Source organism: Robertkochia sediminum (assembly GCF_016786255.1).
Lineage (GTDB): Bacteria > Bacteroidota > Bacteroidia > Flavobacteriales > Flavobacteriaceae > Robertkochia > Robertkochia sediminum.
Genome location: NZ_JADMKT010000076.1, coordinates 1,863 through 49,726 on the forward strand (window position 1 = coordinate 1,863; position 47,864 = coordinate 49,726).

39 protein-coding genes are annotated in these 47,864 nt (G+C 40.7%); 19 read left to right on the plus strand and 20 right to left on the minus strand.

Annotation, left to right across the window (positions count from 1 at the left end; translation table 11 throughout):
* Positions 1 to 331: 331 nt before the first annotated feature.
* Positions 332 to 1,030, minus strand: a complete 699-nt coding sequence (locus tag IS446_RS09725; RefSeq protein WP_394370963.1) for a DUF4294 domain-containing protein — start codon at positions 1,028 to 1,030, stop codon at positions 332 to 334.
* 105 nt (positions 1,031 to 1,135) lie between these two features.
* Here IS446_RS09725 and IS446_RS09730 point away from each other — a divergent pair, with 105 nt between their 5' ends.
* Both IS446_RS09730 and IS446_RS09735 read left to right on the plus strand, forming a co-directional pair.
* Complete coding sequence (locus tag IS446_RS09730; protein WP_203060229.1) at positions 1,136 to 2,224, plus strand: M42 family metallopeptidase; 1,089 nt, start codon at positions 1,136 to 1,138, stop codon at positions 2,222 to 2,224.
* 5 nt (positions 2,225 to 2,229) lie between these two features.
* Positions 2,230 to 2,778, plus strand: a complete 549-nt coding sequence (locus IS446_RS09735; protein ID WP_203060230.1) for an NUDIX hydrolase — start codon at positions 2,230 to 2,232, stop codon at positions 2,776 to 2,778.
* Positions 2,779 to 2,789: 11 nt separating this feature from the next.
* Here IS446_RS09735 and acs read toward each other — a convergent pair whose 3' ends face one another.
* The 4 genes from acs to IS446_RS09755 form a co-directional block, all read right to left on the minus strand.
* The gene (gene acs, locus IS446_RS09740) at positions 2,790 to 4,703 is read right to left on the minus strand and encodes an acetate--CoA ligase (RefSeq protein ID WP_203060231.1); all 1,914 of its coding nucleotides are present in this window, start codon (positions 4,701 to 4,703) and stop codon (positions 2,790 to 2,792) included.
* A gap of 156 nt (positions 4,704 to 4,859) precedes the next feature.
* Positions 4,860 to 5,816, minus strand: coding sequence for a phosphoribosylaminoimidazolesuccinocarboxamide synthase (locus tag IS446_RS09745; RefSeq protein WP_203060232.1), 957 nt, complete (start codon positions 5,814 to 5,816; stop codon positions 4,860 to 4,862).
* Between the two features lie 45 nt (positions 5,817 to 5,861).
* Positions 5,862 to 6,323, minus strand: a complete 462-nt coding sequence (locus IS446_RS09750; protein WP_203060233.1) for a hypothetical protein — start codon at positions 6,321 to 6,323, stop codon at positions 5,862 to 5,864.
* Positions 6,323 to 7,282 carry a PhoH family protein gene (locus IS446_RS09755; RefSeq protein ID WP_203060235.1) on the minus strand — a complete coding sequence of 320 codons (960 nt, stop codon included), beginning with the start codon at positions 7,280 to 7,282 and terminating at the stop codon, positions 6,323 to 6,325. The genes IS446_RS09750 and IS446_RS09755 overlap by 1 nt, the downstream gene beginning before the upstream one ends.
* Before the next feature lie 176 nt (positions 7,283 to 7,458).
* Between IS446_RS09755 and IS446_RS09760 the strand changes: the two genes are divergently transcribed.
* From IS446_RS09760 to dnaN, 5 genes are all read left to right on the plus strand, one after another.
* Positions 7,459 to 8,292: an SAM hydrolase/SAM-dependent halogenase family protein gene (locus tag IS446_RS09760; RefSeq protein WP_203060236.1), complete on the plus strand. Its 834-nt coding sequence runs from the start codon at positions 7,459 to 7,461 to the stop codon at positions 8,290 to 8,292.
* Positions 8,292 to 8,588, plus strand: a complete 297-nt coding sequence (locus IS446_RS09765) for a putative quinol monooxygenase (RefSeq protein WP_203060238.1) — start codon at positions 8,292 to 8,294, stop codon at positions 8,586 to 8,588. Before IS446_RS09760 ends, IS446_RS09765 begins: the two co-directional genes overlap by 1 nt.
* A gap of 32 nt (positions 8,589 to 8,620) precedes the next feature.
* A complete protein-coding gene (gene gldF, locus IS446_RS09770) occupies positions 8,621 to 9,334 on the plus strand; it encodes a gliding motility-associated ABC transporter permease subunit GldF (protein WP_203060240.1) in 714 nt (237 codons plus the stop codon).
* Positions 9,335 to 9,342: 8 nt separating this feature from the next.
* Positions 9,343 to 11,010: a gliding motility-associated ABC transporter substrate-binding protein GldG gene (gldG, locus tag IS446_RS09775; protein WP_203060242.1), complete on the plus strand. Its 1,668-nt coding sequence runs from the start codon at positions 9,343 to 9,345 to the stop codon at positions 11,008 to 11,010.
* 72 nt (positions 11,011 to 11,082) lie between these two features.
* Positions 11,083 to 12,201 carry a DNA polymerase III subunit beta gene (gene dnaN / locus IS446_RS09780; protein WP_203060243.1) on the plus strand — a complete coding sequence of 373 codons (1,119 nt, stop codon included), beginning with the start codon at positions 11,083 to 11,085 and terminating at the stop codon, positions 12,199 to 12,201.
* 134 nt (positions 12,202 to 12,335) lie between these two features.
* Here the strand turns inward: dnaN and IS446_RS09785 are convergent, their stop codons facing one another.
* From IS446_RS09785 to IS446_RS09795, 3 genes are all read right to left on the minus strand, one after another.
* Complete coding sequence (locus IS446_RS09785; RefSeq protein ID WP_203060245.1) at positions 12,336 to 12,692, minus strand: DUF4870 domain-containing protein; 357 nt, start codon at positions 12,690 to 12,692, stop codon at positions 12,336 to 12,338.
* 193 nt (positions 12,693 to 12,885) lie between these two features.
* On the minus strand, positions 12,886 to 13,773 hold the full coding sequence (locus tag IS446_RS09790; RefSeq protein ID WP_203060247.1) for a mechanosensitive ion channel family protein: 888 nt from the start codon (positions 13,771 to 13,773) through the stop codon (positions 12,886 to 12,888).
* A gap of 10 nt (positions 13,774 to 13,783) precedes the next feature.
* On the minus strand, positions 13,784 to 14,281 hold the full coding sequence (locus tag IS446_RS09795) for a Dps family protein (protein WP_203060249.1): 498 nt from the start codon (positions 14,279 to 14,281) through the stop codon (positions 13,784 to 13,786).
* 166 nt (positions 14,282 to 14,447) lie between these two features.
* Between IS446_RS09795 and mnmE the strand changes: the two genes are divergently transcribed.
* The 8 genes from mnmE to IS446_RS09835 all read left to right on the plus strand — a co-directional run bounded on the left by mnmE (position 14,448) and on the right by IS446_RS09835 (position 24,272).
* Positions 14,448 to 15,869 (plus strand): tRNA uridine-5-carboxymethylaminomethyl(34) synthesis GTPase MnmE, encoded by a 1,422-nt coding sequence (mnmE, locus tag IS446_RS09800; RefSeq protein ID WP_203060251.1) that lies wholly within the window; start codon positions 14,448 to 14,450, stop codon positions 15,867 to 15,869.
* A gap of 180 nt (positions 15,870 to 16,049) precedes the next feature.
* The gene (locus IS446_RS09805; RefSeq protein WP_203060253.1) at positions 16,050 to 17,144 is read left to right on the plus strand and encodes a site-specific integrase; all 1,095 of its coding nucleotides are present in this window, start codon (positions 16,050 to 16,052) and stop codon (positions 17,142 to 17,144) included.
* Positions 17,144 to 18,742, plus strand: coding sequence for a hypothetical protein (locus IS446_RS09810; protein ID WP_203060254.1), 1,599 nt, complete (start codon positions 17,144 to 17,146; stop codon positions 18,740 to 18,742). Before IS446_RS09805 ends, IS446_RS09810 begins: the two co-directional genes overlap by 1 nt.
* Before the next feature lie 139 nt (positions 18,743 to 18,881).
* On the plus strand, positions 18,882 to 19,190 hold the full coding sequence (locus IS446_RS09815) for a helix-turn-helix domain-containing protein (protein ID WP_203060256.1): 309 nt from the start codon (positions 18,882 to 18,884) through the stop codon (positions 19,188 to 19,190).
* A complete protein-coding gene (locus tag IS446_RS09820; RefSeq protein WP_203060258.1) occupies positions 19,187 to 19,831 on the plus strand; it encodes a BT4734/BF3469 family protein in 645 nt (214 codons plus the stop codon). The genes IS446_RS09815 and IS446_RS09820 overlap by 4 nt, the downstream gene beginning before the upstream one ends.
* On the plus strand, positions 19,824 to 21,617 hold the full coding sequence (locus tag IS446_RS09825; RefSeq protein WP_203060259.1) for a DUF3987 domain-containing protein: 1,794 nt from the start codon (positions 19,824 to 19,826) through the stop codon (positions 21,615 to 21,617). Before IS446_RS09820 ends, IS446_RS09825 begins: the two co-directional genes overlap by 8 nt.
* A 504-nt stretch (positions 21,618 to 22,121) precedes the next feature.
* Positions 22,122 to 22,964 carry a caspase family protein gene (locus tag IS446_RS09830; protein ID WP_203060261.1) on the plus strand — a complete coding sequence of 281 codons (843 nt, stop codon included), beginning with the start codon at positions 22,122 to 22,124 and terminating at the stop codon, positions 22,962 to 22,964.
* Positions 22,965 to 24,272 (plus strand): DUF4831 family protein, encoded by a 1,308-nt coding sequence (locus tag IS446_RS09835; RefSeq protein ID WP_203060263.1) that lies wholly within the window; start codon positions 22,965 to 22,967, stop codon positions 24,270 to 24,272.
* A gap of 665 nt (positions 24,273 to 24,937) precedes the next feature.
* Here the strand turns inward: IS446_RS09835 and IS446_RS09840 are convergent.
* The 7 genes from IS446_RS09840 to IS446_RS09870 all read right to left on the minus strand — a co-directional run bounded on the left by IS446_RS09840 (position 24,938) and on the right by IS446_RS09870 (position 35,900).
* Positions 24,938 to 26,044, minus strand: coding sequence for a hypothetical protein (locus IS446_RS09840; RefSeq protein WP_203060265.1), 1,107 nt, complete (start codon positions 26,042 to 26,044; stop codon positions 24,938 to 24,940).
* 227 nt (positions 26,045 to 26,271) lie between these two features.
* Positions 26,272 to 26,697, minus strand: a complete 426-nt coding sequence (locus tag IS446_RS09845; RefSeq protein WP_203060267.1) for a hypothetical protein — start codon at positions 26,695 to 26,697, stop codon at positions 26,272 to 26,274.
* A gap of 29 nt (positions 26,698 to 26,726) precedes the next feature.
* Positions 26,727 to 29,945, minus strand: coding sequence for a type I restriction endonuclease subunit R (locus IS446_RS09850; RefSeq protein ID WP_203060269.1), 3,219 nt, complete (start codon positions 29,943 to 29,945; stop codon positions 26,727 to 26,729).
* 2 nt (positions 29,946 to 29,947) lie between these two features.
* Entirely contained in the window at positions 29,948 to 31,360 is a 1,413-nt protein-coding gene (locus IS446_RS09855) for a 5-methylcytosine restriction system specificity protein McrC (protein WP_203060271.1), read from the minus strand.
* Between the two features lie 2 nt (positions 31,361 to 31,362).
* Positions 31,363 to 33,027: an McrB family protein gene (locus IS446_RS09860; RefSeq protein ID WP_203060273.1), complete on the minus strand. Its 1,665-nt coding sequence runs from the start codon at positions 33,025 to 33,027 to the stop codon at positions 31,363 to 31,365.
* A 51-nt stretch (positions 33,028 to 33,078) separates the two neighbouring features.
* The gene (locus IS446_RS09865) at positions 33,079 to 34,323 is read right to left on the minus strand and encodes a restriction endonuclease subunit S (protein WP_203060275.1); all 1,245 of its coding nucleotides are present in this window, start codon (positions 34,321 to 34,323) and stop codon (positions 33,079 to 33,081) included.
* Positions 34,320 to 35,900, minus strand: coding sequence for a type I restriction-modification system subunit M (locus tag IS446_RS09870; protein ID WP_203060277.1), 1,581 nt, complete (start codon positions 35,898 to 35,900; stop codon positions 34,320 to 34,322). Before IS446_RS09870 ends, IS446_RS09865 begins: the two co-directional genes overlap by 4 nt.
* A 346-nt stretch (positions 35,901 to 36,246) precedes the next feature.
* Between IS446_RS09870 and IS446_RS09875 the strand changes: the two genes are divergently transcribed.
* Positions 36,247 to 36,522: a hypothetical protein gene (locus IS446_RS09875; protein ID WP_203060279.1), complete on the plus strand. Its 276-nt coding sequence runs from the start codon at positions 36,247 to 36,249 to the stop codon at positions 36,520 to 36,522.
* A gap of 27 nt (positions 36,523 to 36,549) precedes the next feature.
* On the opposite strand, the gene IS446_RS09880 is transcribed toward IS446_RS09875, so the two are convergent.
* Positions 36,550 to 37,098 (minus strand): hypothetical protein, encoded by a 549-nt coding sequence (locus IS446_RS09880; RefSeq protein ID WP_203060281.1) that lies wholly within the window; start codon positions 37,096 to 37,098, stop codon positions 36,550 to 36,552.
* A 279-nt stretch (positions 37,099 to 37,377) separates the two neighbouring features.
* Here IS446_RS09880 and IS446_RS09885 point away from each other — a divergent pair, with 279 nt between their 5' ends.
* From IS446_RS09885 to IS446_RS09895, 3 genes are all read left to right on the plus strand, one after another.
* On the plus strand, positions 37,378 to 37,806 hold the full coding sequence (locus IS446_RS09885) for a hypothetical protein (protein ID WP_203060283.1): 429 nt from the start codon (positions 37,378 to 37,380) through the stop codon (positions 37,804 to 37,806).
* Positions 37,807 to 38,339: 533 nt separating this feature from the next.
* Complete coding sequence (locus IS446_RS09890) at positions 38,340 to 38,993, plus strand: flavin reductase family protein (RefSeq protein WP_235996467.1); 654 nt, start codon at positions 38,340 to 38,342, stop codon at positions 38,991 to 38,993.
* A 15-nt stretch (positions 38,994 to 39,008) separates the two neighbouring features.
* Positions 39,009 to 39,377: a DoxX family protein gene (locus tag IS446_RS09895; protein WP_203060285.1), complete on the plus strand. Its 369-nt coding sequence runs from the start codon at positions 39,009 to 39,011 to the stop codon at positions 39,375 to 39,377.
* A gap of 71 nt (positions 39,378 to 39,448) precedes the next feature.
* On the opposite strand, the gene IS446_RS09900 is transcribed toward IS446_RS09895, so the two are convergent.
* The 4 genes from IS446_RS09900 to IS446_RS09915 form a co-directional block, all read right to left on the minus strand.
* Positions 39,449 to 40,585, minus strand: coding sequence for an acyloxyacyl hydrolase (locus tag IS446_RS09900; RefSeq protein WP_203060287.1), 1,137 nt, complete (start codon positions 40,583 to 40,585; stop codon positions 39,449 to 39,451).
* 209 nt (positions 40,586 to 40,794) lie between these two features.
* Positions 40,795 to 45,279, minus strand: coding sequence for an ATP-binding cassette domain-containing protein (locus tag IS446_RS09905; protein WP_203060289.1), 4,485 nt, complete (start codon positions 45,277 to 45,279; stop codon positions 40,795 to 40,797).
* A gap of 77 nt (positions 45,280 to 45,356) precedes the next feature.
* On the minus strand, positions 45,357 to 46,016 hold the full coding sequence (locus tag IS446_RS09910) for a metal-dependent transcriptional regulator (RefSeq protein WP_203060291.1): 660 nt from the start codon (positions 46,014 to 46,016) through the stop codon (positions 45,357 to 45,359).
* A 617-nt stretch (positions 46,017 to 46,633) separates the two neighbouring features.
* Positions 46,634 to 47,719, minus strand: a complete 1,086-nt coding sequence (locus tag IS446_RS09915) for an IS110 family RNA-guided transposase (RefSeq protein ID WP_203057834.1) — start codon at positions 47,717 to 47,719, stop codon at positions 46,634 to 46,636.
* Between the last annotated feature and the right edge of the window lie 145 nt (positions 47,720 to 47,864).

Here is a 47,864-nt window from a genome sequence, read left to right on the forward strand (position 1 = left end):
TGAAAAATCATGCCGTTTGTGAAAGAACTTTTACCCTAGTTCAAGGCCCTTTTACAAGAGCGCTTATCCCTTAAAGCGGGTGCAAATATAAGACGGGTTTTTTAATCCCGACAACTATTCAGGACTCTTTTTTTTAAAAAAAAGCACCCCCGAAAAGATTACCTTTCATTATCAGCTTCTTACAGCAATAAATTGATGCAAAAACCGGAAAGGTCTTTTTAATTTCTACAATGATGTCACAGAAAAAATGAGCGTTTGCTCATTGTGCTTATAGTAGTAGGTTTGATAAAAGCGGACTTTAAAGATAAGAAAAAATATACTTACCGTCCAACTATTTTGGCTGTAAATCACTGGAAGTCCACTTGTTAGTGAGATCCTCGTAATCAAAACCCAAGGCTGTGGGCTGAAATTCCAGCTTATTTACTGCAAAGGCACGCTGTAATATATCTTCAATAAGGTAGTCTTCATGTACATTACCCGGTTCGTACGTTTCCTTTAGGGAAATATCGAACATGCCGGCCGTCGTATTGTACCAAAATGCACGCCAACCACTTCGAAGGTCTTTTACCAGATCGAAAGCCGTGATCCCGGTTTGCCGGTAGATCAATTTTACCAGTATCTGTCCCTCTGTTCGCGTGAGTTTCTTCAGTTCTGCCGCAAATTCCTCTTCAATATATCGCTGAATGATCTTTGTGTAGCGCTTTCTGGCCGCATTCCCCTCAATCTGATTCAGGCGCTCATTAAGCTCCGTCAACCTGTCGGCAGCCATTTTCGCATAAGGATACACCTTAAGCGTCTTTCTTCTTAATATATAATAACGTCTTTTGGCATTGTAGCTATCAAAGTGAAGCGGCTGGAAAATAAAAACAGGCTCTAACTCTATCGACGTCCTCGGGAGCGAATCGCCCTCAAAGAAAAAATATTGCTTCTCGACAGAATCCCGCTGCTTTGCAAGTGTATCCGCAGGCGACTCCTGGGCCAAAGATACCGCAAAAATAAGGGTCGATATAATAAACAAACAGGTACGCAAGAGATGTAGATTTGAGCTCTTTCAAAAATAGGAAATAACTTCGGGAGGCCTTATTAAATCTATGTGAATTTCTTAATTTCGTGGAATACCTAATATACAACACATATGGCTAAGAAAAGTATCCTGAATAAAGACTCCATGAAATTCCTGGAGCGCTATCTCAACAACGCCTCTCCTACCGGTTACGAATGGGAAGGACAGAAGATCTGGATGGACTACCTGCGTCCTTACGTAGACACCTTTATTACCGACACCTACGGTACAGCGGTTGGGGTTATTAATCCTGAAGCCAAATACAAGGTGGTTATCGAAGGACATTCTGATGAGATCTCCTGGTATGTGAACTACATTACCGACAACGGACTCATCTACGTGATCAGAAACGGAGGAAGCGACCACCAGATCGCACCCTCTAAAGTGGTAAACATCCACACCGACAAAGGCATCGTTAAAGGTGTGTTTGGCTGGCCGGCCATTCATACCAGGAAAGATGAAAAAGAACAAGCTCCCAAACTCGATAATATCTTTATTGATATAGGAGCCAAAGACAAGGAAGAAGTTGAAAAACTCGGGGTACACGTAGGATGCGTGATCACCTATCCTGATGAATTCTTTATCCTCAACAAGGACAAATTTGTTTGTCGCGCCTTAGACAACAGAATGGGCGGCTTTATGATCGCTGAAGTAGCGAGGCTTTTAAAGGAAAACAAAAAGGAACTGCCTTTTGGCCTTTACATCACCAACTCCGTACAGGAAGAGATCGGGTTACGCGGGGCAGAAATGATCACTCATACCATAAAACCAGACGTGGCTATTGTTACCGATGTAACCCATGACACCACCACCCCGATGATCGAAAAGAAAAAAGAAGGACACACCGAGATCGGAGCGGGACCTGTGATCACCTACGCACCAGCAGTACAAAACAAACTCAGGGAACTCATTATCGAAACAGCCAATAAGAAGAAGATCCCATTCCAACGCCTGGCTTCATCCCGATTCACCGGGACCGATACTGACGCCTTTGCATACAGCAACGGAGGAGTTCCTTCAGCTTTGATCTCACTGCCACTGCGCTATATGCATACCACTGTAGAAACTGTACACCGTGACGATGTGGAAAATGTGATCAAACTCATCTATGAGAGTATCCTGCAGATCAAGCCTCATCACAACTTCAGCTACTTTCAATAAGATCTATGGATGAATGGGTAGACATATGGACTTCTGAAGGGAGTCCGACAGGTGAAAAAGTCCTTAAATCGGAAGCACACCGAAAAGGACTTTTTCACCCTACCGTTCACCTTTGGATCGGTAATTCAAAACAAGAACTCTTATTACAGCAACGGGCGCTGCAAAAGAAAACCTTTCCGGGAAAATGGGATGTGTCTGTGGCGGGCCATATTAGCGCAGGCGACCAACCTTTGGCAACCGCAGTAAGAGAATGTGAAGAGGAACTCGGAATTACCATCGATACTGCAGACCTTGACCTTATCGCCATTCTGAGATCAGAGATCAAACATTCTGAAACCCTTACCGACAGGGAATTTCATCATATTTACTTCACAAAACTGGATCTGCCCTTAACTGCATTCACCTTGCAAAAAGAAGAAGTTGCTCAGGTGAAATGGTTTCCCATAAGCCAGTTCAAAGTCATGCAAGAGCAACCGGAGCAGCACAAGGAGATGATCCCTTTTGAAAAGGATTACCTCCTGGAGCTTTACCGTTATATTTCTTTAAAAGAATAAGCATAGACCGATCACGTTTTGATCACCCCTTCCTTAATAGCCTCCACGACCTCAGGATTAAGTAGCGTAGAAATATCTCCCAGGGAAGAATCGTCACCGGAGGCGATCTTGCGTAAGATCCTCCTCATGATCTTTCCACTTCGGGTTTTAGGCAATCCTGGTACGAATTGCACCTTATCGAGCTTGGCTATAGGACCTATGTGTTCTGTGATCTGCTGATTGATCTCTTTACTCAGGTTGGTGCGATCCCTGCTCTCTCCTACTTCCTTCAGAATCACAAAACCATACAAGGCATTACCTTTAACCGGATGCGGAAAGCCAACGATAGCCGACTCTGCAACAGCAGGATGCTCATTGATCGCATCTTCAATAGGTGCGGTACCAAGGTTATGACCGGAAACGATCACCACGTCATCTACCCTACCTGTGATCCTGTAGTACCCAACGGCATCCCGAAGGGCTCCGTCACCGGTAAAATACATATTCTCAAAACCTGAAAAATAGGTCGTACGATAGCGTTCATGATCACCCCAAATGGTACGCGCCATACCCGGCCAAGGGAATTTAATGCAAAGCCTTCCGCTCACCAGGTTCCCATTGATCTCCTCTCCTTTCTCATCCATCAATGCAGGTTGTACTCCCGGAAGAGGAAGCGTAGCATAGGTCGGGATCGTTGGTGTTGCATAAGGAATCGGTGCGATCATAATACCCCCTGTTTCCGTTTGCCACCAGGTATCTGTAATAGGACATTTATTATTCCCTACGTTATCATTATACCAGTGCCATGCCTCTTCGTTAATAGGCTCCCCAACCGTTCCCAAAACCTTCAGGGACGACAGGTCATACCGGTCAACATAATCCAGCTTTTCTTTAGCAAGGGCACGAATAGCCGTAGGTGCGGTGTAGAACTGATTTACCTTATGTTTTTCTACGATCTCCCAAAAGCGTCCGTAATCGGGATGCGAAGGCACCCCTTCGAACATCAGGGTGGTCGCCCCATTGGCCAGGGGACCGTAAACAATATAACTATGCCCGGTAATCCATCCTATATCGGCCGTACACCAATAGACATCATCATCCTTATATTGAAAAATATTCTTGAACGTATAAGCACTATACACCATATACCCCCCACAAGTATGCATCATGCCTTTTGGTTTGCCTGTTGATCCTGAAGTATAAAGAATAAATAAAGGGTCTTCTGCATCCATAACCTCCGGATCACAACGGCTGTAAGCCTCATCGAGTAATGGCTGCAACCAAAGGTCCCTTCCCTTATGCATATGAACATCTTCTCCGGTACGCTTTACTACAAGCACCTTTTCTACTCCATCACACTGGGTAAGCCCTTCATCTACGATAGCCTTAAGGCCTATGGTCTTCGCTCCACGAAACCCTCCATCGGCAGTGATCACCATCTTACAATCTGAATCGTTTATTCGCGTAGCCAGGGCCGTAGAAGAAAATCCTGCAAAAACTACAGAATGAATAGCGCCTATACGCGCACAGGCCAGCACGGCAATAGCCAGTTCGGGGATCATGGGCAAATAAATACACACCCTGTCGCCTTTTGCTATACCCTGCTCACGGAGCACATTGGCAAAACGCCCCACCCGCTCATGAAGTTCTTTATAGGAGATCTTGACTGCAGGCTCATCCGGACTATTCGGCTCCCACAATATGGCTGTTTTATCACCTTTGGTAAGCAAATGACGATCTATACAATTCTCTGTGATATTCAATTTCCCACCGGCAAACCATTTTACCTCGGGCTTCTTAAAATCCCACTCCAGAACACGATCCCACTTTTTTCGCCAGGTAAAGTGCTCTTCTGCTATTTCTGACCAGAAATTCTCTGGATCTCTAACCGATTTTCTATATATCTGGTAATACTCTTCCAGATTCTTAATGTGGTAGTTACTCATAAATGCTTTGGTTAATGGTAGTTAAGTTAGAAGAAGTGATCTTGAACACGGCCTTCTTCTCTCCTCTCAAATAAACAAGAAACTTAAGTTTATTGCAAAAAAAATACCCCGAACAACGGGGTATTTAGCATATTTTCTCTAAACAGAACTCTGCGTTTATAACAGCTCTTTAAGGTAACGCGTTACATTATTCGCAATTCTGTTATCAATATCTGACAGGTCGGCTTTTTCAAATTTTTCTCCGGTGATCTTTTCATAGAGCTCGATATAGCGCTCAGAAACAGAAGTCACATATTCATCGGTCATCTCCGGCACCTGTTGTCCTTCAAGCCCCTGAAAACCGTTGCTTATTAACCATTGTCTCACGAATTCTTTAGACAATTGCTTTTGAGCCTCGCCTCTGGCTTGTCTTTCTTCGTAACCATCGGCATAGAAATAGCGGGATGAGTCGGGCGTATGGATCTCATCGATCAACACGATCTCACCGTCGGCAGTTTTCCCGAATTCGTATTTGGTATCTACAAGGATAAGTCCGCGTTTTGCAGCGATCTCTGTACCTCTTTTAAATAAGGCTTTTGTATATTTTTCAAGAACCGCGTAATCTTCAGCAGAAACAATTCCCCTTTTCAGGATGTCTTCACGAGAGATATCTTCATCGTGATCTCCTTGTTCTGCTTTAGTTGCAGGCGTTATGATCGGTTCCGGGAATTTGTCGTTCTCTTTCATTCCTTCCGGCATGGGCACGCCACAAAGTGTGCGTCTTCCTGCCTTATATTCTCTGGCAGCGTGACCCGACATATATCCGCGAATAACCATTTCTACCTTAAAAGGCTCACAGCGCTTACCTACAGCAACGTTAGGATCGGGTGTCCCCATTAACCAGTTAGGCACCAGGTCTTCGGTATCCTTCATCATTTTCGTAGCGATCTGGTTCAAAATCTGCCCTTTGTACGGGATTCCTTTAGGCATGATCACATCAAATGCAGAAAGCCGATCGGTGGCGATCATTACAAGGAGGTCATTATCCAGAGAATACACCTCTCTCACTTTTCCTCTGTAAACAGCTGTTTGTCCGGGAAAATTAAAATCGGTTGCAGTAATGGTATTGCTCATAAAGTATTAGAATGAATTACGGCTCAAAGATAATCTTATTCTCTTTTATCCTGCGATTCCTTTCTTTCTTTTCATAAAATACCTGACCCCGTTAAACACAGCGATCCTGAAAAAGAAATAGATACCACAAAGCATCAGAATGGCAGGAATATTAAAACTGAACATCAACTGGTCTGCCGGCCAAAAAAGTGCATTATATACAGGACCACTGATCAGAATATGAAAGCTTATCGCTACGAACAATCCCAACACCTCTTTAACTACCTGATAACCATTAAAAACAAGATCTAGGAGACGGGATACCAAAAACATCAGGACTATAATGGTAATCAACGATACCAGAGAAAACACGATCCACATAACGGGGTTGGCCACAAATGTAGATCCTGGTCTGCTTATATGATCGTAAATGTCATAGAAGGTATAAAGTAAAAGTCCGCCACAGATCACCATCCACGGACGATCTTTTCTAAAAAAGTCTCTGAACAACGGAGTCATGGTGCCCATTAGCTATTAGCGTGTTCGATCTTCTTATAAGCTGCGATGATATTTTTCACCAAGCGGTGTCTGATCACATCCTTATCATCGAGATAGAGCATGCCCACCCCATCGACATCCTTGAGTACGAGGATAGCTTCTTTGAGTCCGCTAATCACCCTTCTTGGTAGGTCGATCTGCCCCGGATCACCGGTGATCATGAATTTCGCGTTCTTTCCCATACGGGTAAGGAACATTTTCATCTGGGCATGGGTGGTATTCTGGGCCTCATCGAGAATAACAAAGGCATTGTCAAGGGTTCTCCCACGCATAAATGCCATGGGAGCGATCTGAATAATTCCGTTCTCGATGAAATTGGTAAGCTTTTCTGCCGGGATCATATCGCGCAGCGCATCGTAGAGAGGCTGCATATATGGATCCAGCTTCTCCTTGAGATCACCGGGTAAGAACCCGAGGTTCTCACCGGCTTCTACCGCAGGACGGGTAAGAATGATACGCCTTACCTGCTTTTCCTTGAGGGCTTTTACTGCCAGGGCCACCCCGGTGTAGGTTTTTCCGGTTCCTGCAGGGCCAATAGCAAAGACCATATCGTTCTTTTTCATAAGCTCTACCAAACGCTGCTGGTTCGGGGTTTGTGCCTTGATCAACCTACCGTTCACGCCATGCACCAATACCTCGGCATCGAGATGCTTTTGATCTGCTTCTTCTTCCCGGGCATCGGCCGTAAGAATACGCTCGATCACATTTTCATCCAGGGTATTGTACTTACCAAAATGAGCAGCGAGCATGTCAAACCGTTTATCGAACTCCTCTAGCATTTCTTCATCGCCATAGGCTTTGATCTTATTTCCACGGGCAACGATCTTAAGCTTGGGAAAATACTTTTTAAGCAGTTGGATATTGACATTCTGCGGACCGAAAAATTCTTTCGGGCTAATTTCTGAGAGTTCGATGATGAGTTCGTTCAAGGGCTTTCATTTTTTTGGTGGATAATTATCAAGAATACCCAATAAAGTTCAAACCAGAATTAAATAATCGTATTCTTTTTATTAGGTTTGTTCACAGTTGTGATCTTCATGAGGGTCCTAAACAAACTTAAGCAAAAAAGCATTTCTCAATTCAAAAACATATCAACAATTTATAAATGGCAATCATAACTCTGACTACAGATTTTGGGATACGCGACCACTTTGTAGGAGCCATTAAAGGGTATATTTACAGTGAATTACCGGAAGCGGTAATTGTTGATATTTCACATCATGTGAGTCCGTTCAATATCACCGAAGCGGCCTACATTCTAAAAAATGCCTACAAGACCTTTCCCAAAGGTACCGTACATATCATCGGGGTCGATTCTGAACTCACCCCGGAGAACCGTCATATTGCGGTGACCATTGATGGCCACCATTTTGTGGGAGCAGATAATGGCATTCTCTCTTTCCTGGCACAGGAAGTTGTTCCTGAAAAAATGGTAGAGATCAATATCCACGACCGGGTGCAGGAAGGTATTTTCCCGGTGCTTGATGTCTTTGTAAAGGTTGGAGCACACCTCGCCCGTGGCGGACAACCGGAAGTGATCGGAAAGCGCATTGAATCCATGAAAGTTCTTAAAGGCCTTGCCCCCGTGATCAATACCTCCGAAGACCAAATAAGCGGAACCGTTATCTATATCGACAACTACGGTAATGTGATCACCAATATTTCCAGGAAGATCTTTGATAAATACCGCAAAGGGCGCGATTTTGAACTTTGGGCGCGTAATCACAAATTCAGCAATATTCACCAAAAGTACAGCGATGTGGTAAACTTTAACTCTGAAAAGAGCAAGCGCAATGCCGATGGCGAGAAGCTGGCCATCTTTAATTCCTCAGGACTCATCGAGATCGCCGTTTATAAAAGTAACCTGGAAACCGTAGGTGGGGCCTCAAGTCTTTTGGGGTTAAACTACAGGGATTCCATTACCCTAAAATTTATTTGATGTTCATAAGGATCGTAAAACTAGGGTTCAGGGATGATTTTATTGAAACCTTCCTGGAACATTTCGAATCGGACAAACACCATATAAGACAATTTCCCGGGTGCCGCCACCTTGAATTGTACCGCGATAAGAACGACCCTTGCCAATTTTTTACCTATAGTTTTTGGGATGCTGAAGAAAGTTTGGAGCAATACCGGAACTCCGAACTTTTTAAGGAGATCTGGAGCCGTACCAAGCTCGGATTTAACAGGCGTCCCGAGGCCTGGAGCGTTAACCGTTTAGAAAGTTTACCTTAAGTAATTATATTTAAGCCTCAATACTGCCAACTATGCTTGCTATTTTAAAAAGAGAGATCAGTAACTTCTTCACCTCCCCCATCGCATACCTTGTTATGGGAATTTTCCTGGTGATCACCGGGTTGTTCTTATGGGTATTCAAAGGCCCGTTTAATATTCTGGATAGCGGATTTGCCGATCTAACCCCTTTCTTTGAGATCACCCCCTGGATCTTTGTGTTTTTGATCCCTGCCATTACCATGCGGACCTTTGCCGATGAGCGGCAATTAGGCACCCTCGAATTATTGCTTACCAAACCTCTTGGCATTAATAGCATCGTACTCGGGAAGTTCATGGGAGCCTTCCTGTTGGTAGTCATTACGCTGATCCCAACACTGCTCTACGTCTATACGGTTTATATATTAGGCAATCCTCCAGGGAACCTCGATACCGGAAGCATTATCGGTTCTTATACCGGACTCTTATTTCTTGCCGGAGCCTTTACCGCTGCAGGGGTATTCGCTTCGTCGGTAAGTAATAACCAGATCGTAGCTTTTATCCTGGCAGCTACCCTTTGTTTCGCCCTGCTGTTTCTGCCACATAGTATTTCCGGATTGGATCCGGCATTGGTATGGATGGCCCCTTTGGGGATAAAATATCATTTTGAAAGTATAAGCCGTGGCGTACTTAGCCTTGCCGATCTGGTGTACTTTCTCAGTATTACCGTTCTGTTTATTTCCTTAACTGCCACATTTCTGAAAAAATGATGCCGACCATGAACTCAACCCTAAGAAAGACCTCGGCCATAGCCGTTCTCGTTATCGTTCTATTGCTGGTGAACTACCTGGCCGGTTTAAGCGGGATACGGGCCGACCTTACCAAAGACCAACGCTACACCCTGAGCAAATCTGCCATTAACGCCGCCTCTGAGTTAGAAGACAAGGTGTATGTGGATGTATTCCTGGGAGGCGATCTTCCGGCAGAATTTAGAAAACTAAGGTCAGAAACGCGTCAGTTACTCATCGAATTTCAAAGAGAGAACCGCAATATCTATTTCAACTTCATTGATCCCCGTGAGGATAACGAAGAAGAAACCATGGCAAACCTCCAGGCTATGGGACTTACCCCTGTTTCGGTCACTACCGGGGAAGGAAGTAAGGTTTCCCAGGAACTGGTTTTCCCATGGGCACTTGTTAATAATGGCGCGCGTACCGTACGGGTAGCACTGATGAAGAATACCTTGGGAGCCACTGCAGAAGAGCGGGTGATCAACTCTGTTCAGCATTTGGAATACGCCTTTGCCGATGCCTTTGTAAAAGTTGGTATCACCAACAAGCAAAAGATCGCCGTACTCAAGGGCCACGGGGAGCTGGATGATATTTTTATTGCCGATTTCCTGGCCTCGCTGGGCGACTATTACGATCTCGCTCCCTTCCAACTGGAGAGTAACCCCGAAAATGCAGAGGTGATCCTGGAGCAGCTAAAGGTCTTCGACCTTGCCCTCGTAGCGAAACCCTCGAAAGCCTTCTCGGAAACCGATAAATTGGTGCTCGACCAATTCACCATGAACGGAGGAAAAAGCCTTTGGTTGGTAGATAAGGTTGCCATGACCATGGACAGCCTGTATAAGAATCAAGGAGAAGCCATTGCGCTGCCCACCGACCTTAACCTGGACGATATGTTCTTCTCTTACGGAGTGCGTATCAACCCGGCATTGGTAAGCGACCTTTACTTTACGCAGATCGTTCTGGCCACCGGATCTGGAACACAAACCCAATACAACCCGGCTCCGTGGCTATACCATCCTATGGTATTCTCCAAAGAAGATCACGCCATAAACACGAACATCGAAGCCGTACGTATGCAGTTCGCCAACCCTATAGACACGCTAAAGAATGGTATCAGGAAGGAGGTATTACTCACCTCTTCTCCACTGTCAAAACCGGTTGGTGCACCTGCGGTGGTGAGCCTGGAATCGGTAACACAGGAACCGGATAAGGCAAGCTTCAACCAAGGCGGTATGCCACTGGCCGTATTAATGGAAGGAGCATTCACTTCAGTCTACAGAAACAGGGTGAAACCGGTTTCGCTTGTGGAATATAAAGATTCGGGAAAAGAAAGTGCCATGATCGTGATCGCCGATGGCGATCTGATCCGCAACGACCTCCAGAATGGCAATCCGCTGGAACTGGGCTACGACAAGTGGACCAACAATTTTTACGGCAATAAGGAGTTCCTGCTCAATTGCGTTAATTACCTTTTAGATGAAAGCGGACTTATAAACATTAGGGAGAAAAAAGTGAGCTTGCCATTTATAGATCAGCAAAAGGCCTATGATGAAAAAACGCGCTGGCAGCTTGTAAATATTGGAATCCCAGCAATTTTGACCCTATTGGCCGGGATCCTGTTCACCTACTTCAGAAAACGTCGCTACAGCCGTTAAATGTTAATAAGTTATTTTCAAATTAATAACCAATTAGGATATCTTTGTAAGTGTTAGAAAACAACAGATTAGATGAAATTTATTGTATCAAGCTCGTACTTGCTTAAGCAACTACAGGTATTAGGTGGTGTTATTAACAGCAGTAACACCCTGCCCATTCTGGACAATTTTCTTTTTGAACTGGACGGCAACAAACTAACCGTATCTGCATCCGACCTGGAAACGACCATGAGTGCTGTTCTGGAAGTAGATTCAGATTCTCAGGGAAGCATCGCTGTTCCTGCAAAACTACTGCTGGACACCTTAAAGACCTTCCCGGAACAACCTCTTACTTTCGTAGTTGAAGACAATAACACGGTAGAGATCAGCTCGAACTACGGTAAATATGCGCTTGCATATGCCGATGGAGCTGAATTCCCGAACACTATTGAGCTCGCAGATCCAAGCTCCACAACTATTCTTGGAGACATCCTGGCTACTGCGATCAGTAAGACCATCTTCGCTTCCGGTAATGACGACCTCAGACCGGTAATGAGCGGCGTGTTCTTCCAGTTCTCTCCTGAGAACCTTACCTTCGTAGCTACCGATGCTCACAAACTGGTTAAATACCAACGTCAGGATGTACAGGCCTCAGAGGTGGCAGAATTCATCATGCCTAAAAAACCTTTGAACCTGCTTAAGAACATCCTCGCAGGATCTGAGAATGAAGTAACCATCGAATACAACGAGAGCAACGCCAAGTTCACCTTTGAGAACATCGAACTGGTTTGTCGCCTTATCGACGGTAAATACCCAAACTACGAGGCGGTGATCCCTAAGGAAAACCCAAATCGTCTGAGCATTGATCGCGTACAGCTGCTTAACTCAGTAAAAAGGGTATCGATCTTCTCTAATAAGACGACTCATCAGATTCGTTTGAAGATCGCCGGTGCAGAATTGAATATCTCTGCAGAAGACCTCGATTACAGCAACAAGGCTGAAGAGCGCCTTACCTGCGATTACCAGGGAGACGATATGCAGATCGGATTCAACTCACGATTCCTAATGGAGATGCTCAACAACCTGGCATCTGAAGAAGTTTCTTTGGAAATGAGCCTTCCGAACCGTGCGGGTATCCTTACGCCATCAGATGCTCTTGATGAAGGCGAGCACATTACCATGCTGGTTATGCCGGTGATGCTGAACAACTAAGCACAAGAAGTTACCATAAATAGAAAAGCCCGCTTATCGCGGGTTTTTTTATGTTATGAGGTTATGCCCTCCTTCGCTAAAGCTATGGAGGACGACGCAGTTATACAAAAACTTCACCTCTTTACCTCTTTACTCTAAAAAAACTTAATACTTAACGGATAATAAGGTTCTTCTCCGTTAGAGGCTTTAATGGCATTAACAATAGGAAAAACAAAGGCCATGATCCCAATGGCTATAAGCAATAGAATACCCAGGCCAAAGAGCAGGATCAAAGGGATACTTATAAGGCAGTAAATGAAAACACTTATCTGAAAGTTCATAATAGACCTTCCGTGTTCATCCATATCCAATACCCTGTCTTTATTGGAGAGCCACAGCACCAGCGGAACAATGAATCCGCCAAATCCTGTAACATAATCCAATAACTGGGTTAAATGGGTGATCACTAATAACTGGTTGTCTACTCTTTTTAAACTCATTTGATTTTCCATGCTTTGTGCTTTGATTGATGGTTTACAATGATATGACGCAAAAGTATGGGAAATGTTACAGAACAGTGATGTCCTCCTTTGCTAAAGCTATGGAGGATAACACGGGTATGCGGGTATGAAATCAACATTCCGCAATTCAAAATCCAAAATTTATTGTCTGAAGCTTCAATTCCCTGTTTCCACGTCTACCCGTTTACCCGTCTACCTGTTTACCTGTTTCCGGAATAGGATTAGAAAAATCGATCGTACGTATAGGAAATGGTATAACGATACCGTTTTGGTCGAATGCCTTTTTAATGGCAATGATGGCCTTTCCTTTAGCCTTAAGGATTTCTAGTCCGGAGGTAGAATTAATGGTAAATCGCACCTCAAAATCGATCGAACTATCATTGAATTCGGTATAAAAGAACAAGATCTCAGAAGCTGAGGTTACCGCATCAAAATTGGAAATAATGGCCTCTTTAACAACATCTCTCACCTGCTCCAGGTCTGAATTGTAGGCTACACCACAAGTTAAGATCACCCTGGATTGCGCTGTTACCGAATAATTCTTCATGGGGTTTTCGATCACCAGCTTATTGGGTATGGAAACCATATTGTTGTCTATTTGCCTTAAGGTAGTGGTGCGTAAATTAAGATCGACCACCTCTCCTGTAAATCCGTTAGTCTCTACCCAGTCACCTAATTTAAGGTATTCAACAAATGAAAGGGTAATTCCCGAAAAGGTATTGGTGAGTGCACCCTGTAACGCCAGACCAACGGCCAGACCTGCTACCCCGGCACCGGCAAGAAGCGAGGTGAGCATCTTATCCAATTCAAGGATACCCAAGGCCAGAAAGAGTCCGAACAGGATCACCAGTACAGAAACCAGCTTAGCTCCCATACGTTTTACAGAGAGTTGCAGGGAGGTACGCCCAAGGATCTTTAACATTAGCTTATTGACATACTTGGAAACGATATAGGATACCAGGAATACGAGGCCTGCCATCAAAAAATCAGGTAGGTTCACGACCAGCGTATCCAGCCATGAACCTACCTCACTCTTAAACGTATCCCAGAATCGGGAAAGTTGTTCTTTCATTCAGATGGTATTAAGATAAGTTTACTTTTAATGTTTCATGTGTTTTCATACGCCACGCATCGAGCATCCATGACGTTTTCTCCATCTCCCTGATGTAAGCTCCGATCAGATCGATGGTACCTTCATCACCACCATTATTTGCAACATTTACCACTTTACGCATTTGCCCCAGTATAACGGCATGGTCGCGTAGTAGTCTTTCGATCATTTCCACATCGGTAAGGTCAGATGGCGATTCCTTCAGATTGGAGATCTCCATATATTCAGAGAGATTACTTACCGGACGATGCCTTAAGGTCAAAATACGCTCGGCCAATTCATCGATCTTAATCTTGGCGTCATCGTACATCACTTCAAACTTCTCATGGAGTTCAAAGAAATTACTTCCCGTGATATTCCAATGGAAATTCCTCAACTTCTGATAGTACAAATGATAATCGGCCAACAGTACGTTGATTTCGTAAACGGTTTTCTCAGTTTTATTCTTGTCTAAATTTAAATAATCCATAAATCTTTCTTTCATTTTTAAGTTTACTGTAATTAATATAAGACAAAGAAGCTCTTACACAAGTTTTTAACACGATTTAACTTACTATAATAGTCGTTTTAACATTCAGTAAATTATCGGCTTACTATTCTATTCTCAGATTCGTATTTTTGTTGAAAATTTTGAAATGAATATAGAGGATACCATAATTGCCTTAGCCACCCCTTCAGGAGCAGGGGCCATTGCCGTGATCAGGATCTCAGGAAAAAAGGCTATTGCTTTTGCCGGGAAACATTTTCGTTCCATCCACGGGAAAGACCTGACCGCGCAAAAGACCCATACCATACATCTGGGACATATTGTAGATGGAGAGCGGGTTTTAGACGAGGTATTGGTATCACTCTTTAAGAATCCGCATTCCTATACCGGAGAAGATGTGGTGGAAATATCCTGTCATGGTTCTCCCTACATCCAGCAGGAGATCATACAGTTATTCCTGAGAGCGGGGTGTCGTATGGCCGATGCCGGGGAATTTACCCTCAGAGCCTTTCTGAATGGCAAAATGGACTTGAGCCAGGCAGAGGCAGTAGCCGACCTTATCGCCTCAGACAATGCGGCGGCCCACCAGATCGCTATGCAACAGATGCGGGGCGGATTCAGCAATGAGCTGGCCAAGTTGCGGGATGAACTCATGAACTTCGCTTCCCTGATCGAACTCGAACTCGATTTTGCTGAGGAGGATGTGGAATTCGCTAACAGGGATGAATTTGGTAAGCTCCTGGAGCGTATTCGCAATGTCCTAAAAAAGCTCATCGACAGTTTTGCCACCGGAAATGTGATCAAGACCGGTATTCCGGTAGCCATCGTCGGCGAGCCAAATGTAGGGAAATCGACACTGCTCAATGCTTTGCTTCAGGAAGAGCGGGCTATTGTAAGTGATATTGCAGGAACCACCCGCGATACCATCGAAGATGAAATGGTGATCGGCGGAATAGGATTTCGCTTTATCGATACGGCCGGGATTCGGGAGACCAAAGATGTGGTAGAGAGTATCGGGATACAGCGCACGTTCGAAAAGATCGAAAAGGCTCAGGTGGTGATCTACCTTTTCGACTGTGAAACCGTCAAGAAAAGTCTGCAGGGCGAAACCGGTCCCAATGGCCGCACCCTGGATACCATCATCACCGAGATCGGGAAGATCAAAAATAAGTATCCACAAAAGCATTTGGTGATCATTGCCAACAAGATCGATGTGCTTTCGAACGAAGAACTGGACAAGGTATCGGCACAGATCCCGGAAGCCCTTCACCTCTCGGCCAAAACCGGAACGGGTGTCGATCTGCTGCAGGATAAGCTACTGGAATTCATCAATACGGGAGCCCTTCGCAATAATGAGACCATTATAACCAATACCAGGCATTACGACGCCCTTCTCAAAGCTTTAGAAGAGATCGACAGGGTAAGAGAAGGTTTAGAGGCCGAACTGCCGGGAGACCTGCTCGCTATCGATATTCGTCAGGCCTTATACCACTTTGGGGAGATCACCGGGGAAATATCTAGTGATGTCCTTCTGGGGAACATTTTTGCGAATTTCTGTATCGGAAAGTAATGTATCTTCCTTTATTACTCTAACACCTTCTTTTACTGACATTAGAAGATTATTTATTTCTCTTTTTTGTTGCTAATCTGCTTTTGTTTGCATTAATTTAGTTTCTAGTTTGTTGCTAAATGAGATTTATCTGTTGCTAACAACATACTACTCCACCAAGATCATTGTAATCAAAGCAGGATGAAAGTCACTTTAAGAGAGCGGAATCAGGGAGGTAAAACAAGTCTTTACCTGGATTACTACCACCAGGGTAAACGTAAGACGGAATATCTCAAGCTTTACCTGGAACCCAATCCAAAAACAAAAGAGGAAAGAGAAGCAAACAAAGCAACCAGGCTACTCGCGGAACAAGTAAGAGCCAAGCGACTTCTTGAAGCACAGAACAAGGTATACGGCTTCAGAGACGACCGAACTTTAAAGAGTAGCTTTATTAGTTATATAGCAGACCTTACCGAGAAGAAGATAGACAGTAAAGGAAATTATGGTAACTGGGATAGTATGCTAAAGCACTTAAAAGCCTATATCCCGTTTGGTATTACCATAGCTGAAGTCGATAGAAAATTTGTCGAAGGATTCAAAAATTACCTGGACAAGGAGGCTCGCACTAAGAGCAACAAAGGATTATCTCAAAATTCCAAGTACTCTTATTTCAACAAGTTCCGGACTGCTTTGAAACAAGCGGTTAAGGATGAGATACTCGCAAGTAATCCTTCAGAAGGTGTAGCCGCCTTTAAACAGGATGAACCGCAAAGGGAGTTCCTAACAAAGGAAGAATTACAAACAGTAGCTAACACCGAATGTGAAATCCCACTTCTTAAAAATGCCTTCCTTTTTTCATGTTTATCCGGTATGCGATGGTCTGATATTAACAAGTTGATCTGGTCTGAAGTTCAGTATTCAAATGAGCTTGAGCACCATATCCGGTTCCGGCAAAAGAAGACCAAGGGAGCTGAAACCCTGCCTATTTCAGAACAAGCACTCGGCTTATTGGGGGAAAGACAGGAAGATGAAGAAAGAGTATTCAAAGGGTTAAAGTATTCTGCATGGTATAATCTCAAACTTCAACAATGGATTTTAAAGGCCGGTATCTCAAAGAACATCACCTTTCACTGTGCAAGACATACCTATGCCACATTACAACTTTCTTCAGGCACCGATATTTATACGGTCTCAAAACTTCTGGGACATAGAGAGCTTAAAACGACCCAGGTCTACGCAAATATCATAGACGAGAAGAAAAAAGAAGCCGCTAACAAAATCAAACTAGACCTATAATGATATTGACTCTTTTTAATGAAATCCTCACCGGGGACCTACGGCCATACATCGGGGATAACCGGAGTGAAAGCTATTTCTGTAACAAGTTAGCGCTAAATACAACGGTAAAAAGCCCCAGGAGATTCCTAAAGCAACTAGGGAAATTCCTTTCTGAACATCCACTTTTATCTGCTAATCAGGAGATAAATCTAACCTTTGACCCAGAAGGAAATACAATAGAAATTGGGTTTACTGAAGATGAGATTTTCACCCCAATAATAGGAGTGGAATACCCCGCTTTTAATGACACCACTGCGTACTATGCCCACTTAATTCTTCGTGAGAAGGCTGAGGTTATCAGCAAAATAGACAATCAGGCACAACAGTCACACTCCTTAAAAGATACCAGGCTTCATCTAATAAAAGTATTGAACGAGATAGAAAGCCTGTTAACCACAGTTACAAAAGCTCTTAAAAAACTTCCTAACCAGGACATTCCTTTCTATCAGCCAACAGGAAAGGAATCGGAAACCGACCGCATCCAAATGAATACCCATTATATTTTCGATATGGTACAGTTTACACTAAAAGAACTATATCTGATGATTACTGGATCCTATAGTGAAATCCTCAATGGATATGGGAGGTCAGAAACTGAATTGTACGAAGACCTCCTGCAGAAAACCTCTCCTGAAATGTTACGCCTGCAGAGCCAAACGACTTTTTGCAAAATGAAAGCTAAAAGATATACTCATAAAGATATGTTCAAAGGCTCAGAAATAATTGCGACACTAAAGGATGCATATGAACTCCATAAAAAGGGAAAGCTCTACAAACCACTCCAAGAAACGATTACGGCCCTGGAAAACTTGATATTCCTACGTGGCTCATCTAATAGAAACAATTCTTACCATTTCGAAGACCTTTGTTCACCGGATTTCAGCCCCCACATGGTTAAACCCTATATAGAATCATACAAGAAGGAAGTTAAATCTCTTGTGTATGGCTATGAACGAATGAATAAATTGGAAGAGATTTCCCAAACACTGACCAAGTTGCCCTTAGAGGATCTGGATGAATTTAAGGGTAACTATTCCATTCCCCGGCTCCTGCAACGTTGGGTGAATTTTCAAAAGGCCCTGTACAAAGATCATCCTTCTCAAGTATTCTCCACCACAGCAACTCTGCTTAAAAACAACTCCAGCCTATTAAACCCTAAGGTCAAGTTGGAAAAGGTTAGTCTTCAAAATCAAAAAGAAATAGCACGTAAGTACCTTAATTTCTTTTCTGGTGACAATATAAAGAACACAAAAATAATGGCCGGCGAAGACTACCTGCGGCTACTTCACTATGTAGATCATTTGATAGAGCATTGTAGTGTTCCTGAAAAGGTTAAATCTATCCCTCAAATTGGCGTCACTTCAGAGTATATAAGGTACACCTTTTACTTGATTCATAAGGAATTATACACCACCCGGCCGGTAAGAGACTATTTCATTGATTTCATCCATCTTGTTTTCGCCCAGTTTAAGGACATTTCTACTAAAACAACTAAAACAAAATTCAGTGCTAAACCAACTCATTATGAGGTCGATATGAAAAATATGACTAAGTAATAATGGTAAAGTAGCGTTACCAGGTAATTACCTTTTCATTACCAACTCTCTTTGTTACGTAGTTCACTCCGAACCTGTGTTCTTCTCGGAGTTAACAAAAGAACACACTCAAATTGTTCAACCTTAAATACGTAACAAAATGGCAAAACATCATCGTATTATTGAAAAGCTCGAAACCATCGAGCGCATGCTCGAAGAGCAGAATCTTCTAAAAAAAGAGGTGCTTAACTTTAGTGAAGCCTGCCTCTACATTGGCTGCAGCCAAAGTCACTTGTATAAGCTAACAAGCAAAAAAGCAATACCACACTTTTGCCCTAGAGGCAAACGGCTCTACTTCAAAAGATCGGAATTAGACCTATGGCTACTGCGAAATCCCAGCTTTACTAGCGGCGACATCACCAACCAAGCAGATGAATACCTAACCAATAAAGGTAAGCTTAAGTTATGAAAAAGTCATATCAAAACACACCATCAGCTTCCTTTCCAAAGGAAAACCCTAGAGATTATAACGAATCCCGCGACGATATTACCTTCGCAAATGATATAAATCAGCCCGTATTTAGCTTTTTTAAGGGTCCTATATCCAATACCAAACCCACCAGGGAAATAGGGTTATTGGATATATACAACCTAATTAAGGGAGAAACCTATAAGCAGCAAACCAGCAATCTTCGAAAGACAAAAGAGTCACAAACGGCAAGAAAGCGGAAATCCAACCTTGATTATGTCACCTTTTCCGGTACGTTTACCTCACGATCAGAAGCAGACTTGAAAATGCATTCTGGGCTTATGGTTTTAGATTTCGACTTATTAGAAAACCCAGCCAAGGTGAAATCAGATCTTCTAAAGGATCCCTATTTTGAAACTGAATTACTATTCCTTTCACCTTCTGGAAATGGCTTAAAGTGGGTTATAACTGTTGATCTATCTGCAGTAGACCATCCCAACTACTACAGAGCAGTTACCAATTACCTAAAGTACACCTATGGATATGATGTGGACCCATCCGGAAAGGATATATCCAGAGCATGCTTTTTAGCTCATGACCCTAATGTTTATATCAACCCAAAAAGAATAAACCATGAATAAGAAGAAATTTAACCCATCCTCTTGGTTAGAGACACCCAATAAAGCAAAGACAAAAGCTACTCTTGTTGATCAGGGATTGGATGCACAAAAAGAAAAGGTCGAAGTTATCATCCAGGAGATAGAATTACTCAGCCTCGATATAACAGCAGACTATGAGGATTGGAGAAATATAGGATTCATAATTTCCGATACATTTGGCGAAACAGGAAGAGATAAGTATCACAGAATTAGCCGTTTTTACCCGAATTACACCCCTGAAGAGTGCAACAAACAATATGATCAATGTCTAAACTCTCATGGAAAAGGGGTAAGTCTTGGTACACTAATTTATCTTGCTAAGAAAGGTGGTATTCGTTTTCCAAAAGGCTTACAAGACACTGTAAGTTCAAAAGGAAGCGTACCAAATTTCCCAGACACTATCTTCGAAAGTCTGCCTAACCTTTTAAGGTCCGTGACCAACGTGGCTTTTTCCAGAGAAGAAAAAGATATTCTCCTATTGGGCGCTGTTGTTGCATTAAGCGCATCCATGCCTTGGATTTATGGTATTTATGGTGATAAAAAGGTATATACCAACCTATACCTGTTTGTCTCGGCTCCTGCCGCCGCAGGTAAAGGCAGACTAGAATTATGCCGGTTATTAGTAGATCCTATACACAAGGAACTAAGAGAAATGTCGAAGTTAATGATGCAAGAATACGATAAAGAAATGGCGGAGTACAACACCGGCAAACACAGGGAAGACAAAAAAAAGCCTACCAGCCCCCCAGAAAGAATGCTATTCATTCCCGCCAACAACAGCTCTACCGGGGTATACCAGATACTTGGTGAGAATCAGGGGAAAGGACTCATTTTTGAAACTGAGGGAGACACAATGGTTCAAGCCTTCAAAAGTGACTATGGAAATTACTCGGATGGATTCAGAAAGGCTTTTCACCATGAAACGATTACTTATTATCGCAGAACCGCCCGCGAATACATGGATATTGAATCCCCTCGCTTATCAACTATTCTTTCGGGAACACCAAAACAAGTGACCGCCCTAATTCCTAACGCAGAAAATGGCCTTTTCAGTCGGTTTATGTTTTATTCCATGAAGGTACGGCCCATCTGGAAAGATGTTTTTGAAAGCAATACTGAACAAGGTGTAGAGGAATATTTTAAAAGCATAGGCCTAGAATACCATAAGTACTATAGGGCAATGAATAAAGGTCAGGAAATCCAAATATGCTTAACCCAAGATCAACAAAAACAATTTAACGCGTTCTTTAGTCAGATTCAAGAACAATTTCTATGGTTGCAGGGAGCACAGTATATGGCCACCATAAGAAGGTTAGGTTTAATCGCCTATAGAATATGTATGGTTTTTACAGCTTTGAGAACCATGGACAATGGGGAAGTTAGTGAGCAAATCGAATGTGATGACACAGACTTTGACAACATCTTATTGATGGTAAAAGTTTTATTCAGGCATTCTGCAAAAGTATTTGGAGAGCTTCCGGCGGATAAAACGATACGTAAACGACCTAACCAGAAGGAAAAGTTCCTCCAATCATTACCCCTATCCTTTAACCGAAATCAATACGCTGACACTGCAAAGGCATTGATGATTAAGGATAAAACAGCCCAAGGGTACATAAGAGACTTTGTCAATAAAGGTCTTATTCATCATGAAAAGCATGATCATTACGTTAACACCTACCTGGAGGAATTGCAGGATTCACAGGATTCACAGGATTCACAGGATTCACAGGATTCACAGGATTCACAGGATTCACAGGAAAGCTAAACGGCTTTTTCTAAGCCGATTAATGCCATGCAGAGGTAATCCGCTAAATCCTCCATATCCTCAAAATCCTGAAGCTCCCAATACTCACGAACCAGAACTTACCTATACTTATGCTAATAAATTAGTGTGGATTAGAACAATCTAGCTATTCCCTTTAAATGCCGCCAAAACTCCCAACATACATATCGCTAGCTCAAACACCTGAAATCAGATTATAGACAGTGAATTTTGGTGGGATCTTGAAAATCTCCTGGAAACTCCTTGGAAACAGCCCCCCCATACCCTATTTGAAAGTCATTTCCCTTTAGTATATGGTCCTACTACTGCCGGGTAGAGCCTCACCCCTGCTCATATATGTTCACTTTTTCCATTAATGAAGTTTCTGGTCCTGACCAAAAATAATTCAGATGGTTATAGATATTTTCTTTACATTGTCAGGATAATACCTATATTTATATCTCCTCCAATCCTTCACAATTACAATTAAACACTACATAATGTATTATGAAGGTTATAATTTTTATACCCATCTTGCTGTTGTTTTTTAATGATTCTAACATTTCAAATCAAACCTACACACAAAAAAAAAATGCCCTTTTAATAGGCATGACAACAACTAATCTTTCTCATTTATATAGTAATACGGCAACGAGTCTTGCATCATCTAACATATCAAGAATAAATAATATTCTAAAGAAAGAGAAATTCAACATAAAAGAATTAGATAGTCCAAATAGTACAGAATTTCTAGAAGCTATAAAAGAGAGTCTGTCCCCTTTAAAAGAAGATGATTTCTTAGTCATCTATTACTACGGCCACGGAGGCCAAGTGATTGACGACCCTAATGATTGGGATCTGGAACTAGATGGATTGGATGAAACATTTGTCACCCGTGACCGGGAAGTAAAAGATGATGAACTATATGAGATATTACTACAAAATAGAAATAGTCCACGGGTTTTAATGATTATTGATGCATGTAATTCTGGTACCTCTTACAAAATGAGACCAGAGTTACCTGATTTTACATATAAAAATTCATACAATTTTTTGGACACACCTCAGATTGATAAATTTAAGGTTCTCAAACCTAATCTAAAAGCTCAACTGGACCGAATTATTACACTAGACTTAATTTATCTAAGCTCATCTAGTGATGGTATGGCCATTCCTTCGGATACATTTTCAAAGGTTATTACTCGAATTTGGAACAATGGGAATTTTAAAGGAGACTACAATAAATTCTTCAGCAAAATCAAGGATAAATCTTATCTATACAATATTTATCCTACCATGGATACTTCAAATGCTTCTAGCAACTTCATTAACTCTCAAATACTTAAATAAATGAATTTTAGATTTTCAATTTTACTAATGCTCATTTTATCCGCATGCAGTAGTGTGAATACAGTACCTCTTAATGATGTCAAAAAAACGTCAAATGGCTTCTATTATGCCTTGCCTAAAAACAACATCTCTGTTTCATTTGAAATAAAACAAACCTCCTATAAAAAAGGCAAGTACTGGGAATGTGCAAAAAGTTTAGGTTTCAATGAAAATGAAATTATCGATGATAAGAAGGAAAAGACAGTCTATTCAATCGAAAACGTGACAGTCACACCTAAAGTATATTTAGATGATACTAAGATATACAAATTGAAAATCAATCAATCCTTCCTAAATAAAACAGATTTTAGTTTAGAGTACAATAAACAAGGAGAATTAACTTCAGGATCACAAAAAATCGAAAGTCAAATTATTCCCTTCACCTCTTCAATTGCAGGGATCGTTTCTAAACTAATTGTACCTGGAGGATCATTAGGCCCTACAGCACCAGGATTAGTACCCCCCAGTAAATGTGACCCTGGAAAAATAAAATTAATAATTCAAGAAATTGGTCAAATTCAGAAGCAAAAATTAGCTGTTCTAGAAGTATCAGCAACCCTTTCAAATGAACAATTGAAATTCAGACTTGACAAATTGGACGAAATTGAAAACAATCTAATTAGTCATTTCACTGGATACAAGAAAATAACTACAAAAACAGTGTCTTTTGAGATTTCTCCCGAATCCGTTTACAAATATCCAACTAAAAAACAAGAGCTATTTAGAATTAGTGAAAATAACGGCTTAAGGAGGATTTACGAAATGGACAACACTCGTCCCGATTCGACAAACATAATTTTTGCATCTAAAGTTAATCTAGACGGAAAAAATTCTAAGGCAATTTCAATAACTTTAAATAGCTTAGAACAGTTTACAGATTCCATTGCAACAAAAATACAAGCTATAAAAGATGAATCTGAAACAATCACAGGAAGCTTCTTTTATAGAATCCCAAAAAATATTGAAATAAGGATTTTGAAAGGAGATAAAACTATTAAATCAAAAGAATTACCCATTCCCCAGTTAGGAATTGTGGTTGGGGCTCCTTCTAAACTAAAAAAATTCACATTTAAGCTTCATCCTGGACTTGGATCAATTCTATCCTTTAATGGGAAAACTGATTCCATTCCAATTGGGGATATAGATTCCATATTGAATAAACTAGTGAAGACTGAAGATGAAAGGACGATTGAGACTTTAGAGAATCAATTGAAAATAAAAGAACTTAGACAAAAGCTAGAGAGCGAAAACACCGAAGACGAAGGTTAAACCTTCTGCATATTATAGTATGACAACTAAGACTTAATTCGAAAACTAAAAATTATATCCAACTGACTAAACACTACTTTTTGGGTTAAGTCTAGGTTGTCATATTTTATTCTTATCATTAGAACCCTGGATCCCAGCAACTGTATTTAAATCCTCCCTCAATTTTAAACAATTCATTTATTGGGTATGATTTAAATTCTTTCTTTAATATATCTATCATTGTACTCTAGAATACACAGGTCACTCCTTTCTCTTTTAAATAATAAAAGTTCTCTCCCTTTACGTCAAGTGGGGATAGTAGATTTTTAAACAGGACCAACCATTTCAAAAACGGGCGACTAATTTCATATAATGAAACTAGCACGTCATCGCATATGTGATAATAATAATACTTACCTAAAATGTTCCAATAAACCTCTACTTCATACATTTTTGTCACATTACCTTGGCTTGAAAAATCTCTTTCTAATTCTATAAAAGAATACAATCCATTACCGAACTCGTCAATTACTAGAGTCGCTATTAAATTAAAATCTTTTAAGGCTTTAAAAAATAAAAGCTGTTTGCTCAAATTTCTTACTGGCGAATACTTCGAATATTATATCGGTCATAGTATTAGTCGCGTTTTGGATTAATTGAAACTCACATGAATGTTTATGAGTAAATCAATTTTGTATCACCTTCTCAAACTCCCCCTTCATCTCTTGAAGTCTTAAAAAGTATTTAGATTCTGAAGAGTAATAGTTTTTAGAATAGGTACTTATATGAGAAGCGTAGGCTTTTGAATCTATTTCTAACATCTCTACGCCACGTATTAAGGATTGTAGTTTAACCATCAAGGATTCCAAGTTAAATCTTGGATCAGGGCTAGTATTTAATAATCTTAATATTTCCTTAAACGCCGGCTGATATAATTCTTTATCCCAAACATTAAAATTAGAAGGGTCTACGTAATCTTCATCAGCCGGATCACCACCTGCTTCTTTTCTCCTTTTTACAATGTCCTCAGCTACGTTTTTAATATGGTCAAGGAATATGAAATAAGAATTTGTATTTGGATTAGCGCCACGTTTCTTCTCAATTCTATAAACTTCATTTCTTAAATCAACAGCCATATCTAAAAAAACATCAAGATCATCAGCAAGTTGTTTAGACAAAGTATATTTTTTATCTAGATGAATTTGATGTTTCCTAGTCAGCTCGTCATATGAATTTTCATAGTAATCAGTAATTCTATACAAATCAACATATATCTTCTTCCATTCTATCAACCCTCCAGTTTCTTTCAAAGCATTATAAACAATGGTTCGATCTAATCCCAGAATTAATTTTGGATAGGTATTTGGAAGTATAGCGATTCGATTTATGGCAAAGTAATTTTCCTTTTCCTTGTCAGCGAAAATCCTACAACGATCACCAAAACTTTCAATATCATTGGCAAGAGCACCTAAGAAAATATCCAATACCTCAATTAAATCTAAGCGCTCGCTATTTAATCTATTTTTTTGCCTTTCTTCATTCAACCCATCTATCCTTCTCTGGTTTAACAAATCAAGAAAAATAAATAGAATTGCTAAAAAAGAAAGTATCGCGGATAATAAGGCCCCATAAGCATTTATAACTCCTTCCTTTCCCGTATAATCAATATCTAAAAAATTCCAATCTTCTGTTTCAGCAACTGCCTGCCAAGTAAGCCATGATAGAACTAATATCATTATTAAAAATACAATTCCAATTACCCATAGAGCTGTTTTAAATTGTTTTCTAGTCATGAAGATTTGGGATTATCTTGTTTCGGCTTTAAACGGTTGGAAGGTTTTGGGACAACTCTTCCTAACACGACCTTACTCACTTTCGGTTTTTGATCAATCTTCTTAGCCATTACTTTTCTTACTATTACTATTAGGTTTTGGGGGCTTAACAATTAACCTACCCTTTTCGACATAATTCTTCCCCAAAGACTTATCCTTTGAGTTAGACTTGTGATTATGGTTCTCTCTCATAAACTTAGATTTAAAGACACAAAGATCAAAATCATTAATATTCCCAGACCAAGAAGAATAATTGAAATAAGATTTAAACATGAAATAATTTTATTCCTATTATCAATATTCTCCATTATTATATCAAAAGACTTTACGTCATCAATATCTTGAATCGTTTTATAACTAAATGAGCCTGATAAATAATGAGAAACCAGATTAACAAAAAGTGTAAAAGCCAACAAGAACCAACCTAATAAAATAGCCCAAATAGAAATAGCTTCAGATAATGGGACAATATTTCCAACGAAGGAAAGCGTAAGACCTAATCCACCAGAAGCAATGAAAGTGATATACTTTTCAAAATCATCATCACTTTTACTTTTATTTTGTATCAGTTCTTTGCGATAGTCAACCCAGTCATTAGAATTAGAATCTGTCATATTTACAATTATTTGATCAAAATTAATTTTTAAACAGTAACCCCATAAACACTTCTACCTCCACCGTGGTAATTAGTATATATATGCTGGTAAACGTTAGCGGTTTTCACCCCTACTTCTTCATCGCTATAACTATCCTGGGGTAGCCATAAAAGATTGTCATAGATTATCCCTTTAACCTGGGCAGCGATCTGACGGCTCTCTCGCCAATGATCGATTTTTAACTTTTCAGCCTTAAGGGTATCCAAGGTTTTTGAGGCTACTTTTTTAACCTCCTTAATTTCTTTATCTGAAAGCTCTTTTCCTTCCACGAGCAGGTCAAAAATGGCTAAGGCTTCCTGATTCCCAAGTTGCTCCCTAACTACACGTTTCTCCTCTGTGGTTAAATCTTCTAAGAAGTCTTTAAGTTTATCAAAACTGGCCATGGTATCTTCAAGGTCCTTTCCCTTGTTGTAAGCATCAATAATCTCCTTGTACCGATCGTAAAACTCAAGGCGCAAAGGATTCTCCTTTAGCATCTGTTCCAGTTTCTTATCTATCACTTGTTGGAGATTATAAACAACCGTATTCTTACGTTTGGTCTTAGCGAAAGCCGCTTTAAGTTTATCAAAGTCCAGATCCCCTAAATCAACAACAACATCCGGCTCTTCTGTATATCGTTCTTCAATTCCAATAGAGTCATCTACCACCGTTTGCAGCTGCCTGATAATATCAGTTACGTCTGCGGATTTCACATTCTGATTCATCGCGCTGTAAATTGCCTCTATTGCATTGAAATCTTTAATGTGGGGCTTTAGTGCTTCAGAAGGATAAAGTGCCTTATACTTCCTAAAAACGTTTCTGGCCATGACCTCAAAGGAAGTCCGGGAGGTTTCATTCAAACAGATACAGTCTGTGGCCTCCTTGATCTTTGCGATCTTAGTCATAGGTTTAGCATTCTTCAGCTCAGTTAAATTAAATTTCAAAGTTTTCAGATATGCTTTGACCTCTTTAATTGCTGCCTTTAACTCTACTTCCAGATCTTCCAGGGGTTCTGTTGGTTTTCCTGAGGACTTACTTCCATCACTTTTGGAACCGCCATGAGACTTACTTCCTTCTCCATAAACAGAGTATGCGTTTTCCAATTGGGTGTGAACGTTTCCATAATCTACGATCAATCCATTCTCCTTCTCGTCATCATAAACCCGGTTCGCCCTGGCGATTGTTTGCATCAGGGTATGTCCTTTAATCGGTTTATCCAGGTATACTGTGGATACGCAAGGAGCGTCAAATCCGGTAATCCACATGGCACAAACTATGGCTAATCTAAAGGGATTATCCTCGTCCTTAAATTCCTTCTCCAGGTTACGTTCCACCATTTTTCTCCGGTGCGGCTCTATATCGAGTTCGAGTTTCCTGAACTTATCCACTTCATTCTGCTCACTACTCACAACTACACAAACCTCAGTCTCATTTACCCTATCGAATTTTCTTCTTAGTTCCTGCTCTTCCTGCTGATCTTTGGCATTTCTTATACGATCTTCTAACTCTGCCATATACACCGGCCAATAATGCATAACTAAATCATACATCTTCACAGCAGTTGGCTTGTCTATAGCAACAAACATGGCTTTACCCTGATACCCCCGCTCATTAAAATGCCAGACAAAATCTTTGGCTATATCGTTTAAGCGGTTATCAGCTGTTAATACAGGGTAATCCCTGCTAAACAAATAGGAGAGTTTACGTTTCTTATCATTATCAATTGTTTCATCTTCAAGAATCTCAATCATTCGATCGTCCAGGGTTGGATTTTTAAGCTTAAGCTTTTTCCCTCGATTAAGATAACGCAAAGGTAATGTGGCCTCATCCTCTATGGCCCTTTTAAAGTCGTAGATTGAGACATATTCCCCGAAAATGTTCTTAGTAAGCTCTTCCTCTTCTTTAATAATTGGCGTACCTGTAAATCCCAAATATGAAGCATTAGGCAGTCCATGGTAACGCATATTTCTTGCATAGGCACCTGCCTGGGTTCGGTGTGCTTCATCGGAGATAACGATGATGTTTTCTCTTTCCGTGATTAGTGGGTATTCAGATTCTAATTTAGGATCGATTGAAAACTTATGAATCAGGGTAAATACGTAGCGATGGTTTTCTGAAAGTAACTCTCGAAGGTGCTCTCTCCCGGTTAATCCCTTTTTCTTACCTGCTATTAAGTTCCTGTCATTTACAACTCCTACTCCTGAAAAAGTATCGTAGATCTGGTTCTCCAGTTCCGTTCGATCAACTGCAATCACAAAGGTGTAAGCACCACCGATTTTTCTGTGAATCTTTTCACATAGGAATACCATGGAATAACTCTTCCCACTTCCCTGTGTATGCCAGAATACTCCAAGTTTTCCTTTAAGGTCATTAATATTATTTACATTCTCAATAACCTTATTCACCCCAATATACTGATGGTTTTTAGCCATGAGTTTCACTACATCACCCCCACTATCATCATACAAAAGAAAGTTCTCGAATATATCCATGAATCTATGCGGGGCACAGGTTCCTCTCAACATGGTATCCAGGCTAACCTCCCCCTCTTCGTCTTCCTCGATTCGCTTCCACTCTAAGAAGAACTTATATGGACTGGTGACAGTACCTACCCTGGCATCTGTCCCATTACTTAATATGATAATTGCATTGTGATGAAATAAATGCGGAATAGCGTCTTTATAATCGGTAAGATTATCCCGGTATGCATTGCCCAAATCCTGATGGTGGGCCTTTAATTCAAAGAGGATTAGGGGTATCCCATTTACGAATCCCACAATATCCGGTCTTCTTTGATATAATTCACCAACGACTTCCAGTTGTCGAACGGCTATGAAATTATTATTGGCATAATCTTTAAAATCAAACACCTTAAGTTTTTTCTTTACCAATTCTCCTTTGGCATTGGTAAAACTTACAGGGACTCCATTTTTTAAAAAATCATACTTCTCCTTATTTACCCTTCCCAGGGTTTTATTAACCACTTTCTGAGAGATGAGTTCGATCGCACGTTCATAGGCCGTTTCAGGAAGCCCGGGATTCAAGGCTTGCAAAGCCTCTAACAAATAACGGATCAGTATAACCTCGCTTTTGTTTTCTCTTCCTAAAAGTCCGTCCTTTCCAAAGGTTTCATTCCGCCAGGCATAGACCACACTCCATTTTAATTCCTTGAGAACGTCCTCAGCCGCTTGCTCCACAAGCGCATCTTCAGAATATTCGTAGCTCATAATTATGTTATTGGCATTAGTTCTTTTTTCTTAACAATGAGATTAATTTCAAGATGTAAACTTTCTGTAAACTTTTCACAGATTGATAAAAATTTCTCATTAAAATTCTCCTCTTCTGTTGGCACAGCTAAAAGACATACTATAAACCTTAGAGGCTTCCCCATCACCATAATTTCCTTTTCAATGAACTCATTTTCAAGTCCATGTTTTGGATAGATTAGCCCGCAGCATTCAATTTTATTTGAATTGCCATACTGCCCTATATATGTGTGTAATTGAAAAAGGTCTTCACGCTTAACTCCTTCCTTGTGATTGAATGTTTTATATTTTACATCAAAAACACATAGATTGCCTTGTGTTTCAATCAAAATGTCTGGTCGTAATTCTCTTGGTCTTCCACCAGTCGGAATCTTTAAGGGATTTGAAAATTTAGATCTGAGGCTGAAACCCGATCGCAATAATAATTTTTTAATGAAATACTCAAAAAGCATAGACACATCGAACAAAAAAGCACTCGTACTCTCCGACCCTCCAAAAGCCATTGAATGATTAAACAGTATCTTTTTTGATAAATCAATAACCTGATTATACTCACTATAAAAAGGATTACTGAAATGTTCTACACCCATAAGTTCACTTCGATTCAACTTCGTGCCTTGAGAGGCTACCGTAAAGGCTCTTTGAATATCATGTATATCTGCTAAAAAGGTTTTAACCTCACTTACCTTCATGACTTCTCGGATTAGTATAGCAGCATTTGATTGGTAACAGTGTTCTCTATAAGTCGTTCTATATTTTCCTGTATCCTCGTTTAAGAAATAGAACACTGGGTCAATTCTCCCTTTTACTTTAGTTGAAATAGTAGTTTTACTTTGATAGACCTTAGGAATGCCTAACCGAAAGGCCCTTTTCAGTTTTATCTTCCACAGATAAATAAGGAGCCAGTTTATTTCTCCTTCATAATTGACGCCTCCAGAATCTTTTATTTCTAAAAATCCTTCAGCATCAGAAATAATATATTTTAGAAACGAATCTCCAAATCTCGAACTTATTTTTAGGCCGTAGTCTCCTTCTTTAATTTCACCAACCAGATTTGTAGTATCTAATTGAAAGTTATCCCATCTACTTCCCCTGACATAAACTAAATGGTCATTTGTATTATGTTCATATTCCTTAGAATTAATTAGAGTAGCTGTATTTGGTTCTTCAGTTGAAAATTTCCCGTCGAGCCTAATTAAAAAGTCCCAAACCTTTTCATTATTATTGAAAACTTTACTCCATTCCCTATGCTTTTTTTCTTTTAGGTAGATCGTTTTGTTAGAGTTTCTTCTATTTAAGACTCCCTCGGAAACATAATATTTCTGGTTATCTACTAAAGTCCCTCCTTTCAATATTTCATACAGCCATTCACTCATATTTATTTAACAAAAATTCCTTGAAATTCATTTACTAAATGCTCCTTACCGGTTCCCCTTAAATATTCATCCAGAAGACTTCCAAGGCTATCATCCCATATTGACCTGGATACTTCTTTTAATGACATATCCAACGGATAACTTAGTTCCCATAAGTATGCATGCCCAATACAATAATCCTTCCCTAATATGGGTTCATTTTCAATTACCCTATTTAGTTTTTGAAGTCTATCGGCCAACTCGTCCCATTTTTCAAAGTTTTTACTTAAATGGTATTTAAGTAATTGGTGATCAGGAAGAACTTCTTCCCACTTAAATCTCCTTCTCAAAGCAAAATCAAAACTATCAACACTTCTGTCAATCGTGTTCATCGATGCTATTATGTAAAGATTCTGTGGAATAAAGAACTGATAGTGATCACCTATCTTAAGCATTCCTGTATCTTCATTATTCAAACTTGCATATTGCGTTTTAATCCGTCCTTGTACTCCCCGATATTCAAGGCAATACATTAACTCCCCAAATACACTGCTTAATTCAGCTCGGTTAATTTCATCTATTATCATAAAGTAAGGAGGAATAACATCCTTGATTAAGGGATCCCCTTCTATGGAATTGATGAAATCCCAATGATTTTCCTTTTTAAAATCCTTTAAATCAGAAACTCTAATATCTCCCCATTGTTTATTTATCCCCGAATTATATAAGTCGACCTCCCATCTACCGGCATTAATACAGAAGCTTTTAAAAATTCCATTTTGAAGTTGTAATTGAGCTTTGCTATCTTCATCTAACCTAGGGCGTAAACCTTCAATAAAATCTTCATATGAAAATGAAGGGTGAAATTGAACAAACTCAAGACAGTCTTCAATTCGCAGAGAACTCTTTTTACCAAAACCATTTTTCCAAATCGAAAATTGGAGCTTACTTACTTCCCTTGCCTTAAATGTTTTTCCAGTTCCCGGAGCCCCGTATTTTACGAGTTGTTTCTTCAAACTAAATGGATTAGACAAATTTTCATAAATCAACCAAATAAAAATATTCATCCAATATTCATCTAACTCCAACTCACCATTCAATTCAGAAGTTTTCAGGGATTGTCGTATTTGATTAACTAAAAACACATTTTTATCATACCAGTTTTTTGACCCTGAATAAGGTTCTGAAAAATAACTTCGCTTTTCCAGCCAATCAAACACTTGATTAAATTTACCCTCATCTACAGCTGTACTTACATTTAAAGTACAGGCCGCTGTTGCCCGATTGGTTTGTACCGGGTTATTTTGTTTTAATTTTTGAAACCAAATAGATGAGAAAGCATCATGATTGGTCTTATTAGGATTCAGTACTAAATTTTCAAGTGCGTTAGTAAAAGAGGGATCATTTTGGACGAGATTAAAATTATCCTTACTGAATATCGATTGGCCATTACTTGCCACACCATTCCCTGTATTGGCAAATAATCTCTTTATAAAATCAGTTTTATCATTAAAGGTGCTGTTAGCATATAAGTCGTCATCATTCAGAGATAAACCTTCAGTAAGGATCCTACCCCTAATGCCTTCAACGTCCGAAACAATTTTCTTATAATCAGCATACCAAGCTGATCGTTCATGCTGAAATTGATGCATCAAACTTTTATAGAGTATTTTAAAGTCATTGATCATAGAAGTAGTATGGTTTAAAGTTTAGGTTTATTTAAATTAATAAGACTTGTATTAAATTCTATCAACATCAATCATCCCAGACATTAATCGAGATAATAAAATGTCACGGGCTTCTTCCAATAGCGAGTTCTGTTTCTGCAAGTTGAGAACCAGTTTTTCACTTATTAAAGATTGTTCACTAAATTTCTTCAGAAGAGATTCATCAGGCACTATAACCTTAATTGCAAGTATTTGACTTGCACTGATATTTGGTTGCGCCGAACCTCCAGCAATGTTTACCACATGTTCATAACCTCCTCCAATAGTAATGAAGCGATTCACAAATGACCTGTTGTCTATATTACCCTTTGTTAAAAACCTACCAACACGTTGATTTAAAAAGCAAGGCTTGTCAGTGATTGGCATTATGCCCACTTTACCAACAGTCGCTCCGGTCATAGCTATTAATAAATCACCAGGAAACAATTGAAACTTCTTTGTTTTATGAGCATAAACATCATCTATAAAGTTTGTACTAGAAATGTCTATGGTATTCTTGTCAATATTTTTGATTTTAACTACAGGGAAACCTCGATCTACAAACAGTTTACTCTTATATGCATATCCACTTTGGTACCCTATTAAATCACCAAGTTCTCCCAACATCCACCCCTCCGGCAATTCAGTTTCTTTGTTAATGCTTACATTCTCGTAACCAGGAAACTTCATTCGCACAAACCACTCCTCATAGGTTTGTTGTGTCTTTTCTTCCAACAACTTTATTCGCTTCAGGTTGTTTTCAATAAGATCATCGTAGGCAGAGAGGATGGAGGCAATTTTGGATTGAGTCTCCTTTAGGCTAGGAACATTAACCTTTATAGAACAAAAATTTGATTTACTCACATGATGCCGTCCTGAGGCCGTTCCCGGGTTAGCATTCAGTACCTTGGGAAGATTTATCTTAAGGAGATAGTATATAAAGTCAGGATCATAAAGGTTTTCATTAGGAATGACCACATTAACTGACTGATTTGTAAAACACCACCTATGTGCTTGAAAAATTTTTTCACCTACTGTGCCAATAGTTACAACTCCAGTAGCCTTTGGAGGGATATATGAACGCTTATATTTAGAGTATGCCTTATCAGAATATGTCTCATCCCAATCTAAAACATATCTTCTTCCAACTTCCATATCGGTTGGTTTAATAAATGGGTAACTACCACCATAATTTGCAGGATCTTTTTTTGGTGGTGTATTCCCTGTCACAACTCTACCTAAATCTCCTATGCTCACAACTGTCCATTTGTCTGTCATAATTTTATAGATTGAATGTGACTCATTAGACTGTTGGCTTCTTCATTCAGCATAGTAAGCTCTTTCTGAATTTCAGCAAGACGAGAATGGTAGTCAAAATCCATATCTACCTCTATATTAACTCCAACATACCGTCCAGGAGTTAAACTATAATGTTGTTCTTGTATTTCATCCAAATCAACAACCTTACATAATCCTTCTACATCTTTGTAATTACCTTCCGGAAAATACTCCTTGAACCATTTATTATCTCTCGACACTTCAAGATCTTCCCCTCGGAAAGCATTAATTAATGCGGTTAATCCTTCAAGTTGGTCTTCACTAAAATCATTGATGGTGGTCGATACTTTTCGAAAGGTATTTTTAGCATCAATCATCAGTATCCTATCCTTATTCTCCTTCTTCTTCCCCTTATTAAAAAACCAAACGTGGCAAGGTAAGCTCCGGGTGTAGAAAAAATTATTCCCTATCGAAACAATGCACTCTACATCTCCCGTTTCGATAAGCTTCTTCCTGATTAGTTTCTCGGCATGGCCGGCATCTGTTGCAGAGCTGGCCATAACGAATCCGGCACGTCCGTTTTCATTCAGGTAACTATGAAAATATTGTATCCATAAATAATTTCCGTTGCTAATGGTCCCTTTGCCGGTCAGGGGCGCTCCAAATGGCAATCTCCCATCCTGCGTAAGGAATTTGTTCTTAGCGTCAATTTTATCCACATTGAAAGGCGGATTAGCCATGACAAAGTCACACTTACCAATCAGGTCATGAGGATCTGAATAAAAGCTGTTGCTTTCTATAACTTTCCCTTCAATACCATGAATGGCAAGGTTCATTTTGGCTAACTTGGTATTGTTACTTTTCAGCTCGGTACCATAAACCGTGATCGACTCATTGACACTCTTACGCTCGTGGTCCTGGATAAAATGCGCGGTTTGCACGAACATACCTCCTGACCCACAAGCAGGGTCGTGGATAATACCGTGATTTGGTTGTATAAAGTTCACTATAAGGTTCACTAATGATGGAGGGGTAAAGAACTCTCCACCCTCCTGAGCACCGGCACCCTGCATGGAGAATTTCATCAGGAAGTATTCGTAGATCCTTCCAAATACATCCCCTTTGGCATTTTTAACAGCATCTTTATTGAAGACTCTTACCAAGTCTCTTAATAACTTCGGATCAAACTCCTGATAGGATTTTGGAAGAATCCCCGCCAAATCAGGATATTCCCCCTCTACCAATTTCATAGCATTATTTATAGCCTCTGCAATATCTTCACTCTCAGGAAGGTCTGCCAGATAATCATATTTGGCTTTCTCCGGTAAGAGAATAGCTCCAGCTGCTGTGTAGTCATCTTTGGTCGCTTCACGCTTTTGTCCCGTCCTGGGGTTTACTGGCAAATCCTCGTGAACTTTTTCTTTGGCATCCTCGTAACGATTTTGTGCAAACCTGAGTAATACCAACCCTAATAAAGGGTCCTTGTATTCTGCAGCTGTTAATTTGGAGTTCGCCCTTAAATCATCGGCAGCTTCCCATAACTCCTTCTCTAATTTTTTAATGTCTTCTTGCGTCATTGGTGATCTTCATATTTGGAATATTTCATCTGATTTATCGACTTGAAGAAGCTCCTAATAAACCGAGATGATTTGACTTTAAATTGAATAAACGATCGGAAGATAGCTAATATTTAGAACAAATTCTACGTAAGAGTTTTCTTTTATTAAGCATCGTATTAAACCTCAATTCAACTTGTAAAACCAACTAACCTTTAACCATATGAAGTTCTGCTATTTATATCATAAACATTAAAATAGAAGGCATTAATTAACCTTTGAAACTAATACCTAGGAGATGCTTTAACCATATCTAGAATTACTTAAACCATTATATTAATTAGTGAAAATATTCTATATTAGATGTATGGATTGGTTTCTAAAATATTCCAAGCAATTGGCGGTCATCTGGTTTTCCGGAGGATTATTGATAACAGGCTATTTCTACATATTTCCAACCTATTATAATATGTCGGGTGATCATCCGGATTATGAATACTATAAAAGACGAAATCAAAATTATTATGAACCTATTCCAAGAGTAAAAGGTCCAGAAATGAAAGTGTCCGGCCTAATTACGATTGTTGGAACTCTCCTATTTTATGGTTTAGGAGCTACAGCTCAGAAAAAAGCTCAATCATAAGATTAAGTAGGTATTTATAGATAAATGTTATCCTTTAAAACCTAATAGTTTCTTAGATAGTGTCCCATTAAGAAATAGCTTGGTTATTCTAGGAGAGTCTTTATATGTTGTATTAACAAGAATCAACAGGTTAGGATAATCTACCGCTCCATTACGCAGGCCAATTAAAAGCGATTCCACAATGGAAGGGTGCCAATTATCCTCAGCCAGGCCAATCAAACGATCAATCCAAGGCTTAGGAGATATACCCCTAAAATGCCTGATCAAATAAAAATAAAGATGATCGCAATGGTTCGGAGATAGGTCAGATCTTTCCAGCCAATAATCAAATATTTCTTGTGATCTAAGTAATAAGATGGGATGATGGAACAAGAGTGAAATAGCTTCAGACCAATCCACAATCGTTGAGCACTTATCAAAATCACAATTTTTTAAATCCTCAACAAACTGGACAATATCTCCATCCTGAATAATTCCTACTTCCTTTCTGAAATCCAATGCTCCGCATGTGGTACAATGTCTTGTACACCATCTATTTATCCGGGCTTTTTCAAATAAATCTTCTACTAGATTCATAGGTGCTCTATTTAGTTTAGTTTTAAAAACCAAGCCATATACAGGGAATTTTGGGAGGGTAATTGGATTTATACCTCTCCTTATTTCGAAGGGAGATTTAAGAAATACAAAGATAAAAAATCAAACCGAACACAACACACAAAACATTGATTAACAGATAGAAACAATCTTAAAATTGAAGTGTTTTTCATTTAAAAAATTATCTTCGAAAAGATATTATGCATAAATCGTAGATAATCGAAAAATCCACTCTATCAACTCCTTAATAAGTAATAAGTTATGTGCTCTAATGTTAATCAGATAAAACTTTGTACCTGTTCAGACAACACCTCAACACCAGATACTAATTATTGGATTTTATACCGAGAAGAGACCACAGACGGAATACCCTTCATGGTTATTGGTGAAACAATTGTACCACTGATTCCTGAAATACTATTGGAGTCTCAACAAAAAAAACTGGAAGACTACTTATTAGATCAGCTAAACGATGGTTCAGCATTTGACTTCGACTTAATACCCGAACATGGTGATTTATTACACTTAAATATTACCATCCCAAAAGATAATAACAATCCGTATCAGCTGGATTTTTTCTATAGTGGATTGAGTTTGGCCTGGGAGTTTAATGACAACTCCGAGAACTCTCCTGCAAGCATTTACAAAACTGGTGAAATAAAAGTACTAACGAAGGAGGATCTACGCTAAATTGATGTGATTAGACCAATACACCTCCCCTGCCTTACACAAAAGGCAATATAATGTTAGTCACCCATTTGACTTCATGAATTTTAATATCCACCAATTTCTTTAATAAATTTAAAGGGGTGAATAATTAGTTAATGATTAACAACAACAAAATATGATATTGACTTAGTGTTGATTAAGTATGAAATTACTATATAATAATCAGGTATATTTCATGTCTGGAAAGTCTTAAAGGAACTATTAAGATAGAATAGTGTTTGATCGCGAAAATAAACATAATTGAGACCCAACCAATAGGTGTCGTGTACGTGCTGAAAATCGAATGGAATCATTATAAATTTTCACTTTTTTCACTGTTAATTGCCCTTGGTTAAAGGCATTTTGATACTTATTTGTTGCTAATTTCACTTCATACCCTATTATTACTAGATAGTTACTTATTGTATCGGAAAGTAAAGCTTTAACAAACTTTTCTGTTTAATATTTTTCATTTAAACTTAAACAAAGTTAATTTAGGAGCGTAAATAACCTTTATGACTCCTAACATGCTATACAGCACTGCCGATCTTAAAAATCTCGATCATAAGTCCCGATTAAAACTTATTAACGCAGTTTCCGGTATTAAGCCTGCCAACTTAATCGGAAGTGCGAGCAAGGATGGAAATACCAACCTGGCCATTTTCAATTCTGTATTTCACCTGGGTAGCGATCCGGCCCTGATAGGTATGATCATGAGACCTGTGGAGGAGGTACCGCGACATACTTACCAAAATATCTTGGAAACGGGGTATTACACCATTAATCACGTTCACCACTCCTTTATTGAAAAGGCTCACTATACATCGGCCAAGGTCGATGCGGCAATCTCCGAATTCGACCGATGTGGCCTTCAGCCGGAATACGTGGACGGCTTCCCTGCCCCTTTCGTCAGGGAAAGTAAGGTCAAGATGGGGATGCGATTTGTACAAGACCTATTGATCCCGCAAAACCAAACACGAATGATCATCGGGGAGATCGAGCTTCTGTCTCTACCCGAAGACGCCTGGATCGACAATGATATAGACCTGGAAAGAACAGGAGCAGTTGGGATCTCCGGATTAAACAGTTATTACCAGCTCACTAAAATTGCGCGCTTTCCCTACGCCCGCGCCAACGAAATACCTGACTTTGCTAATGAAGATGTTTAACTAAAAAATTTCATTATGCACTATTTCATCATTTTTCTGAAAGTATTTCTATTTATCAGCATTATCAATGTTTGGTTCTTCCAATTTGGTAAATCGACACGCTGGAGAGGTGGCGATGCGATATCTATGCCGGACGAATTCAGCGTTTACGGCCTATCGGAGAATACCATGATGGCTGTTGGCGGACTCAAAGTATTGTTTGCTACCCTGTTGATCGCCTCTATTTGGTTTCCTTTTCTCGCCATTCCTGCTGCAAGCGGCATGGCCCTACTGATGCTGGGAGCCATTGGTATGCACATGAAAATAGGCGACCCTTTGATCAGATCATTTCCCGCATTTAGTTTCTTTCTTTTCTGCGCAGTGATCATTTTGAATAAGCTGTAAAAGAACATCGATACCCCCCTTACTTTCGGGAGACTTTCTAACAGGTCTCCTCAATACATGGTGGTAGCACTCTACCACCTGAAGGGTTTCCATCCCAGACCAAATTCGATCCAGTCGGCTCCGGCTCCGTTCCTGGTCTTTAACCCCACCTGGGCGAAAAAACTTTTAGAGATCTCATATTGCAAAGCCGGACGAATAAACAGGAAATCTTTCCCCCTATCGTCTGTTAGGTATGTACCCAGCTGTACCCTGATATCAAAACGCCAGAACATAAAATCATATCCTGCATGAACACCAACGAGGTAATGGTCGCTGTTCTCGTCATAATACTCCGCCAGCGATCCGTCGTAAAACAGGTCTAAACCAACGGTAAGTCCGTGCATTCGGTTAAAATACTTTCTGTAATCCACCACCCCCGAGAACGCACCATATCTGAGATCGGTGCCCTGATCTTCATAATTCTGTACCGTACCTATTGCCGCATACACATCTACAGAATTATTGAATTCCATTTTTTGTGACGGTGGTCGTTCAGGCCTTAAGAATCTCGCGGGAACCACGTTAGTGGTATACGGATCGCGATCAAGGTCACGTTGTTCCTGATTAAAATGGTATCGCATCCCAACATTAAATCCAATAAGGTTAAGTCCGTAGTTCGGCGTAAACGTTCTCCCGTTACTAAAATGGGTGAAATCTACCCCATACAACACATCGAGTTCCCTGTTCACCTTATAAGCCCCGCCAAAATTCACATTAAAATACACCGCCAAACGGGCTCCGATAGCGTCATTAAGCGGATTCTCTTCGGCATCGAACGCATTCAGGTTATAGGTAAGTCCCAACGCCGGACTGATCTCAAGGACATTTCTTTTGTGAGGTTTGCTCAGGAAGAAGTTGGCGAAAGCATAGATCGCATTTGGATTTCCGAACACCTGAGGGTCTCCTATATTAGCCGAGTAAAATCCGAAACCGTAGGCAGCAAAACCGGTATCTTCGGTCCATTCATTTTCCTTTACCGGATGCCAGGCAAAGCGAGCATCGACGGCTTCGTAACCGTAGTTTACCTTCTCGACCAGGTCTACCCCTGAATATAAATGCGCACCTGAAAAGACCTTTACCGAAATACTTTTAAATCGGCCCTCCTGGCCGAGGCCAACAAAAGGAAAAAAGATGATGAATAATACACCTATTATTACCGGTAAATTCAAACGATTGTTTTTTTCAATCATGGACTTCGTATGGAATTAAAACATTAATCAACCCAAATCAGATAGGTAAAGTCCATGAAGTATAGGAGAGCATTTAGGGCACCGTTATTTCATAGTGTTGTATAAAAATACGTAAATCATAAGAAAGAAAGTAACTAATATCCTGATAATAAAAACAATCAAAGGTAGTCTTACCAATACTTATCAGATTATTTCATATGTATTCCTACCCCGATCCTCTGAAGGAGGTAGGGATTGTGATCTATGATCAGGACATCATTGGTCTTACTTAATTTTTCCAACATGGCATACAGGAGGTCAATATCATTGTAATGAAGACCAATACCAGGCTCATCAAGAATAAAGAGGGCATTCTCATGGCCTTCCTTTAACCAATTGAGCAGTAACAGGCGTTGTCGTTCTCCGGAAGACAAGGATCTCACTCTTTGATCGGATCTCAGATGTCCCAATCCTATGGATTCGAGTTGGCCGAGACGATCGATGCTTCTGGTCGAACCTCCGTATGTTGCAAACCAGTTTCTTAAGGTCGAAAGGTCATATCCCAAAACCTCGGCCACATGAACCCCTTCTATCCGGTACTCCAACACCTCGGCCTTATATCTTGTACCATTACACGCCTCGCAAACCTCAACTGCATTGGCTGCAATATCCAGGGCGATCTCAATAGTCCCCTCCCCTTTACATTGGGGACACTGACTCCCCTTGGTCTTAAAGGAAAATACTCCCGGCTTTAAGCCGGTTTGTTTTGCAAAAACCTTTGTGACATCCTTTAGCAGATCCAGGTAGCTCACTAACAGGGTGGTGGTATGACTCCGTAATTTTTCGGGTTCAAAGTAAAATGCACCTGAATACGTTTTGGGATAAGATATGTTTTTGCAATAGACCGGTTTTCCGGTGGTCATACTCGGGATAAGGATCTCCTTTACCAGGGTAGTTTTCCCAATTCCCGATTTTCCGCTAATGGCGGTAATACCTCCCACCGGGATCCTGATCTCTTTTCTGGTCAGGGTATGTCTCGAAGGGCTCTCGATCGTGATCGCCTCATCTCTTGCGCTGAGCGCAACAGAAGTAGCAGGCTCATTAAAATAGGGGTGGGCATGCGATTGACTCAGATACCCTTGAGGTGTTCCCTTATACGTAAGCGCACCGCCATTCACTCCCGCTCCGGGGCCAAGTTCTACCAAATGATCGGCACTCATGATGATCTCCTTATTGTGTTCAATGACCACTGCCGTATTTCCCTTAGCGACCAATTCTTTTAAGATACCTATAAGATCTGGGATATTGTCTGCAGAAAGTCCTGCCGAAGGTTCATCAAGGAGATAAGTGACTCCCTTTAGCGGACTGTTGAGTTGTGTGATGAGCGCCACCCGTTGTTGCTCCCCTCCCGACAGGGTTAAGGACCTTCTGTTTAGTTGCAGGTGATCTATATGTAATTGCTGTGCCCGATTCACGGTACTTAAGAGACGCTGCCCGATGTGCTCCAACAATTTCCTGTCGATCGCTTCGACATCTTTCTTTTGCAACCATCCTTTAAGATGGTTAAAATCCATGCTCCTGACCTCCTGTAAAGACTTCCCTCCAATGGTGATCACAGCGCGTTCAGGAAGCAATCCGCTTCCCTCACATTGACTACATCGCATTGGAGAAAAGAGGGAGGTAAGCTTTTCTATATTTTTATTCTTTCGGGTCTTATGGTATTCCTCCTTCAGGTAATTAAAGATCCCGGACCAGTCCATGCTTACCTCTTGGGAGCCTTCCCTGGTCTTTGTCTTAAAGTTCCAGGTGGTAGTCCACACCTTATCTCCCGCACCGTAAAACAATACCTTTTTCTGTTCCGGGGTAAAGGACCCTATGGGCTTCTCTTTATCAAACCCATAGGCACGCCCTACCTCCTCAGCAATGGCCATATACTGACTTCCGGGTTGACCATAGTAGGCCAGCGCTTTATTATGCGCGAAAACCCCACCGGAAATGCTTTGTTCTTCATCGAGTACGATCTTGTTTAGGTCTGGCATTAACTCCTCTCCTAATCCGTCACAAACCTTGCATTTACCCAAATCGTGATTGCGGGAAAAATGACTGGCCGATAACTCTTCTCCCATAGCTTGTGCTTTTCTGGAAAATGCGAATCGCAACACCTTATCGATCCCGGTTTGAAGGGCAATATCCGATCTTTCGGTTCCGCCCCTTTCCTTTCGCGTAATGCATATGGTTGGGGTAAGTGCGTTGATCACATCAACCTCGAACGGGGTATTCCCTCCAGCGCGTGAACGCTGGTAGGTCGAAAACTGGCTGGTCATCTCCTGGAGTCCGTATGCGTGTAGCGTATCGATCACCAATGAAGACTTTCCTGATCCTGATATTCCTGAGATCACCGATAACTGCCCTTTAGGGAAGTCCAGATCGAGATCCTTTAAATGATGTGTTCTCGCTCCCTTTATTTCTATGACCTCGCTTTGCTGTTCAGAAATGGCTTTCAATACAGTTGACCTTTCAGGTATCGCATTATCAATAAAGACATCAGCCGACCTGCTGAACAACGGGTGATTTTCGAAACACACGATCCCTGCTGTTTCCTCCTTGAGCTCATGCAGGGCACTTAGCAATTCACGTACATTCTGATAATGCAATCCGATACCGGGTTGCTCAAGTACGAGCAGTGTATTCTTTGAGCTCTTTGCAAAATGCTTTGTAAGCTTAATACGCTGGGCTTCACCTCCTGAGAGGGTATTGGAAGGTTGTCCTAACTTAATATACCCAAGTCCGAGTTGCAGCATCAGATCAAGAATTTTAGAGATCTTTCCTTCCTCCTTGAAAAACGTATAAGCCTCCTTAATAGAGAGATCGTATATCGCTGCAATGTGCTTTCCGTTCCATAATACCTGTAATACCTCCGGCTTAAAACGCTTCCCATTACAGGTGGGGCATGTTTGGTTGATCGTACCCATTACATTCATGGATAGGGTAATAACTCCGGCGCCCTCACAAGCCTCACACCTACCAGCCTTATTATTAAAAGAAAACGAGCCTTTAGCCAGTTTCAGGGCTTTAGCTTGGGCCGTTTTAACAAGGAGATCACGGATCCTATCGGCCAACCCTGTGTATGTTGCCGGATTGCTCCTTGGCGTTTTACCTATAGGCTGATCATTCACCTCAACCATTTGAAGTCCGTTTTCACGGCAGTGATCTTGCAATTGTTTCAGCATAGCCATGGTCTTGGTATGGACCACGGTAAATTGTGTAGGTTTCAGGTTCAGAGCATCCGGGGAACAAGCTGCAGGAACACTATTATCCTCTTCAAGCCTTCTCAGTTCTTTAAGGGTGGCGCTGGGCAGGTCCTTCTGCTGTAAAAACGCTTTCATCGGGCCATTGAACACCACTTCTCCCCCTTTATTTCCTGCACCGGGGCCTAATTCCAGGATCCAATCGGCTTTTAATAAAAGTCGGAGATCATGTTCAACCACCATCACGGTATTCCCTCTTTTTATGAGGCGATCGAAAATGTGATGAAGGTATTCCTGACAGGAAGCCGGAAGTCCGATGGAGGGTTCATCAAAAACATACAGCAGTCCCTGAAGGTTGCTGTTAACCTGTTTGATAAGTTTAAGGCGCTGGGCATCACCGGAGGAGATCTCCATGCTGGGAGTATTCAGACGGTATGCATCCATTCCGAGCTGGAGCATGTCAAATAGGGCCAGGTTGATCTTATTGACCAACATGCGCTCTCCGGAACTCAGATCAAGACCTGTTAAGCGATCATATAGCTCGGATAATGGCATATCCATCCAGGCTGCAAAATGGTATCCCTTCCAGGTATACTGAAGATGTTCAGCCTTGATACGTGCTCCATGACAGTCCGGACAGATACGCGAACTAACGAATTTGAGAATATTGGGATTACGGTCTCGCCTTAAAATATCGTTCATAATAGGGAGCATTCCCTTGTAGAATCCTTCCTCCCTGGGTTTCGCCTTGAGTCCGGTCCATTTTAATCGGGATTCGATACTGTGCTTTCCGTAGAAGACCTTTACCCGTGCACTACCGTTAAGGATCACATCTTTCTGATCGTCTGTTAGTTCCTTCCAGAGAGTATCCACATCGAAGCCATGGGCCTTGCACACTTTATTCAACTCATCTACAGTTACCTGGGAATACACGATATAGCCATTGGGCAAGGTCGTCGCTATAGCCCCTTCTCTAAGCGTTTTTTCTTTATATGCAACCAACTTATCCAGGTCGATGTATTCTTCCCTTCCTATACCATTACATCGCTCACAGGCCCCTTTAGGATGATTAAAAGAAAAGAGCGACCTACTCATGATCTTGTCGTTACTATACCTTGCAAAAATGATCCTGAAAATAGCGGTTAGCTCCGACAAGGTACCAAAGGTGGTATTCACCGAACGGAAGCGCTTGGATTGCTCGACCTTGATCACCGGAGGCAGATCTTTGATCTCATCGACCTCCGCAGTGGGAATCACCAGCTGATGCTGCCGGTTATAGGCCAGTAGGCTCTCCAGGAAAAAACGATAGCCCTCATTAGCAATGACCTCCATGGCCAAAGATGATTTACCTGAACCTGACAAGCCCGTAACTGCGATAAGTTGACGTTCGGGAATGGATAGCGAGATGTTCTTCAGATTGTTCTGATGGGCATTGATGATGCGCATAAGGGCATTCGGCTTTGCTTTTCAGCAACGAAGATAGTAAGAATATATGGCGGAAGAAATCCCCCTAAGCAAGCGTATTATTCCCTGATCAGATAAATATTATCGGCTATAAGATGAGACACTGTATGCTCCCTTTCCCCGATGCGGAGGTAAAGGGAATTGTCAAATTCCTCTTTCCCTAAAATGTGAATGGACTGCCCGATCGCAATACCGTGTTTATCGAGGTACTGTAAAAAGCTGGCCGAACTGTCTTTGACCCCGGCACAGATTCCCTTGATACCCACTGGCAGGTCGCTGAGTAATTTTTTCTCTTTTTCCTGCTCGTGAAATTCACCATCCCTGGTAGGAATGGGATCACCATGCGGATCGTATTTTGGAAATCCAAGAAAGGCATCGAGTTCATCGATAAGCTTTTCACTTTTAATATGCTCGAGCTGTTCAGCCACTTCGTGGACCTCATCCCAGCTAAAATCGAGTTTCTGCACCAGGAACGTCTCCCAAAGGCGATGCTTCCTGATGATACCCAAAGCGGTCTTAATGCCTTTTTCTGAAAGAAAAACCCCCTGATACTTCTTATAGTGCACCAGTCCCTTATCACCTAATTTTCGAGCCATATCGGTAACAGAAGAAGGCTTGGTCTCCATTTGCTCGGCAATAGCATTGGTAGTTACCGGTACAGATTTGTTACCTCCCAGGTGAAAAATGGTTTTAATGTAGTTCTCCTCAGATCGGGTCATGAACGAATTTTTCTCAAAAATACATTTTTTGGTGAAATATTTTTTTAGGGATGTCTAAAAGGGTTGGGAATGGGGAATGGGGAATGGGGAATGGAGGATCGGGAATGGAGGATTTTGAAAAGCACACAATACCTTCTCCTCTCAAACTGGTTACTCCTGTTACCACTGTTCCCCTTGTCACTTTCTCCCCCCTTTACCTCTTTACTCTCTCACACTCCGTAGCTTTAGCGAAGGAGTGCTTTACCTCTTTACCTCTTCTATGTTGTTTTCCAAGCAAAAAGCCTGTTTTTTACCATTATAGTCTTTCGGAAGCCCTTTTCAAAGCTTCCATTTCTGTTCATGATTCAAACACTCTTTCTCTTTGATGGTACTACTTTTTTACTAAAAACCCTTTCAATTAATCTTCTATCAACAGTCTCAATGCTTAGGCATTAGCTGCAATTTATTGTTCACTTTAAAAGGAAGGGGGACGTAAACTTCACCGAACAGTCTGCTTGCAGATCAGTGATCTTCAAGTGCTGCAATTGTAAACGAACGTTCGTTCCCCCTTTGTAATTTTCCCAGGTTTATAAATAGTACCATTAAAGTTAAAGCTTTCTGATTCACGCTATTTGTTTTTAACATACGACCCCATACTTATAAGGCTCTCGATGAATTAATACATAACGAATCCGGTTTAAAAGATTCTTGGCAATTCGAATGATAGCCTTATTCTTTTTCATCCGTTTACTCAAGTTGGTAAATCGTAAAGTCAGTGCAGGATCGCTGCGAACTGCACTCCAGGCCGCTTCGATCAATGTGTTCTTTACATTAGTTCGACCTCTGGAGCTTATACCCGAGGAGCTCTCCCGATCTCCTGAAGCATGTACCTTAGGCATTAATCCAAAATAACCGCAAAGACGGTCAAAGTTGGTAAAACGATGTATATCCCCAATTTGAGTCAGCAAAGTCATGGCTGTCACAACACCTATACCAGGTATGCTTTGCAGCAATAGTACATTCTCACGGTAATTATTACTCTTTGCCAGAGCTCTTAAACGAGAACTCACCTCTTTCTTCTTGACCTTTAAATATTGGCCGTAATCCAGATGAGCCTGAATAATGAATTTAAGATCCGGATACTTTACCATCTCACTTTCCAACCACGCAACATAAGCCTTAGTCCAACTCTTGCTCCCCCGGTCAAGTTCCTCAGGAATAGAAATCCCATACTGAAACAAAAGCGACTTAATCCGATTCTTCACCCTGGAAAGATCCTTCGTTAAACTATAACGCAAACGCAGTAAACTACGGTCTAACTCCAAATGCCGATCCGGAACATCGATCCCTTTAAGTAACTGGGATCGCAGTGTATTGGCTAGTTTCCTACTATCGACCGTATCATTCTTTCGTTGGCGATCCTTCTGACTTGTAGGGATATCTGCTGCATGTACCACCTGAGCATCTATACCCAATGAACGAAGTGTTCTGCAAGGAGTAAACCCATTGAAGCCCGCCTCGTAAACAGCCTTATAACAAGCTCCGGGATAATGCTTTTGAAGGTATTTTGCCAACCCTTGAGCATCAGCATCCCTACTCATCGTCTTCAGTTCAAAATTATCACTTAAAAGCGTGACCTTCCAACTCTTCTTATGACAGTCAATTCCAATATAAATTGTTTGCCCATCAAATCCTCTCGGCGTATCTTTAACTAATGTCGGCATAAGTCAATGTTTTTTAGATTGTTATTACCTTAAAATAAAAAACTTGGCTTATGCTTTTTTGTTTAATAATGCCCCAATTCTACCTTTGATTCTTTCCTCTTATTTCATTGGAACTGTGGCCTAAAACAAACATAGTAACTTTACC

What these genes read in the sequence shown, in the direction of transcription:
- IS446_RS09730 (WP_203060229.1), top strand. Translation starts at nt 1,136, where the DNA reads ATGGCTAAGAAAAGTATCCTGAATAAAGACTCCATGAAATTCCTGGAG.
- IS446_RS09735 (WP_203060230.1), top strand. Translation starts at nt 2,230, where the DNA reads ATGGATGAATGGGTAGACATATGGACTTCTGAAGGGAGTCCGACAGGT.
- acs (WP_203060231.1), bottom strand. Translation starts at nt 4,703, where the DNA reads ATGAGTAACTACCACATTAAGAATCTGGAAGAGTATTACCAGATATAT.
- IS446_RS09745 (WP_203060232.1), bottom strand. Translation starts at nt 5,816, where the DNA reads ATGAGCAATACCATTACTGCAACCGATTTTAATTTTCCCGGACAAACA.
- IS446_RS09750 (WP_203060233.1), bottom strand. Translation starts at nt 6,323, where the DNA reads ATGGGCACCATGACTCCGTTGTTCAGAGACTTTTTTAGAAAAGATCGT.
- IS446_RS09760 (WP_203060236.1), top strand. Translation starts at nt 7,459, where the DNA reads ATGGCAATCATAACTCTGACTACAGATTTTGGGATACGCGACCACTTT.
- IS446_RS09765 (WP_203060238.1), top strand. Translation starts at nt 8,292, where the DNA reads ATGTTCATAAGGATCGTAAAACTAGGGTTCAGGGATGATTTTATTGAA.
- gldF (WP_203060240.1), top strand. Translation starts at nt 8,621, where the DNA reads ATGCTTGCTATTTTAAAAAGAGAGATCAGTAACTTCTTCACCTCCCCC.
- gldG (WP_203060242.1), top strand. Translation starts at nt 9,343, where the DNA reads ATGAACTCAACCCTAAGAAAGACCTCGGCCATAGCCGTTCTCGTTATC.
- dnaN (WP_203060243.1), top strand. Translation starts at nt 11,083, where the DNA reads ATGAAATTTATTGTATCAAGCTCGTACTTGCTTAAGCAACTACAGGTA.
- IS446_RS09785 (WP_203060245.1), bottom strand. Translation starts at nt 12,692, where the DNA reads ATGGAAAATCAAATGAGTTTAAAAAGAGTAGACAACCAGTTATTAGTG.
- IS446_RS09790 (WP_203060247.1), bottom strand. Translation starts at nt 13,773, where the DNA reads ATGAAAGAACAACTTTCCCGATTCTGGGATACGTTTAAGAGTGAGGTA.
- IS446_RS09795 (WP_203060249.1), bottom strand. Translation starts at nt 14,281, where the DNA reads ATGGATTATTTAAATTTAGACAAGAATAAAACTGAGAAAACCGTTTAC.
- mnmE (WP_203060251.1), top strand. Translation starts at nt 14,448, where the DNA reads ATGAATATAGAGGATACCATAATTGCCTTAGCCACCCCTTCAGGAGCA.
- IS446_RS09805 (WP_203060253.1), top strand. Translation starts at nt 16,050, where the DNA reads ATGAAAGTCACTTTAAGAGAGCGGAATCAGGGAGGTAAAACAAGTCTT.
- IS446_RS09810 (WP_203060254.1), top strand. Translation starts at nt 17,144, where the DNA reads ATGATATTGACTCTTTTTAATGAAATCCTCACCGGGGACCTACGGCCA.
- IS446_RS09815 (WP_203060256.1), top strand. Translation starts at nt 18,882, where the DNA reads ATGGCAAAACATCATCGTATTATTGAAAAGCTCGAAACCATCGAGCGC.
- IS446_RS09820 (WP_203060258.1), top strand. Translation starts at nt 19,187, where the DNA reads ATGAAAAAGTCATATCAAAACACACCATCAGCTTCCTTTCCAAAGGAA.
- IS446_RS09825 (WP_203060259.1), top strand. Translation starts at nt 19,824, where the DNA reads ATGAATAAGAAGAAATTTAACCCATCCTCTTGGTTAGAGACACCCAAT.
- IS446_RS09830 (WP_203060261.1), top strand. Translation starts at nt 22,122, where the DNA reads ATGAAGGTTATAATTTTTATACCCATCTTGCTGTTGTTTTTTAATGAT.
- IS446_RS09835 (WP_203060263.1), top strand. Translation starts at nt 22,965, where the DNA reads ATGAATTTTAGATTTTCAATTTTACTAATGCTCATTTTATCCGCATGC.
- IS446_RS09840 (WP_203060265.1), bottom strand. Translation starts at nt 26,044, where the DNA reads ATGACTAGAAAACAATTTAAAACAGCTCTATGGGTAATTGGAATTGTA.
- IS446_RS09845 (WP_203060267.1), bottom strand. Translation starts at nt 26,697, where the DNA reads ATGACAGATTCTAATTCTAATGACTGGGTTGACTATCGCAAAGAACTG.
- IS446_RS09850 (WP_203060269.1), bottom strand. Translation starts at nt 29,945, where the DNA reads ATGAGCTACGAATATTCTGAAGATGCGCTTGTGGAGCAAGCGGCTGAG.
- IS446_RS09855 (WP_203060271.1), bottom strand. Translation starts at nt 31,360, where the DNA reads ATGAGTGAATGGCTGTATGAAATATTGAAAGGAGGGACTTTAGTAGAT.
- IS446_RS09860 (WP_203060273.1), bottom strand. Translation starts at nt 33,027, where the DNA reads ATGATCAATGACTTTAAAATACTCTATAAAAGTTTGATGCATCAATTT.
- IS446_RS09865 (WP_203060275.1), bottom strand. Translation starts at nt 34,323, where the DNA reads ATGACAGACAAATGGACAGTTGTGAGCATAGGAGATTTAGGTAGAGTT.
- IS446_RS09870 (WP_203060277.1), bottom strand. Translation starts at nt 35,900, where the DNA reads ATGACGCAAGAAGACATTAAAAAATTAGAGAAGGAGTTATGGGAAGCT.
- IS446_RS09875 (WP_203060279.1), top strand. Translation starts at nt 36,247, where the DNA reads ATGGATTGGTTTCTAAAATATTCCAAGCAATTGGCGGTCATCTGGTTT.
- IS446_RS09880 (WP_203060281.1), bottom strand. Translation starts at nt 37,098, where the DNA reads ATGAATCTAGTAGAAGATTTATTTGAAAAAGCCCGGATAAATAGATGG.
- IS446_RS09885 (WP_203060283.1), top strand. Translation starts at nt 37,378, where the DNA reads ATGTGCTCTAATGTTAATCAGATAAAACTTTGTACCTGTTCAGACAAC.
- IS446_RS09890 (WP_235996467.1), top strand. Translation starts at nt 38,340, where the DNA reads ATGACTCCTAACATGCTATACAGCACTGCCGATCTTAAAAATCTCGAT.
- IS446_RS09895 (WP_203060285.1), top strand. Translation starts at nt 39,009, where the DNA reads ATGCACTATTTCATCATTTTTCTGAAAGTATTTCTATTTATCAGCATT.
- IS446_RS09905 (WP_203060289.1), bottom strand. Translation starts at nt 45,279, where the DNA reads ATGCGCATCATCAATGCCCATCAGAACAATCTGAAGAACATCTCGCTA.
- IS446_RS09910 (WP_203060291.1), bottom strand. Translation starts at nt 46,016, where the DNA reads ATGACCCGATCTGAGGAGAACTACATTAAAACCATTTTTCACCTGGGA.
- IS446_RS09915 (WP_203057834.1), bottom strand. Translation starts at nt 47,719, where the DNA reads ATGCCGACATTAGTTAAAGATACGCCGAGAGGATTTGATGGGCAAACA.